Origin of the sequence: uncultured Mailhella sp. (genome assembly GCF_944324575.1) — a bacterium.
Classification (GTDB): Bacteria; Desulfobacterota; Desulfovibrionia; order Desulfovibrionales; family Desulfovibrionaceae; genus Mailhella.
This window is the reverse complement of sequence record NZ_CALUWV010000169.1, coordinates 1-57671: the sequence shown is the minus strand read 5'-3', so window position 1 is coordinate 57671 and position 57671 is coordinate 1. Positions and strand designations below refer to the sequence as shown.

The following is a 57671-nucleotide window of genomic DNA, read 5'->3' as shown; positions in this document are numbered from 1 at the left end:
ATATCGATATGACAGCCATACTGATGATAAAGTGAGAAATCAGAACTTTGTAGTTTGTTCTCGTGTTTGACCATTCGTTCAGGAAAATGAGAGCTGATGAGGCAGACGATGCCGGAGTGGTCGTAGAGAATCCGTAGGAGAAGCACAGAATGATGATGAGAAGCGCGGGGTCGCACCCGGCTACTATCGCCAGCTGTACGATGATGGGCGTAATGATGGCTGCAAGAACAAGATTGTGCATGACCTGCGTGAGCAGAGTTATGAGGATGAAGGTGATGATGAAGAACTGGAAGGACGTAAGGTGACTGAGCATAGGCATGCAGTATTCTACAATGATGTTTGTGATGCCTACATCGGGGTTGGCCATGGCGCTCGACACGGGCATGCAGCCGACATACATGATGATGACTTCCCACCCCAGCTTGCCGTTATTGACCACGTCGGAAAAATCGAGAATGGGCTTTCCTTCGATTCTGAGCATGGTGAGAAGGCCGAACACTATGATGAGGCTGCCTGCCATGCCGAACTTACGAAGTATGGTCGCCACCAGCCAGTCATGGGGCAGCATGCTCGGCAGGGCCATGATGGAAATGAATAATATGATGGTACAGAATGCGATTTTTTCTTGACGGGGCATTTTCTGGTCGCGATAGGCGGAGAATTTGTCCTCAGTAATATTGCGGAGAAGTTCTACGTCGACTTTGAAGACAAAGCGCATCATCAGAATATAGATGCCGAGAACGATAAGAGTAATCAGAATATTGATGCTGGCATACTCGAAAAAGTTTACGACGTATTGGCCATGCGTGACGGAGTCGAGAATGCCTATGGAAAGCAGGGAGTGGGACTTGATGGGCAGCGCGGTGAGGCCAAGCTGGGCGGCAAGGCCCACTCCGAGGACCATAAATGCCGGGAAAGTATCGCCTTTTTTATAGCCTATATCCTTACATACCGTGTACAAAATAGTCCACATGATAAGCATGGCAGGATAGCTGTAGGTAAGCATTGCCATGACGTAAGGCGCAAGGAGGAAGAGCGTGACCAGCGTCCACGGACGACCGATGACTATCTTTCGACTGAGAAACCAGTAGGCTATGCGTTCACAGAGTCCGGCTTTTTCGAAATAGATGACCAGAACAAACATCAGAAAGACGAACACGGTGACATTATTGCCGAAACCGCCGGCAATGATTTGATTCATACTTTGCAGGTCGGTCAGCTCAAGGGCAATAAGAGCAAGAAAGCTGGGCCAGACAAAGCCGATGGCTATCCAGGCATACAAAAGTCCTATGAAGATACCGAGTACCTCCATTCCTATGGGCTGAAGGGGAGGAATCGGTGTCAGTTTCCCAAATCCGAACATGAAGAAAAGGCAGATGAGGGAATGGACAAGGTATTTCCAGTCAATGTTTTTATTGGTCGTGGTCATGGCGGCCGTCCTGCGTTTTCAGGGGGAAGAGTGGCCTCCCCTTCTACAGGGAGGGGAGGCCGTGACTTGCTACATCATCTCGTGTTCCGTGCGGGCGATGATTTCACCCTGCATGCTGGGGCTCAGCTCCACAAAGTATGCGCTGTAGCCGGCTACGCGAACGATGAGGTTCTTGTAGTCTTCAGGATGTTCACGGGCCTTCAGAAGCACGTCCTTGTTGTAGATGCCGATTTGTACATGCCAGAGCTTGAGGTCCACAAAGTTGCGGATAAGGTTCATGAGGTCGGTCGTCCCCTTTTCACCACTGACGACCTGCGGGTTCAGCTTCAGGTTGAGCAGGCGGGCGCAGCTGTTGGGATACACGCGGCTTGTGCTGTTGGCGATGGACACCATGGTGCTGAGAGGCCCGTTGATGTCGGCGCCCTGCGTGGGCGAAATGCCTTCGGAAAGGAAGGTGTGCGCGTGACGACCGTTCGGGGTGGCCCAGGTCTTGTTGCCGAGGCCGACGTGGGAGGTGACGGGCACGTATTTGACGTACTTTTCGCCGAACACGGATTCGTAACCGTGGACGATGGTCATGATCATGGCGTCGAGGTTGCGGGCGATGTTGTCGGCATAGGGATCGTTGTTGCCGTACTTGGGCGCGTTGAGCACCAGCTGACGGAGCGGTTCCTGACCTTCAAAGTCGTTGTTCACGGCGCCAAGCAGTTCGTCGAGGGAGAGCACCTTGTCGTCGTACACCAGCTTTTTGATGGCGCAGAGCGATTCCGAGCAGGTGCCGAAGCCGTTGAAGTTGACGTTGCCGGTGTCATGATGGTTGCCGCCGGGGATGAGGCACTGATGAATGTCCATCAGATTCTTCATGCACACGTCACTCTGCGAGGACATGAAGGGGGCGGCCAGGCACTGTTTGTTGGTCAGCTCCAGAGCGGACATGCGCTTCATGAAGTGACGGACATAGAAATCTATGCATTCGCGCAGGTTGGAAACGATATCCTCATAGCTCCTGATGTCTTTTCTGGCGACGGAAGGAGTCATGAGTTTTTCGTACTTGGGGCCGAAGTGGGCCTTGCCGTCGTTGAGGGCCATTTCCAGCGCAGCCGCGAGATTGATGTTGCCGCCCAGGGGCAGATAGGTGTCGATGTTGGGCATGCGGATTTCCGTGCAACCGGCAGCGGAGTAGTCGCGGGCCTGATCAATGCTCGCGCCGTTGACGAGAAGCTGGGTGATGATGGCTTCGTCGTTGAAGAACTTGGGGAATCCGCAGCCTTCCTTGACGAGTTCGGCGGCGGCGTGCAGCAGTTCGTGCGGGGTGCCGGAGTGAACGCGCAGGGAAACTTCCGGATAGTGAAGGGGAAATTCCTTCTTGGAGCGGATGACGAGGTAGGTCATCTCATTGGTGGCGTCTCTGCCGTACTTGTCCACGCCGCCGATGGTGCAGTTTTCAAAGTGGGCGTAGCCTTCCCAGTAGTTGCCGGCGTTGGTGGCGCTGAAGGGAACCACCTGAGCTATCTTCAGCCACATGGCTTCCAGAAGTTCAAGGGCGAAGTCTTCGGTGAGATTGCCTTCCTTCAGGTCCTTCACGTAGATGGGGTTCATGTACTGATCGAAGCGGTGCAGGGCCACGCCGCCGCTGATCTGCTGCTCTACGCGATAGGCCACCTGGGCGAACCAGTGGGCCTGCATGGCTTCCCAGAAATTGCGGGCGGGGCAGGCGGGCACGTGTTCGCAGTTGGAGGCAATGGTTTCGAGCTCCTTTCTGCGCACGGGATCCTGTTCTTCGGCGGCAAGTTCACGGGCCTTTTCAGCATAGCGGCGGGCGTAGATGAGCATGCCTTCGTAGCATTCGATCACGGCCTGAAGGAAGGGAATCTTGTCGTAATGGTTGTGGATGAGATCGTTCTGAAGTTCGGCGAGACGCTGTTCGGCTTCGGCCTTGAGCGCCAGCACGCCCTTATAGATGATTTTGTCGAACACACCGCTCCAGTTCAGCGTGGAGTTGATGTTTGAGTTGTCCTGCATGAGGCCGGTGGCGCCGTAGTCGTCGTCACCGTAAATGATGTCGCGGGTTTCCTTGGGCAGCAGGGTGAGGTAGTGCTCATGGGCGGTTTTTCCCTTCCAGTAGGGAACAACCTTTTCCATAAAGACTTCCATATCCTCAGTACGCACGGCGTAAGCGTCTTTCTGCTGGGTGGCGGGCATACCCTTGGGGAACCAGCCGCAACGCAGTTCGGGGTACAGCGGGGAAATTCTTCCGGGACCGCCAACCGTGCCGACCAGAAGCTCGCCTTCCTGAATGACGACGCCGATGTGTTCCATGACGTAGCGGATGGCTTTGCCCCAGCGCAAAACCAGGGGGTACTGTTCGGTCTGCTTCATGGACTCCGTGAACAGAACGGCACGCTCAATATCCAGCTTGGGACGGCCGCTTCTAATGATTTCCAGAGCCTTATTGGTACGGGCGCGGGGGCTGGACTGGCCTCTGCCGTCAGCAAGTCGCTGTTCCTGACCGGTCATAGAACAAGTGGTGTCACAAATACTCATGGCAATCTCCTTAAAAAACAAAAAGCCCGGACGCACATACCGTTTGTATGTGTTCCAGGCTGCTTTGTTTTGCCTTGCGGAGTCTTTTTGGTGAAAGTCCGAGCAAAACACCCAGTGAAATATGTTGCCTGCATCGACTGGCAACCAGGATGCGGCAAGAAGTATCGTCTAAGGGATAATTATGGTAATAAGGTCACCCTTAAGACAAAAAAAAACCAGCGCACCACATTCTTCATGTGATGAACCGGCAATGTCGGCCTCAGGCCGGAACACTCTGTGAGGAGTGCCCACTGAAAGGCCACCAACTTCTGAAAAGAAGACTAGTTGTTTTTATCTAACTTGTCAATATTTTCTCAAAAAAATTAATAATGTTTTTCAGTGGTATCTTTTTCCGTTGAAAGGTGTTTGAGAATGGCGTTCAACTGTGATGAGGTATGAAAATAAAAATAAAATAATTCAATATATTAAAGTAAATATTTCATATTGTGATTTTTAACACCAGATGTCGAAAGAGCAGATGACCTTTCGTGCTGCCGGGAACGTCGCCCTGCGCTGGTAAAAGCTGCTCGGTCCGATACGTCGTGTGTCAAAGAAAGAACCGTCCGTAGAGCCGGACGGTTCTTTCTTCAGAAAAGGCATAAATCAGGCAAGGCTGATGTTCAGGAGCTTTTCGGCATTCTTGTAGAAGAACTTTTCCTTATGCTCCTGAGAGAAATGAAAACGTTCGATATCGTGGATAGCCTGTTTCAAGTTGTAGCAGGGCCAGGCGGAGCCATAGAGAATACGTTCGCCGTCGAGCCATTGCATGGCCTCGCCGAACATCTGATTGCCGGGAGCCGTGGGGTTCAGCATATAGATGTCGGGCAGCAGCCATACGTTTTTGTTGGTGATGGCTACCTGGAATATCATGGGAATCCAAGGATAACAGCCGTGGGCAACGACGATCTGAAGATTCGGGAAGTCGTTGGCTACATGCTGTACGGTGCAGGGGTCGGAATATTCCAGCGTGCCCTGAAAGAAGCTCAGGGTCAGCACCATGGGAATTCCGGCTTTTTCGCAGCGGGCGTACAGGGGATAGAGAACGTTGGCGTCGGCCTTTCTGGGCGGCATGGCGTAGGCTGGTTCCATGGCAATGCCCTTGATTCCTCCTTCTATGCACCGTTCCAATTCATCGAGCGTAGCAGATACTCCACGAGTAATGTCCAGACTGCCGAAGGGAATGATTTTATCGGGGAATTCGCGCGCCATGTCGAGCACGTCGTCATTGGGAACGGAGGCGGCGTCGTTGGGCACCTGCCGACCTATGACGACACCTTTTGAGATTCCTGCATCCTTCATTTCCTGCCAGAAAAGATCAAGGTCTTTTGCTCTGGCCGCTTCGCTCGGTATTCCGTGATGCTTCTGAGGAAGTTTTTCATTGCAGGGAGCGGGATTGAATATGCCGAGATTTTTGAATCCCTTATACGGCGGACGGAGACGGAAATCGAAAATCATGGTGATTCCTCCATAGAGCAAACAAAGGTTAAAGAACCATTGGCACTTAAGGAATCCCATATTGAAGAAACCGTTTGAATTTCAGCCGATGGGAATTCAGTCCTGGAGCAGTAGGAAAAGACCTGCCTCAGGGGACAAAAGTCCGGATATGAAATGAATTCAAAATATAGGTTAATTTTTTTTTGTCAACAGATACGTATTGTTGACTGATAATAGTGAAGAATATCAAGTCTGTATTTAGATGACGGCAATTATGCTTTTTCAGGACAGGAGGGCAGTTGGAATGCCCATCTGCCGTTCTGCCAGAAGACTGACGCTTTCAGAAGTGCCGGAATGCCTGAGGGGACGATTCACGCATTCTCAAAAAAGCAAAGAAATATGAGGGGCAAAAAATACGAAAGCTGAAGGAATGCATGCCGACAATCTGTTGTTCACCTTTTGAATGAAGGCAGAGGGAAAATGCTTTTGAGGTGCAGAGGAAATGGCGGGGGTGTTCGTTGTGTTCGTTGAAGCGTTGCCGATAGGCCTGAAAAGGCGGAGGAAGCTGAGCAGACTGCATGCGTTTTGCCGGGGAGGGCAGAGACTTCACGGAAGACCTCTTCGTACCTGAGACACAGTAGAAGTCAGGGTCGCTTCAGAGGGGAAAGAGGTCTCCCGAGTTTTTTCAGCACAGGAGCAGGGCGATTTTTTAGGGGCACAGAGGGGGAAAAGGGACGTCAGGAAGAGAAGACAGATTTAAATTTTATTAAAATTTTATCATATTTTTTATTTTGTAAAATCATTTGACAAAAATAAATTAATACGTCAAAAAGTATTCAAAGAGGTAGTTATGGCAAATTTGACGACAATTCAGAAGGCTCAGCTTGATTTCATCCAGCAGAACTTTCGAAGACTCCGTTCCATTTGCGAATGGTCGGCAAGTGATGTTGCGGAGGTGCTGGGCATTACTCGACAGACCGTCAACAACCTGGAGTTGGGCAAGACTCAGTTGAGTCCGCTGCAGTACATAGGTTTCGCATCTATGCTCGAGCATTGTCGAAAAAGCAGACGGGATGTTGCTGCCTATCTTAATATCTGCTTGGAGCACTTCCCCGGCAGTGATCAAGGGACGGCGGGCGATTTGCTTTCGTCATGGTTCTGTTTTTTTCCTAAGCAGTTTCCCAGAACGGAAGTCCCGGGAAATGCGCTCAGGAACATTCAGTCGGTCAAGTTGATCGAACATATCATCGCAAGCTGCAAGGTCATCGTCACTCCTGATATTTTCTTGGGAAACAGAAAATGTCTTGAAGAGCTGGGGGCTGCCGCTCTGCAGTACCATAATCCGCTTATTGTTCCGGCCAAGGCGTTTGGCTTGCTGGAAGCCTCTCTGAGTGAGGATGGCAGAGCCTTTGTGGATGCGTGCAGACGAGACGGCAGAATCAAGTTTTATGGAGATGAGCAGGATCCTCCACTGGCCGAAGTCGTTACCATGCAGATGCTTCGTCTCCGGAGCAAGTATCCCCTGTGTCTCATAACGAATGATCGCCTCCTGGCCGCTGACATTCAGACCCTGGGCTCTTTGCAGAGTGTTTCCGGCTATGACATCCTTACGGCCCGGATCGTCGGCGACGCCTATTTGCAATTGTGGGATGCCGAAGGAGAAAAATGGGATGGACTCATGTTGTCCGGGGAGAATTCCTATCAGGACAGCGACGGGGACGAGTGGCCTGAGAACAGCCACGCGGAAGAAGGTGCAGCGGCACAGGAAATGCCGGATGAAGCGGACTCGCTGGAGTATGGGAAAAACGATGGACCATTTGGCTTCAGAAGTCAGAGCCGCTCGTCGGGGGCCCGGGAGACAGATGATTCCTGGCGTCTGCTTTAGACTCACGGAAGCATGACGCCTTGCTGCTTCCATGGAATGCGGCACCGTTGAGTGCTTTGCCTGGGAAGAAGTCGTGCCTGAAGACGGTAAATGATGAATGGGAAGGGGCTGAAAGGAAGGAGGGCAGTTTTTATGGCTACGCCGCAATCACGCGACACTAAGCTCATTAACGAGCTTGTCACCAAGAGCAAGGTGTTCATGGATACGTGCAGTCTCATGCACGAACATTATATGGAGTTCGAAACGCTGTTGTTTTCTGCTCTGCGTTCGGCAGGAACATATGTCATCGTTCCGAAAAAAGTCATTGAAGAGCTTGAAAAGCATGCTCACTCCGGGAATGAGAAGACAGCCGGTGCCGCGCAATATGCCCTCAGAAGTATCTCTCTGAATAAAAAATGGATCAGCATAAAGGGAGAACCCAGCGACAATTTTGCGGACAATGTGTTTCAAACTCAGTTTTCCAAGTTCCGCCTGCAATATAATTTGACGCTGATAACGCAGGACATCAAGCTTGCCCACGATATTCTTGGGTTGAATGCCATAACTTCGCAGCGCAGTTCATATCGTATTAAGGTCTACCGCATTACGTCGCATGGGACGCTCGGCATCAATGACGGGAACATCGACCGATTTAACAATGCCAGGACGGGGGGGAAAAAACAGGACGTTGAACCCGTGAAAAGCCATGGTCGCCCTTTTTTTTCACTGGCCTCCAGAATGACTTCGGAGCCGGACAGCATTCTGCCTCCTACCGTAATTCCTCAGGTCGGGGACCTTGTAAGAGCGGGGGTGTCCCGCACGAACGTCAGACTCACAAAACAGCTTGGAGCAGGTGGCGAAGGCATGGTCTTTGAGACCAGCGTTTCCGGTCAGGTCTGTAAGATCTATAATGCCAGGAAGCGTTCATTTCATCGTCTGGAAAAGCTGAAAAGAATGGTGGGATGCGGCTTCAGCTGTTCCGGCATATGCTGGCCGACGGACGTCATTTTCAACAATGAAGGGCATATTGTGGGCTATCTTATGCCCAAGGCCAAGGGATTCGAGCTCCAGAGGAGCGTCTTTATCCCCAAGCTGCTGCAAACCAAGTTCCCTGACTGGGACAGAACTTCTCTGGTACGTCTTGCCGTTACCATTCTGGAGAAGATTTCCTACCTGCACAGCAACAACATCATCATGGGCGATATTAATCCTTTGAATATCCTGGTAGCTTCACCCACGGAAGTATATTTTGTCGATACGGACAGCTTTCAGATTGAGGAGTTTCCCTGTGCCGTGGGCACCATCAACTTCACGGCGCCGGAGATTCAGCAAAGGAATTTTCAGACATTCCTGCGAACACTCGGTAACGAGTATTTTGCCGTAGCTACGCTGCTGTTCATGACCATGTTGCCCGGCAAGCCGCCCTATTCCCAGCTCGGGGGAGAAGATCCGGTATCGAATATCAAAAGGATGGACTTCTCGTATCCTCTTGGAGACAAGACAAACTCCAGGACTCCTGACGGCGCGTGGAGGTTCTGCTGGAGTCATCTTCCTTATAAAATCAAGGATGCGTTTTATCAGACGTTTCGCTATGACGGCAGTCATGCTTCAGAAAAAGATCGCATTTCTACGGAGGAATGGCTGGCTCTTTTCAAGGAATATCTCTCTCTGCTGGAAAGCGGCAGATACCAGAGTCGAGATCCGGAATCCATAAAGATTTTTCCCCGGCGTTTTAAAATTCCAAGCGGCAATATTGCCCGGTGCCGGCTTTGCGGCCAGGAGTTTGACGCCGACACCCTTGAAAAAGGGTATTGCAAGTCATGTCTTTACAGCAAGGGCGAGGAAATGGTGTGTTCCCGCTGCCACAAGCCCATGCTGTATACCAATAAGCACAAGCTGGAAGGAAGGGCTCCCGATTCTGTGTGCAAGGAATGCTTTGAGGAGCTTGCCAAAGTCTGCATGACCTTCACCTGCCCGGATTGCGGAAAGTCGTTTTCCATAACGCAGAGAGAAAAGGAGTACTTTGAGAAGAAGGGGCTGCAGCTTCCAAAGCGTTGTCCTTCGTGTCGGAAAAAGAAGGCAGAAAGCCGAAGCCAGAGCGAAACACATTCTCTGAAAAGGAGCACAACCGCCAGAAAGCAAGATCTGGTAGGGGAAGATATCAGATCTCTTTTTGATACCATTCGCGGATTCTTAAACTTTAAATAACAGCAAGGAGTAGCGGTCATGCTTAACGATTTCGGCAATGATGATCTTATTGACAATCCTACGACTCGTGTACCTGTATGCCTTTGTCTTGATACGAGCGGTTCCATGCTGGGGCAGCCCATAGATGAGCTGAATCGGGGCCTTAAGCAGTTTTTTCAGGAAGTAGCTGCGGATGAAGTCGCCCAGTCCGCTGCGGATATCTGCATTGTTACTTTTGGCGATAAGGGAGCCCGCCTTTTTCAGGACTTCAGTTCACTTGAAGCGACTGCCTGTCCTCAGCTGACAGCAAGCGGCGGCACGCCCATGGGGGAGGCTCTCACCATTGCCCTCGATAAGCTTGAGCAGCGCAAGCAGAAGTACAAGGACTCTGGTGTTGACTACTGGCAGCCTTGGCTGGTTCTCATGACCGACGGACAGCCCAACGGCGATAAACTTGCGCTTGAAGCGGCCTGCCTGAAAGCCTCTTCTCTGCAGGCGGAAAAGAAGCTCAACATATTTCCCATAGGGATCGGCAAAGATGCCGACATGACGGTACTGAGCCGAGTTTCCCCCTATCGCACACCCTTGAAACTTGCAGGACTGAAGTTTGTGGAGTTCTTCCAGTGGTTGAGCAGAAGCGTATCCCGTACGTCACAGTCCATACCTGGAGAGAAGGTCGAACTTCCTCCGAACGGTGACTGGACTACGCTGTAAACTTATTCAGTACATCGCCCCTGTGCTTGGCACAGGGGCGCAATGAGGCTTTTTATGAAGATGTTTCAGCTTGCCATGCAGGGGCGAGGCCATGTGAAAGAGGGGATTCCCTGTCAGGACAAAACGGCAGTTCGTGAAGAGTTCGGGACCAGGTGCGTCGTGCTTGCGGACGGAGCGGGCAGTGCTCGACTCTCACATTTTGGTGCGTCCGCCGTGGTTGAGACGGTGGCGGCGCTTCTGTGCAGGGAGTTCGATCACTTCTATGAGGCTGCCGCGCCTGCCGATGTTACGACGGTCATTCTGGATGTGCTTCACAGGCGTCTTCAGGAGGTGGCAGAGGAGCAGAGCTGTGCATTGTCAGATCTTGCCTCCACATTGCTGTTTGTGGCTTGCAATGACGGTCGCTACATCATCGGACAGCTCGGCGACGGCTGCATAGCATTTTCCCGGGATGGAGAGTTGAAACTGGTGACCAGGCCAGAGAAGGGCGAGTTCGCCAACCAGACTTTTTTTGTTACCTCTGCACATGCCGGGCAGCATTTTCGTCTTTTCAAGGGAGATGTGGGGAGATTGGACGGCTTCTTTCTTATGTCTGACGGTGCGGCCGAGAGCTTGTACCAGAGAAATACGGATACCGTTGCCCCTTTGGTCAGAAAGCTTATTATTGCCACGTTCTGTAAAAATGCAGAATGGATGCGTAATGCAGTAGGTAATATTTTCAATAATGAGATACTTAGAAAAACTTTCGATGACTGCAGTATTGCTGTACTTCCTTTATATATAAATTACAAAGATCTTTTTGACAGGGTAGAACGCTCAGAAATTTTTAGATTTTTTTATAAGAAAAAATATATTCATAGACAATATACAAATGATTATATCAATATTTTATTGCATAGTGAACAGACGGAAGATATTGCTGTTCTTGCTGAACTCACTGGTATAAAACTGCATATATTAAAAAGACGTTTGCATAGACTGCGAGCATTGGGATTCAGAGGTATTTTTAAATTTTTTTAATTGTATATATGCAGTGTGTAAGAAGTATATTTATGATATATTTTTACTGTTGAATACAATGCATTATGTTTGATTCTGTTAGTATTATCTAAAAATGTACTATATTTATAACTATAATTTCATGAATTTCCTGAAGACATCAGAACGCAGAGTTAAAAACAGACGGGAGAGGATTTTCGTCCTCTCCCGCTGGTATTATCCATTCATGCGAGCGAACTAGGCCCGCCTTGAATTAGAACTTGTACTGGAAGGTAAGAGCGGTGCTCCAGGAATCCTTGTCGGTTTCGTTGGCAGCAGCCCAGGCGCGATGGTCGCCCTTGTCGTAGTCGGTGATGATGTAGGCAAGTTCGAGGCAGGCGCTCAGGTTCTTGTAGATCTGATAGGTGCTGGCCAGGTTGAATTCCACCGCGTTGTCGTTGGTGGTCATGTACTTGACGGGGTTGATGCTGGCGTCGCTCTTGAGCACGTTGCCGGAATCGTTGGTACCCTGGAACCAGGTGACGGTGAACTTGTGGGTCAGATCCTGCAGGAAGCTGACGTCTTCGATACCGGCCTGGAGGCCCCAGGTGCCGGCGATGGCATGACGGCCGTTGTTGCTGTACATGCCGAATTCACCGTCGGCATAGGCGAAGGTGGGATGGAAACGGCCAGCCCAGCCGGGGATCCAATTCTGACCGAGGTACTGCACGTCGTCATCGTCGCCAGAGCCGTACCAGGCACCCAGGATGGGAGTACCGTAGGCGGTCTTGTAGGAAGCCTTGGCCTGCACATACCAGCCGTTGCGGTCGTTCCAGTTTTCGCTGTCCTTGTCGTAGGTGATCATGCCGTAGGCGCCGGAGATCTTCAGCACGAAGGGATCGAAGTAGCTCAGCACGAAGTTGGTGCCGGCCCAGAAGGCGTTGCCGTCGGCCTTGACGGTGTTGAGGCCGAAGCCGTCGGTGGAGCTGTCGAAAACGTTCGTGGTGCCCTTGTCCAGAGAAGCATACATGACATAGGGCGCGAAGGAGAAGCCGTCGAACTTGAAGTTGGTGACGGCGCCGAAGAAGTCGGACTTCTTGGACTGGTCGGTATCGTTGTTGTTCACGTTGTCATATGCGCCGCGCAGCCAGAAGGCGGACACGTCGAGCCAGTCGGTGACGGGCGAGGCGACGGAAATGCCGTCGCGGCCGTTCCAGCCGGGATGCATGACGGCGTTCTTGCCGAAGGCGTCTTCAGGCAGACCGATGAGCTGACGACCCATGCGGACCTTGACGGTGGTCTGAGGAATCAGCCAGTCGACGTACATCTGGCGCATGCCGACGCGGGTATTGTTGCCGGCAACGTCGGAACCCCAGTCATAGTTGGTGCTCTTGTCGGTGCCGGAGCCGATCTGCAGCTGCAGGTAGCCGGAGAGGTTTTCATTGGCGGTGAAGGTCATGCCGAGACGCAGACGCTGACCGGCTCTGTCGAAGTTCTGACCCGTACCAGCGTATTCGCCGGTGATGAAGTTGAACAGATACTGTCCGTCCATCTTCACGTCGACGGCGGAAGCAGGGGCAGACGCGGCAAAGATCATGCCGGCAGCCAGAAGAAGCGTAGTAAGCTTTTTCATTGCAATCATTCCTTTGAAAAAAAGTGGTTGGTAACACCGGTATGGAAAATCCCTCTTTTTCCATGAGCGGAGCTTAGAATTAACTTGTTATTTAATCAATAAAAAAATATTAACAAAATGATAATTTTTAAATAAGAAATGAGAAAATTTGAACAATTTATTTGTTATTTCAAATAGTTGCATAAAAAGTTCCGTGGTCCGACACCAAAAGGGAGCCATTACGCAAAAAGTTTGCAAAAAGTATGATAATATATTGAAATAAATTATTATAGCAGAGATGTTCGGGAATGGTCGACTCCGGCATGATGAGAGTTTTGAGTGGCTTTTCTGAGGGCTCAAAAGCGTCTTGAGAGAGGAAAAAAGCCCCGTAACCCTCTGTTTCAGGGAGAAGTGTTGAAAATTTTGCATCAGGGAGGGAGCGGTCGGCGTACGAGCCGAGAAGAGGAGGGCAGGCCATTCAGCGTGCCGATCGCTCGCGTTTTTTCATGTCTGTCCGCTTTTATTTAAGGAAAGGTTCGGCCGTCTGCTGTGAACACACGGGGGGGGAGAAAGGAATATGGGAATTGGGCGATGCCGGTGCGACTTTTCCTTCCCTCGGTTTTGCGGTAGCACAGGCAAAAACGATGTGAGGTTTTTTCATGAGCAAAGAATATGATCCGCGGATGCATACGGCAGAGCACACGCTGAGCGGGGTTCTCATCCGCCGTTATGGTTGTCCCCGCTGTTTTTCCACCCATATCAACGCCAACAAGTCCAAGGTGGACTTTCATTTTCCCCATGATCTTTCGCCTGAAGAAGTGAAAAGCATCACTGAGGAAGTGAACGCCGTTCTTGCCCGTGATCTGCCCGTCGTTGCCCGTGACATGGACAGAAACAAGGCGGCGAAAAGGTTCAACCTTTCACGCCTGCCGGAGAGTGCCGGAGATACTCTGCGCATTGTATACATAGGAGATCCCGATTCTTCCGAAGGATCGCTGGATGCCTGTCCGTGCATCGGAGAGCATGTTGCCCATACGGCGGAGTGCGGTACTTTTATATGGGTTTCGCATGAGTGGAAAAGCGATGACGGGGGCGTACTGCGTATTCGCTTCAAGCTTGATCGCTAGCACGGAGCTTCGCAGACAGAAGCGGACGCGTTTTTTTCTGTCGTTTTTGTCTGGATGGCAGATAGCTTGTGCAACGCTTGATGCCGTCAACGCCGCGCGGCGGCACGACTCGGTGAAACGATGTTTCTCCAAGGCTTCGGCAGACGTTTGGGCGTCTGTCGGAGCTTTTTTATATTGATGATGGACAGGAATGACGCAGGTCCTGTCATAATGAGGGTGAAGGCTTGCCGGTTCCATTTTTCGTTTGAGGGAGGAACTGCGCAGCGTCTGAATGAACACTGTTCTGAAAAGTTCCTCATTTTGGTCGATATGATATTTTATAATAAAATCAATAAATTATACATAAAAAGGAATTATTTTTCAAAAAATTTCCTGAACGGATGAAAAAAATAATTGACATTGAAATTCATTTTCATTATTTCTGATTTCAACGAGGGATGACAAAAGAACGGAAGAAGATGTCGGATGTCCTTCGGGTCGGGACTGGCTGCTGCGCCATGACGACAAGCCTTTTGACAGGCACGGTTCCTTGAAAATTGCACAGAGTTCGTAACGACCGATAAGGGACAAGACTTTGACCTCCCCCCCCGGCCGTCTGACGATGGCTTGACCCGGCGAATGCCGGAGGCGTCAGACGGCAAAATTTCTGCAGAACATCTGTTCTGCGTCATGTTGGAACGTGACCGGGTCGCGTTCCGTGCTGAGGCTTGGACCTCAGTCTCCTGGTGCGGCGAGGGCCGTTCCCCACGGCGGGGAACGGCCCGAGAGAGCGCCGAAGCGTATTGCCATAACAGCGTGAAGAAGCTCCGGCTTTTTTGCGTCTCCATATGAGCGTCGCAGACTCCGAGGCGACGTTCCGCCGGGCACGTGTCTGGGTGTTCCGGCAAAATTTCTCTGCCATGCGGCAGGAGCATGGGTAGAACCCATCGACATATTCGCCATGCTTTCCGGAAAAGACAGGTGATTCCGGAAAGCTCTCCTCCGCATTGCCGGCATGCACGCCATGGCCTGCCGGCAAAATTTGCTCTGGAGTCGAAAGACTCCAGTCTCCTCCCCCCCCCCTAGCCGGGCTTCTGACTCACAGCAGGGTCCGGCCAGATTTTTTGTCCTGCAATCATCCCGTATTCGGGCGGGATGAGTACTCCTGGTCGTGCACGGCGGAGAAAGACGGCAAGTCTCCGCCGTGCAAAAAAAAACGGACTCGCATCTCCTTCGGAAGCGGAGGCCGTCCGCCGTCGGCACGGGGCCGGAGACGGGCAGCTGCCCTGCGCCTTCGCTTTCGGAGGACTTTACTGGAGAAGAAACATGAAGGTTCTCATTGTGTATGGCTCGACGACAGGCAATACCGCAGGCATCGCGGAAGCTCTCGGCGAAAGAATGAGCAACGCGGGACTTGAGGTGACGGTGCTGAACGCCGCTGACGCTACGGCCGAAGGGTTGTGCAACGGCTATGACGCCGCGCTGTTCGGATGCTCGGCCTGGGGCACCGACGAAGTGGAAATGCAGGATGATTTCAACACGCTTTTTGAACATTTCGACGCCATCGGCGTAAACGGAAAAAAGGCGGCCTGCTTTGCCAGCGGGGACAGCAACTTTGAGCACTTTTGCGGAGCCGTGGACGTGATTGAAAACAGACTTTCCGGTCTGGGAGCCGTCATTATGGAAGAAGGCCTCAAAGTAGAAGGGGACTATGACGGCAGCCGGGACGACGTGGATGGCTGGTGCGACCGCATCATTGCGGATGTACAGGCGTAACCAGAGCTGCGGTGCTCTTGCGCTTCGGAATCCGCGCAGGGGGCTCTTGCGGGATTGCCGGGGTAAGTGGGCCCGAGGCTCACAGAACGCCAAAGCGTCGCAATGTGGATAATGATAAAAAAAGGAACCTCCCGTTGGGGAGAGGTTCCTTTTTTTTTGTATGCCGGGAAGGGCTTGCCTGGGGGAATCTTCCGGCCGGTCGCAGGCAGGGAGAGCTGCCCGCCCTTGCTGCCATATCTGTCGGGCGCGCAAAAAAAAAGACGGAATCTTGAAGATTCCGTCTTTTTTTCAGTCTGTGTTCCTACAAAACGTCGAGCAGCATCTTTGTGGCGACGAGGTAGAGGAAGAAGGCAAAGAATTTTTTGAGCTTCGGTACCGGGAGCTTGTGCGCAATGCCTGCGCCCAGAGGAGCCGTGAGCATGCTGACGGCCACGATGCCCACCAGTGCGGGAAGATAGAGATAGCCGAACGCATATGCCGGAAGCTCGGGATTGTTCCATCCGTTGGTTACGAAGCCGATGCATCCGGCAAGGGCGATGGGAAAGCCCATGGCTGCGGAGGTGCCTACGGCGCGACGCATGTCCATGTTGTGCCAGACGAGGAAGGGCACGGAGAGCGTGCCGCCGCCTATGCCCACAAGACTGGACACGGCGCCGATGACCACGCCTGCGCCCGTCATGCCGGAAAAGCCGGGCAGCGTGCGGCTGGCGCTGGGCTTTTTGTTCAAAAGCATGTTGGTGGCCACATAGTAGAGGAACACCACAAAGAACATCTGGAGATAGCGTGCGGGAATGCGGGCCGCGATGAAGGAGCCTCCGTAGGTGCCCAGCAGAATGCCGAGAGCGATGCAGCGGAAGACGTGCCAGTCTACGCCGCCGTGCCGGTGATGGGCCATGGCGCTGGAAATGGACGTGAACATGATGCTGCCGAAGGACGTGCCTATGGCCATGTGCATGGCCACTTCCGGCGAAATGTTCAGCCACTGGAAGGAAAAGACGAGCATGGGCACGACTACGGCCCCGCCGCCTATGCCGAGAAGACCGGCAAGAAGGCCGGCTACGGCGCCGAGTACGCAGTAAAGAAGTATTGCGGTTATCATATCCTCTCTCTCCTTGGGATGTTGCGGTGTCATCATAACGGCTGGGGGGAACGCGTCAATGCCGCCCATTGCTCCATGTGACGGTCGTGACGAGCAGAAAAGCGGGGTTGGACGGTTCAGGATTCAAGAATCTCCCGTATGATGCCGAGTGCCCGGGCCAGTTCTTCACGGCTGGAAACACCGCCGAGCGCAAGACGCACGCCGTGTTCCGCGGTGCTGTGCCCCATCTGAAAATGTTCGCCTTCGGCCACGATCACGCCCCGCTTTCGTGCTTCTGATGCAATCTTTCGTCCTGTCCATGCCTCGGGAAGGTGGAGCCAGCAGAAAAAACCGCTGTTGCGGGACATGAGGGGAAAACCGTCCAGAATGTTGCGGGCCAGGGCATTGCGGGCTGCGGCCTCCTCGCGTTTGGCCATCAGGGTTCTTTCAGCCGTACCGTCGGTTATCCATTGAGCGGCAAGTTCCGCCATGAGCGGCGGCACCATGGAGATGGTGTAGGAGATGGTGCGTTCAAGTTCTTCAAGCGTGTGCTGAGGAGGGCACAGGTAGGCTACGCGCAGGCCGCCGCCGAGTATTTCGCTGGTGGCGGCGACAAAACAAGTTCTTTCGGGCGCAAGTTCGGCAAAGGGCGGCGCGGGCTGTGCGTTGATGGCAAGGGCATAGACGTCGTCTTCAATGATGAGCACGTCGTGTCTGCGGCAGACCTCCACCAGTTCCTTCCGGCGTGACTCCGGCATGCGCGTGAGCGTAGGATTGCGGCAGGAAGGCATGAGGTAGACGGCCTTCACGCCGCCGCTTCGACAGGCGTTTTCCAGAGCATCCGGCAGCATGCCGCAGGCGTCGGTGCGGATAGGAACCAGCGGCAGACGGAGACGCCAGGAGAGCTGACGAAGCAGCGGATAGCTCAGCGTTTCCACGGCAAGCCGGTCGCCGGGCGTGCAGAGCGTGGTGAGCAGCGTCATGAGCGCGTGCTGAGAGCCTGCGCACACGAGAAGATCACGACCGGACACGGGCACGCCGTAGCGCCTGGCCCAGAGGGCTCCGGCCTCGCGGTGTCTTTCCATGCCTGCCGGACGATGATAGCTTTGCAGTTCTGCCATGGCGCGGGCATCCATTCGCGTCATCATCCGGCACAGGGCGTCATGCAGCGACGGATTGAGATTTTCAAAAGGCGCGATGAAGCCGAGATTCCGGCAATGCCCGTCGCTGCTTTCTTCGTTGAAGGACACGGGCGCCCTGTCACGGCCGTCCGGCCATGCCGTGGCCGGGGGCAGCGGGGCCGGGGGAGGCATGACATCCACGTCCGACCCCGCGGCGGAAACAAAGCTTCCGCGACCCGTCACGCCGGTGACGAGTCCCCGTTTAGCGGCTTCGGCATAACCGTGCGTGGCCGTGCCTGTGGTGACGTTGAGCCTTGCGGCAAGAGCGCGCTGCGTGGGAAGCGCGTCACCGGGGCGGAACACTCCCTGTCGAATGCTCACCTCAAGGGCTTCCGCTACTCGCTGGTATCGGCAGGGCGCGCCGGATTCCTCATAGAGCTCGCGCAGTCTGCGCAGGCGTTCATCATCGTTTGCTTTCATCAGTGACTTCGGATGGCTGTTGTCGTGTTATGAGACAAAAACTCATGAAGACAGGCAATGTCTCTTTGTATGCATGACAATATTAATTGTCTTCATATTGCGCTGTTTTCTTGAAAAATGCAAGGATTCGACGTAGTTCCGAAGTCTGTTCCGGCCTGTTTGCGCTGTGTTCGCGTCTTTTGGGAAAAGGGCCGGCAAAAGGAGCTCATTATGGAAAAAGGAACGATTAGACTGAAGACGGGACTTGCGGAAATGTTGAAGGGCGGCGTCATCATGGACGTGACCACGCCTGAGCAGGCCGTCATTGCCGAGCGGGCCGGGGCCTGTGCCGTCATGGCGCTGGAGCGCGTTCCGGCGGACATACGCAGGGCCGGAGGCGTGGCGCGCATGGCAGACCCCGCCGTGATCAAGAGCATCATGAAGGCGGTGAGCATACCGGTCATGGCCAAGGTGCGCATAGGGCATATGGCCGAAGCAAGGATTCTGGAGGCTGTCGGCGTGGACTACATCGACGAGAGCGAAGTGCTCACGCCTGCGGACGACCGCAATCATTTGAACAAGCATGACTTCACCATTCCCTTTGTCTGTGGCGCGCGCAATCTCGGCGAGGCGCTGCGGCGCATTGCCGAAGGCGCAGCCATGATACGCACCAAGGGGGAGCCCGGCACGGGCAACGTCATAGAAGCCGTGAGGCACATCCGTGTGGTCATGGGAGAACTGCGTCATCTGCTTTCCCTGCCGGAAGAGGAAGTGCCGGGCTATGCCAAGGAACTGGGCGCGCCTCTTGAACTTATGCGCGTGGTACGGGAGAAGGGCGGCCTGCCCGTGGTGAACTTTGCGGCGGGCGGCATTTCCACGCCTGCCGACGCTGCGCTCATGATGCAGCTCGGCTGCGACGGCATTTTCGTGGGCTCGGGCATTTTCAAGTCGTCCGACCCGGAGCGCTTTGCAAGGGCCATTGTGAAGGCCACCACCAACTACAATGATGCGGCCGTACTGGCGGAAGTGTCGGAGGGGCTCGGCGAAGCCATGCCCGGCCTTGAGATTTCCGCCATCGCCCCGGAACAGAGAATGCAGGAGCGGGGATGGTAGAGCCTCTTCACATAGGTGTGCTCGCGCTTCAGGGCGCGTTTCGGGAGCACCGGATCATGCTGGAAAAATGCGGTGCGAAGGTCACGGAAATACGCCGTCTGCCCGGCGGTTCTCCGTGGGGCGGACTGGAGATGTTCGACGGCATTGTGCTGCCGGGCGGGGAGAGCACGACCATGGGGAGGCTGCTGGTGGACGAAGGGCTCCTTGAGCCTCTGCGCACCTGCGGGCAGGCGGGCATGCCCGTGTACGGAAGCTGCGCCGGACTCATACTGCTCTGCCGTGAGGTGGAAGGGCCGGACGGCGCGCTTATTGAGCAGCCGCGGCTCGGCCTGCTCGACGCCCGTGTTCGACGCAACGCCTTCGGCAGGCAGGCGGACAGCTTTGAAACGCGGCTGGACGTGAAGGGGGTGGCCTGCGACATGGAGGCCGTGTTCATACGCGCGCCCGTCATCGTGTCGTGCGGGCCTTCCGTGGAGGTGCTCTGCCGTGTGGAAGGGCCACTCGGTCCGAGTCCGGTGGCCGTGCGGCAGGGCCGCGTGTTTGCCACGTCGTTTCACCCCGAGCTCACTGCCGACAGCCGTTTTCATGCATGGTTTCTGAATATCTGCCTGGCGTGGCGCTCTGCCGGAGGTTTCCCTTCCTGACAGGCGGCCCGTCTTTCCCGGCCCCGGAACCCCGGGGCCTTTTCATTGCGAAAGCAGCGCAAACAGGATAAGGCAGGAGAGTCCGCAGGCTGACGTCGCGCGGCCGGAACGCCGTATTTTCGTGCGGTCGGCGCAGGCGGAATGCATGCAGTTTTTTTCGTGCGTTTTTTTGCCGAATCCGGTGACCACGCACGCCACGATAAAAAGACGCCAAGGAGACGCCATGTCCGTCATCACTCTTCCTTTCGGTCCGCTGGAGGCGAACTGCCACATCGTGCACAACGGCAGGGACGCCGTGGTGTTCGACCCTTCCGACGAAACGGATCTCGTGCTGAAGAAGATTGCCGAGAACCATCTCACGCTGCGCGCCGTGGCGCTTACGCATCTGCACTGCGATCACTGCACAGGCTGCGCCGACATGACGCGCGCCACGGGACTTCTGCCGCTGGTGGGGGCTGAGGACTGGGCGGAACGCGGGCTTCTGCTGTGCCGAGGCATGTGCTTCGGCATGAACCTGAAGCCCTTTGAGGCGGAGATTCTTGCTCCGGGCGAGGTTACCTGGGGCAGTCTTTCCTGCCGGGTCATTCACGCGCCGGGACATTCGGAAGGCAGCCTCTGCTATTATTTTGCCGATCTCGGCCTTATGATCACGGGCGACGTGCTCTTTTTCCGTTCCGTGGGGCGCACCGACCTGCCCGGCGGCGACGGCGAAAAGCTCATGAAGACGATCAGAGAAGGCCTGTACGCACTGCCCGACAACGTGGTGGTGTATCCCGGGCACGGGCAGGAGACGAGCATAGGCTACGAGAAGGCATACAACTGCTGTTTCCGGGCCTAGAGCCGACTTTTTTCATGCGTGCGGCGGGAACGCAGAAGAGAACCTGCCGCAGCGCATGGCTTGAAAGGCCGATGTCCCGTTGCTCCCTTTTCCGGCAAGAGAGAACGGGGCGACGGTGCAGGGAGGGAGTGTGACGGCACCTGTCTTTCTTGTTTCGTGCAGTCCGAGGCGCGGCGGCAACAGCGATTTTGCCGTGTCGCTCATGCGGCGGAGCATGAAGGTTCCGTGCGTGACGCGGCGCATTGCGGATGAAGGAGTCCGGCCCTGCGTTTCCTGCGGGCAGTGCTTTGTCAGACCGGGCACGTGTTCTCTTGATGCGCCGGGAGACGGGGCGAAGGCGCTTTTTGACGGCATGTCTTCCGCGCCCGTGAGCGTGCTTGTGAGTCCCGTGTATTTTTACCATGTTCCCGCTCAGGCCAAGGCATGGATAGATCGTGCGCAGCGGTTCTGGGCCTGCGGGGACAAGCCGGGGCAGGGCAGAACCGTAACGGCCGTTCTTTTCGGCGCGCGCCTTCGCGGCGAAAAGCTTTTTGAAGGTGCGGAACGAACACTCCGCTACATGGCCATGGCTCTCGGGATGACCTGGACGGAGCCGCTTCGTCTTTACGGTCTGGACGGTCCTCGCGATCTTGAGAACAGTGCGGAGGCCTGTGCCCGCATTGTTTCATTTGCTGAAAGTCTGGCAGAAAGGGCCGTGTCGTGAGGATGGAGGAGGGGACGGCCGCAACTGTCGGTCGCTTTGCTTCCAGAGTCGTCCGTCTGCTCGGCCTCAGGGAACGGCGCTGCGTGGCCTGCCGCGAGCCTTTTGAGCCGGAAGACGGCGCCGATCGTGCCGAATCGTCCGTGGACGGCGTTCTGCAGCGTTTTTTCTGTCCTGCCTGCCGGGCGAAGATGAAGCGCCGCATGACGGGGTTCTGTCCGTACTGCGGCGAGCCTTCGCTTCTGGAAGATGCTCCCTGCATGCCCTGCGAGCGGTGCCTCGTCCGCACGCCGCCGTGGAATGATGTCATGTTCTTCGGCGTGTACGGAGGACTTTTGCGGGAACTTCTTCTGCGCGTGAAGTTCGGTGGTTCTCTGGCATGCGCGGATGTTCTCGGAAGATTGCTGGCGACGCTTTGCGTTGAGCATTACGAAGTGACGGTGAAGCCCGACGTCATCGTGCCCATGCCTCTGGATAGGGGAAGGTTGCGCGAGCGCGGCTTCAATCAGTGCCGGGAGATCGTGCGGCACGTGTCGAAGGACATGGGCGTGCCTGTGCGGTCCGACCTTCTTGTCAAGGTTCGGCAGGTGACGCCGCAGGAACTTTTGAACAGGGAACAGCGGCAGAATCTGAAGCAGCCTTTTCACTCGACGGGCGTCGACGGACTTTTCGTGCTTCTGGTCGACGACGTATGCACCACGGGCGCGACGCTTGAGCGTGCGACCGAGAGTCTGCTGTCGGCGGGGGCGTCCCGCGTGGACGTCGCCGTTCTGGCCCGTTCGTCGCGGTTTGAAAAGGACGGAGCAGGGGCAGCTTCTTGCCATGAGGCGGCTTCGCCTGCTATGCATAACGCCGGAAAAGCCCGGCGTGCGGAATAGTGCCGTGTCGGCGGAGGTTTTTCCGCACTCTTTGCGTTGCAGGCATGATGAAGGGCCGGACGTTTCCGTTCTGCCGCGCCAGGATTTCTTCCGTAATCGTTCATGCCGGACGCCCCCAGGTTTTCCCGAACGGTGCGGCTGTTCCGAAGTTCCGACTTCGGCGCTTTACGCTTTTCATGCTTTTCAAGGATGACTCATGTCAGAACTTTCCATTCGTCCCGATGCTCCGTGGCTGGCTCCTCTTGCCGGCTGGTCCGATCTGCCCTTCCGTCTTCTCTGCCGCGAGATGGGCGCTGCCGTCTGCTGCACGGAAATGGTGAGCGCCAAGGGACTGGTTTACGGTGGGCGCAACACCGAAGAACTGCTTGCCACCACCAGCTCGGAGGGGGAAAGCATGGCGGACGGAAGCAAGGTCTGCGATCATCCGCTGGTGGTGCAGATTTTCGGCGCAGAGGTCGAGTTCATGGAAAAGGCCGTGCAGATCCTGCGCAGCCGGGGCTTTTCGTGGTTTGACGTGAACATGGGCTGTTCCGTGCCCAAGGTGACCAAGACCGGCGCGGGCGCGGCCATGCTGCGCGACGTGCCGAACGCGCTGCGCGTGGCCGAAGCCGTCATTCGCGCGGCCGGACCGGGAAGGGTCGGTTTCAAGATCCGCCTCGGCTGGGACGCGGAGCATGAAGTCTATCTCGACCTTGCCCGCCGTCTGGCGGAGAGCGGAGCGGGGTGGATCACCCTGCATCCCCGTTACGCAGTGCAGGGCTTTTCCGGCACGCCCAGACATTCGGCCGTGGCGGAACTTGCCCGTGAACTTTCCGTGCCCGTCATCGCAAGCGGCGACCTTTTTACCGCGGTCGACGGTGTGAGGGTGCTCAGAGAGACTGGGGCTGCCTGCGTCATGTACGCGCGCGGAGCGCTCAAGAATCCGGCCATATTTGCCGAGCACGGCAGACTCATTGCGGAAGGCGCACTGGAAGGCGAAATTCCCCAGGGCTCGGGCATTGCCTGCGAGGAAGGTCGAAAGCTCGACGCGCAGCACGCCTGCGACGTGCTGGATTCCCTTCCCGCCGATCGGACGGCCCTTGCCTTCGTCATACGCCGTCATGCAGCCCTGGCCCGCCGCTACGCGCCGGAGCACGCCATTTTGAAAATGCGTACCTTTGTGCCGCGCTACGTCAAGAATCTGGACGGTGCGCGGGCGCTGCGGCAGGAAATCGTGGCCTGCCGGGACTGGGATGCCCTCGATGAGGTGCTGAAGCGGCATCTGGGTGACATTGCCCTTCGTTAGCAGTAGGCTCCGGGAACAGACCGGATTTTTCGTGCCTCTCTTTCGTGAATGCCGTTTTCGTGCGGCGCCATACAAGATAAAGAAACTGACCGCGCTGCGGCCGAGGATTGTTCATGACTCCTTCAAGCAAAGTGAATCTCTGCGATCTGCCCTATCCCGCCCTTGAGCGCTTCGTCATGGAGGAGCTGGGCTTCAAGAAGTTCCGTGCCGTCCAGATATGGCAGTGGATATGGGTGAAGAACGTGGCCGGTTTTGAGGCCATGACCGACATTTCCCAGAATGACAGGGCGAAGCTTGCCGAGATTGCCGAGATACGCTGGCCCTCCATTGCCGACGTGCGCGTAAGCTCCGACGGTACTACCAAGTTTCTTCTCGAGCTTGCCGACGGCGAACTGGTGGAAACGGTGCTCATTCCGAGCGACGCTCCCAAGAGACCCAACGACCTTTCCGTGCGCATGACGCAGTGCGTGTCCACACAGGTGGGCTGCGCCATGGCCTGTTCCTTCTGCAGCACGGGAAAGCTGGGCTTTCGGCGCAACATGACCATGGGCGAGATTCTGGGGCAGGTGCAGGTGGCGCGCGCATATATGCACGATACGCAGCCCGAACGCCCCATCATCCGCAATCTCGTCTACATGGGCATGGGAGAGCCCCTGCTCAATCTCGATACGGTCATGGACTCCCTGCGCACGCTGGAGCATCCGAAGGGACTGGCCTTTTCGCCGCGCCGCATCACGGTATCCACCTGCGGCATCAAGTCCGGCATGAGGGAATTCGGCGACAGCGGTCTGGCCTTTCTTGCCGTCTCGCTGCACGCGCCCAATCAGGAGCTGCGCGAAAAGCTCATGCCGCGCGCGGCCCGCTGGCCGCTTGAGGAGCTCATAAGCGCGCTGGAAGAGTATCCGCTCAAGACGAGGGAGCGCATTACGCTTGAATATCTCGTCATTGCCGGCGTGAACGATCAGCCGGAACACGTCAGGCAGCTTGCCCGCATATGTGCGCGCCTCAAGGCCAAGCTGAACCTCATTCCCTACAATCCCACGCCGGGCACTCCGTACTGCGCACCTTCGCCCGAGGAGCTGCTGCGTTTTGAAAAGGCGCTGTGGGCCAAGGACATTACCGCCATCGTGCGCAAGAGCAAGGGACAGGACATTGAGGCGGCCTGCGGTCAGCTTCGCGCCGCCCATGACGCTGCCGTCTGCAGCAACTGATTTTTTGCTGTTCGTGTGGAATGGCTGCACGACAAAAAAGGGACTCCGGAAATTTCGGAGTCCCTTTTTTGTCGTCGCCTTTGAAGAAGACTGCGTTACTTGTGCATGACTGTGGAACTCCAGCATAAAAGCGAGCCCAGCACGATGACGGCCACGCCCTGCCAGAACGCTCCGTCGAGACTTGCGCCTATCCATACCGTGGCGAACAGGCAGGAGAGCACCGGCGTGAAATAGGAGGCGATGGCGAGAATGGTGATGTTTCCTTTGGTGACGCCGTAGCTCCATGCGGCGTAGGATCCGCCCATGGCCACGGCCCCGATGACCACGCTTATCCAGCCCGTGAGCGAGGCGTGGGAAATGTCGCCGTAGCCTGCAAGCCACAGATAGGAGAACATGACGCTGTCGATGGCGAACACGATGAGCGTGGGATTCTGCCCGTTGGACCAGGCCCGCGTGAAGTTCGAATAGGCGGCCCAGGCCACCGCGCCGAAAAAGGCCAGCACGTAGCTCCACGGATTGTTCTGCACGTGCATCCATATTTCCGCGGGCTGCACGCCCTTTTCTCCGCCGAGCACCATCATGACGCCGAGAAAGCTGATGACCACGCCGGGAGCTATCCACCATCGGGCTTTCTGCCCGTTGAAAAGCACGGCGAAGAGCACCACGAGACAGGGCCAGAGGTAGTTGACCATGCCCACTTCCACGGTCTGCTGTCCGCCGTCGGAGAGATACAGCGACAGGCAGAAGCAGACGGAACACACATTGGCCAGCGGAATGCCCAGAAAAAGATATTTTCTGGGATAGGCACTCAGCTTCGGAAGCCCGAGAAAGAAGACAAGGAAAAGGCAGGTGGAGATGTAGAGAATGGACAGCCCTGCGGCAAGGCCGAACTGTTCCGTGATGCTGCGCACCAGCCCGACGGACATACCCCAGCACACGGGAGCGGTAAGCCCCAGAAGCGTGGCCTTTCCGCTTGCAGAAGGAAGATAGGACATGGCGTTTCCTTATGAATGAGAGGGAATGGACAGCTCTGCCCTTCCGACAGTTTTTCCTTTTTGTCAACAGGATTTTACAGCGTGGAATTCATGGATTTTTCTGGCCCTCAGAACGAGGACTTTTCAGCCTCCTGGAACGCTGGCAATGCTGCCGCGGGGAATCGTGGCTGCGATGATTTTTGACTTGACAGAAAGGGAGGAGTAGTTCAAATTCAAATTTAGATTTGAGATGCTGGAAACAGCGCATTCCCGTTTTGACGGGACGAATTTCGCTCGTGGTGCGCGCAGGAATACAACCTCTCCATTCCTTGTCGCGCGGGCCGCTTTCTGGGGAAGGACGGCGAGACGTCGTGAAAGAGATACGCATGATGTCTGCCACCCCTCGGCGGCCATGAAGGTTCTGGGGCATGGCCGTCCACGATGCCCCAGCCTTTTTTTTGCCCTTTTTTCATCGCGGCGTTTCGGGAAAGCCGTTGCGGCCCGTCCCTTCCTGGCTTATGCTTGACGCAGCGTTCCCTGACGAGAGGTTTCCCCCGTATGCTGTTTTTTTCCCGCAAGAAGCACTCGCGCGAGGACGGCGAGGCTACGCGCCGTCAGATTCTCGGTACCGCCGTTCGCCTGTTTGCCGAGCACGGCTATGCCGATACGACGAGCAAGATGATCTGTCGTGAGGCGGGCGTGAACATTGCCGCCGTCAACTACTATTTCGGCAGCCGGGACGACTTGTACCGCGCCGTTCTCGACGACGTGCACGAACATATCGTGAACGAAAGGCAGATGGAGCTCATTACCTCCGCAGAGCTTCCCGTTGAGGAAAAGCTGGAAAGAGTGCTTGACGCCTACATCGCCGCGGCCTACGACGGACAGAGCTGGTATGCAAGGATATGGGCGCATGAGCTTATTGCCCCCTCGCCCATAGGGGGGGTGGACTTTCTCAGAGGCACTCTGTCCAAGGAAAGAAGCATAGGCTCGCTTCTTTCGGAATTGACGGGCATTCCCCGTGATGACCCGGCGCTTCAGTGCTGCATCATCACGGTCATGGCCCCGTATCTTCTCATGCTCTGTGTGCAGCGCGACATGGCCCGTTCCCTGACCACGGTGTTCGGATACCGCAAGGAAGATGTGAACCGTCATTTCAAGCTGCTTCTTTTTGAAGCCCTCCGCGCCTTTTCCGAACGCTACGCGAAGGGGGAACTTCCTTCCGTGTCTCCTCGGGAGGAAGGGGAGGAATAGGTTTTCCGTGCGACTGATTCTGACTGTCGTTCTGGTGCTGGCGTGTCTTCTGCCGGGACCGGGCTTTGCCGCGCCTTCCGTGGAAGAGATGGCCGGCGCCATGATCATGGTGGGCTTTCACGGGACCAGTGCTCCCGTGTCCGTAGTGAAGGCCGTTTCCGAAGGCCGTCTCGGTGGCGTCATTCTGTTCGACAAGGGGCGGAAAAAAGGCGATTTTTACAATATCGAGTCGCCGGTTCAGCTGAAGAATCTGACGGCATCCCTTCAGGCCGCGTCTGACCGTACGCTGCTTGTGGCCGTGGATCAGGAGGGCGGCAAGGTGTGTCGCCTCAAGCCTGAGCGCGGCTTTTTTGCGCTTCCTTCCGCCGAGATCATGGGCCGCATGAGCGAGGAGGAAGTGCGGGTGCTCGGCTTCAAGGCCGGAACGGAAATGGCTGAACTTGGCATCAACGTAGATCTTGCGCCTGTGGTGGATCTCCGGCGTTCCCGGCAGAGCCCCGGCCTCGGCAATGCGGGACGTCTTTTCGGCGCGGGCAGCGATCAGGTGACAAGGCAGGCCCTGGCCTTTGCCGACGGACTTCGCGAGGCGGGCGTTCTGCCCGCGCTCAAGCATTTTCCCGGTCTCGGCAGCGCCAGCAAGGATTCGCATCTGGACTTGCCGGACGTGACGAAAACCTGGACCGAAGAGGAGCTGCTGCCATATGTGGAGGCCTTCCAGCGCGGCTGGTCCGGCATGGTGCTTGTGGCGCACGTGTATCACCGCAGACTTGACGAGCATCTGCCGTCTTCTCTTTCCCAAAAAGTGGTGAACGGACTGCTGCGCCGAAGGCTCGGCTGGAACGGCGTGGTCGTGAGCGACGATCTTCAGATGGGAGCCGTGGCGAAAGGGCGCTCTCTGGAAGAGAGGGTGCGCCTTGCCGTACGCGCGGGCAACGACATACTTCTTTTCGGCAACAACCTTTCCTACGATCCCGATTTGCACGACAAGGTGTTTCAGGCGCTCATGCGTCTGGTGCATACAGGCGTCGTGAGCCGTGAGAGGCTGGAGGAATCCTGGCGGCGCATAGAAGCTCTGAAGCGGAATCTCAGGCCGGGAAATGCCCGGTAGGCATCCGTTCCAAAGCTCATGAGCGGCGCTTGTCCTTCTGACGGCGGCGGAAGAGAAACGACCGTTCTTTTCCGCCGCGTTGAAGGCGATTCATGGAAAGCATCCTTCTGCCGCAAGGTGCATGAAGGCAGCTACTTCCAGAAGCTCATGACCGGCTGAGCCTCCGAGAGGGCGCTCAAAGGCAGCGTCACGGTGACCACGCCCGCAGCCCACGGTCCGACCTGATACGGGTTGAAGTATACGGTAAGGCCGTTTTCCTCCAGCAGGAATGTGTTGAAGTTTTCTTCCTCGGGCGTGGTTCCTCCCTCCACCATGTCCCAGGGAAGTTCCTGTTCCAGAAGTTTTTTTCTCGTCAGCTCGCTCATGAGCGCAAGAGCCTTTTCCGGCTTCCTGAAAATGTCGTGCAGTCCGACGGGCTTTCCGTCCGACGAGACGTAGTTTCTGGAAAAGACGAGCAGATTTCCGTGGGCGCCGCCGGTATATTGATAGGCCTTCCACAGCATGCCCGTTACCTTGCCGTTACCGTGCATGGAACCTTCGAGATCCATTTCAAACACATAGTCGGGCATGTCCGGCGACTGCTCTTTCATGACCTGAAGTTCCTTCAGGTACTGCCCTGCCTCTTCCCGGAAATTGTCCACGCATCGCCTGACGAGGTCGTCGGATTCTCTGTCCGGCCGGGCAAGGCCGAATCGCGGCCAGGAGGCTTTGATACTGAGGTCGGAGGATTGTTCCGTGTACGTGGACAGCGCGGGTTCCTCCGCAGAGGCGGCGTGCGCGGCCAGGGAAAGGAAGAGGGACAGAGCGATAGGGATGAATTTGTTCATGGCGGCCTCGGGAAAAAGGTTCAGTCTTTGACGAGTTTCACGTCTGCGCCCTGCATGACGGCGCGAAAGCGAGGACAGTCCCGTTCGTGATCGTTGATGACGCCGCAGGCCTGCAGCAGGGAATAGACGGTGACGCTGCCGACATATCGGAAGCCCCGCGCTCTGAGGGCGGCGCTTATGCGGTCGGAAAGCTCGTTCTGAGCAGGCACGGCACGGTCGTGACTTTCATAGACCAGCATATGTCCGTCGGTAAAGCTCCAGAGCCAGGAATGAAAGGAACCGAATTCCTTCTGCACGGCAAGAAAGGCGCGCGCGTTGCCCACGAGAGCTTCCACCTTGCGGCGGGAACGTATCATGCCGGGAACAGCGAGGGCGGATTCCACGTCGCTTTCTGAAAAGGCGGCGAGACGTACGGGATCAAACCCGGCGAGCGCCCGGCGGAAGGCGTCCCGCTTTTTCAGCATGAGCAGCCAGTTCAGGCCGCACTGCATGACTTCCAGCGCAAGGTGTTCAAAAAGCATGCGGTCGTCGTGCACGGGCACGGCCCATTCCGTGTCGTGATAGAGACGCAGAAGCTCGTTGCTTCTGCTCCATGCGCAGCCGGTCTGTTCCATGGCACATCCTCCTCGGGCATAGTGCCCTGTTTCTGCGACGAAGTACAGAGACGCGCTTGACAGCGTGAAGGGGGCTGCCTAAACAGAAGAAATTCTTCGGCCGGAAGGGAGCTCTTCCGGCCTTGTCCTTTTTGAAAGGGCATGAAACGTCATGAAAGTCCGCCGGGTCAACGGCGGCGGGGTGAATCGTGAACTTTCCGGTGGTGAGCCCTCGCTGGGCCTGTTCTTTTTTCTTTGCCGTTACGGGCATTGCCTACGGCAGCGTAATGTCACGCATGCCCGCCATCAAGGCGCAGGCTGCCCTGAGCGATGCCGACGTGGGCGTCATGCTGCTGTGCATGGGCGTGGGCGGGCTTTTTTCCTTCCCGCTCGCAGGCTGGGCCATTTCCCGCACAAGCTGCCGTACCGTGCTTTCTCTGGCAAGCTGCGGGCTCATTCTGCTTTTTCCCTGTCTGGGCCTGGCGTCGGGATTTTTTTCGGCGTGTCTGCTCTTTGCTCTTCTGGGCTTTGCCATAGGCATGAACGACGTGGGCATCAATGCTGGCTCCATTCTGGTGGAAACCTCCATGCACCGGCCTGTCATCTCCTCCATGCACGCGCTCTACAGCACGGGCGGCCTTCTGGGAGCCCTTGCAGGTTCGTGCATGGCGGCCCTTGAGGTTTCTCCGCTGGGGCATTTTGCCGGAGTCGCTCTGATGCTTCTGGTGCTTCTTCCTTTTTTTGCCCGAAATCTTCTGCATGATGTGCCGCGCCGAAGAGATAAGAAGGGAACATTTGCCTTGCCCCCTCTCTGGGTACTGGTGTTCGGCATTCTCATGCTTTGTTCCTATTCTTCGGAAGGGTCGGTGGGCGAGTGGGGCGTGCTGCTCCTGCATGAGGTGAAGGGCGCTTCGGAACACACGGCCGCTCTGGCCTACGCCTCGTTTTCCGTGGCTATGGTGGTCATGCGCTTTTTCGGCGACCGGCTGCGCGAGCATTTCGGCGATGCCCGTCTCATGCGAGTGTGCTGCGGCTGTGCGCTTTGCGGCATACTGGTGGCTCTTCTTTCCCCGTGGCCTCTTGTCTGTCTTCTGGGGTACGCCTTCATGGGACTCGGCCTTTCGGTCAGCGTACCCATCATTTTCAGTGCGGCGGGACGTCGGCACGACATGCCTGCCGGCACGGTGACGGCCTTTCTTTCCATGCTGGCTGCAAGCGGTCAGCTCTTCATTCCTCCGCTCATCGGCATGCTGGGCTCTCTTGTCGGACTTCAGGAGGCCATGGGGGTGGTGGTCGTCCTGTGTGCCGTCATGTTTTTAGGTTCCGGCGCGGTGAGGGACAGAAAGGCCTGAGCTGGAAAACAGGCGTTTTTGCGTCGGAACGTTGCCATGACGAAAAAGGCCGGCTCCATATGGAGCCGGCCTTGTCGTATCCTGCCGTCAGAGGGGTCCGGCCTTGTCCCGGAATGACAGAGGAGAAGGGCGGTGGCGACGGGATGAAAAGATGCTTAGAACTTGTAGCGGAAGTTCAGCGCGGCGCGCCAGGCGTTGGAGAAGTCGCTGCTTTCACCGGCGGCATTCTTCCACACTCCGCCGTCGAAGTCCTGGAAGGCATAGCTGAGTTCCAGAACGGTGACGAAGTTCTTGTAGATCTGATAGGAGGTATCGAAGTCCACTTCCACCACGTGATCCTTCGTGGTGAGATAGTTGGCCGGAGACACGGAGCCGCCGTAGATGTTGTTGATGATGTTCGGCATGTTGCTGCTGTTGGTGCCGCGGAAGTAGCTCACGCGCAGGTCATGCGATAGGTTGTCGATGAAGCTCATTCTGTTGAGCTGGGCGCTTATGCCCCAGGTACCGCCGGCGCTGCCGTTGTCTATGGTGTTGGCGATGTTGAAGCGGCCCTTGAAGTAGGAGCTCGCGCCGGGCTTGAAGCCGCCGGAGAGGTACAGGGGCTGCTCGGAACCGTTGGTCACCTTGCTGTCGTCGCCGGACGCATACCAGGCTTTCAGGGTGGGCACGAACCAGGGCAGACGATATTCGGCAAGAGCGGCGAGGTACCAGCCTTCGCGTTCGGTGGAGGCGTTGCCGTTGTGCGTGCCGCTGTAATAGAAGTCCATGGCGAGACGCAGCGGGTCAAACAGCGTGAAGTCGCCGCCGAAGCCCGCAAACCATACGGTGGAACCGGTGCCGTCGGGCGTGGCCACGAGCGTGCCGTTGTTCCAGGAGAGGCGGTTCATGCCGTTGAAGGGCAGCAGGCCGGACGCGGTGGGACCGGCGTTGGACACGCGGTCGAAGTCATTGCCGCCGTGACCTACCATGGCCCAGGGCGTGAAGCGGAAATAGTCGTACTTGAGATCACCGATGAGACCGAACAGATCCACGTCGGCATCCTCATAGCGGTATTCTCCGTAGGCATTCTTCAGAGGATCGGACACGGCGCGCATCCAGAAGGCGTTGGCGCTGAACGTGTCGGTCACGGGAGCGGAAATGAACACGCCGGTGGCGGGATCGTCCAGCACGGGGCTGCCGGCCACATAGTTGGGCAGAAGCACTTCCTGCTGACCCATGCGCACATGCACGTTTGTCTGCGGGATCATCCAGTCGATGTATGCCTGACGGGTGGTGATGTTGGTGGAGCGGGTTCCCAGCGCGCCGCCGTCGTTCTCCATCTTGCCGGCGCCCTTGTAGGGACCGCCCCAGTTGAAGATGCCGATCTGCGCCTGATAGAACGCGGAGAGCTGTTCGCTCATGACAAAGTCCATGCCGAGACGCATACGCTGATACACGTCGAAGTGATGCTGGTTCAGATCGCGACCGGTGTTGTGGCGATAGTCCGAAGAGTCCATGAAGGAATTGTCGCCGTTGAGATTGCTGGAGCCGCTGAACGAGAAGTCGTAGGTTCCGCTGATCTTGACGTCGACGGCGGATGCGCCGCTTGTCGCGGCCAGCGTCATGCCTGCCGCCAGCATGAGGGTGAGAATCTTTTTCATGTCATACCTTCCCACTGTTTGCCTGATTCTTCCGGCATGGATGACATTCCATGCGTCACACAGAAGAAAGAATTCAGGATTTTGGCCTTTATGAAAGACATGTGAAAGGTATAGTTTCTTTTTTATGACAAAAACAATATGAGAGATGTTAGAATGTTCAGTTTTTTACACGTTATTATACAGTAATGTATTATTTGTTGATGATTTTAGTTATAGAGTATTATAATATTGTAGCAGTGTATTATAACAGTAATATTTCATAATGTAGAACTGATGCATGAGTTGCAGCAGGCACGGTTGTAAGAAGACAGATGGCGCGTCATGCTGGTGTGTCGCAATCTGCCGACATCCGGCGAGACGGGCGTGGAGCCGTTTTTTTTCTCCGGGCTGTATGGGCTGATACGGCAGATCTAACGGGAAGGATGCGAGATATGTTCCCTTCGAGGCCGCTGTTCTGACCTTCAAGCGCTGAAAAAAGGCCCCTTCCGTACTCGCGGAAGGAGCCCTGTCTGCTTGAAGGGGGTGATGCTCTTTACAGGCGGCTGCGGAAGTCTTCGTAGCCGAACGTGCGGGTAACGCGGCGCTGATCGGTTTCCGAGTCCCAGATGGCGATGGAAGGCAGACGCAGGCCGTTGAAGGTGGTGGTCTTCACCATGCTGTAGATGGCCATGTCGAGAAAGACCAGTTTGTCACCGCTCTTCAAAGGCTCATCAAAGGAGTATTCGCCGATGACGTCGCCCGCCAGACAGGACTTGCCCGCCAGTCGGCAGGTAAAGTTCTTTTCTCCGGGCTCTCCTGCGCCTATGACGTTCGGGCGGTAGGGCATTTCCAGCACGTCGGGCATATGGCAGGCAGCGGAGGTGTCCAGAATGGCGATGGGCATGTCGGCCTGAATGACGTCGAGTACTGTGGCGACGAGCACGCCGGCATTGAGGGCCACGGCTTCGCCGGGTTCAAGATAGACCTGAACCTGGTAGGTGTCGCGCACGTGTTCGATGCATCGGCACAGAAGATTGATGTCGTAGTCGGCGCGGGTGATGTGATGGCCGCCGCCGAAATTGATCCACTTCATCCTGGAAAAGTAGGCGCCGAAGTGCTTTTCCACGGCTTCCAGCGTACGGGCGAGGCTGTCGGCGTTCTGCTCACAGAGCGTGTGGAAATGCAGACCGCTTATGCCGTCGAGGGCGTGAGGGTCCTTTTCCATCTCGGCATGGAAGGCTGCGGGCCGTATGCCCAGCCGGGACCCGGGAGAGCAGGGATCATAAATGGGCACCGCGCCTTCGGAGTGCTCGGGGTTGAGGCGAAGGCCGCATTCTATGGAAACGCCGCGTTCCTTTTCGGCCTCCTGCACCAGAGGACGAAATGTTTTCCACTGGGCAAAGGAGTTGAATACGATGTGGTCGGCGTAGCGCAGGGTTTCGGCAAGTTCTTCGCGGCTCCAGGCCGCGGCAAAGGCGTGCACTTCGCCGCAGAATTCCTCCCTGGCAAGTCTTGCCTCGTCGGGCGAGCTTGCGCAGCAGCCGTACAGCGGACCGCGCATGGCGCGCGAGAGCACGGGAAAGGTCATCCACTGAGAAAAGCACTTGAGTGCGAGCATGATTTTCGCGCCCGTGCGCGTCTGCACGTCGTCGAGAACAGCGGCGTTCTTTTTCAGAAGGGCGAGGTCGGTGACAAAGCAGGGGGAAGGCCACGATTCGGGCCGGAGTTTGGCAAGGTAGTCGTTCATGACGCTCGGCGGGTTGAAGGGTGAGCTGGGACTGTCTGCAGAAGGCGTCAATGCCGGCGGAATTCGGCGGCTCAGCAGCGAATGCAGGGAAAAGGCCGCGAAATGCGGGGCAGACCGGGGCGCGTGTCAGGGACGGCCATGCCGTTGCATGGCTCCGGAGGGAGGAGCGGCATGCCGGACGCGTCGGGCCGTCAGTAGCGCTCGGGCATGTAGTGGGGCGGCAGGGTGTTCACCGGGCCGTCCTGCGAGGCGTCGAGCAGCGTGGTTATGTTTTCTTCCATGTCGGCAAGGCGCTTTTCCAGCGCGTCGAGCTGCTTCTGCTGACCTATGAGCGCCTCGTTGAGCTGCGTGAGCAGCTTTTCCTGAAAGTAGGCCAGCTCTTCCAGTCTGGCTATCTGTTCTTCGGCCGTCATGTCGCCTCCATGGAGACAGGAAGAGCGGACGGGCTCATCCCGCCCGCTCTTCCGGGATTCGGATATCTTTTTTTCTGCGGAAAGGCGTTCCGCGTTTTTTTACAGGTCGGGCTCGGTGACCTTCCAGGGCAGGCCGTATTTGCCGAGCACCTCAAGGAAGGGATCGGGATCCATCTGTTCCATGTTCCACACGCCGGGCTTGTTCCACTTGCCGGTCACCATCATCATGGCGCCCACCATGGCGGGCACGCCGGTGGTGTAGGAAATGGCCTGCGAGCCGAGTTCGCGGTAGCATTCCTGATGGTCGCAGATGTTGTAGATATAGGCGGTGCGCTTCTTTCCGTCCTTCACGCCGTGCATAAGGCAGCCGATGCAGGTCTTGCCCACGGTACGGGGACCGAGGGAGGCGGGGTCGGGCAGAAGCTTTGCCAGAAACTGCAGAGGCACGATGTCGTGGCCCTGGAAGTTCACGGGTTCGATGCCTATGAGACCCACGTTCTTGAACACCTGCAGGTGGTTCAGGTAGGCGTCGCCGAAGGTCATCCAGAAGCGGGCGCGGCGTATGCCCTTGAGGTTCTGCACCAGCGATTCCAGCTCTTCATGGTACATGAGGTAGCAGTTGCGCCTGCCGATGCCTTCGGGAAAATCAAAGTTCATCTTCCACGACAGCGGATCGGTTTCCACCCACTCGCCGCGTTCCCAGTAGCGGCCCTTGGCCGACACTTCGCGCAGATTGATTTCGGGGTTGAAGTTGGTGGCAAAAGGCAGGCCGTGGTCGCCGGCGTTGGCGTCGATGATGTCGAGCACGTGGATCTCATCGAAGAGGTGCTTCTGGGCGTAGGCGCAGAACACGTTGGTCACGCCGGGGTCGAAGCCGGAGCCGAGCAGGGCGCAGAGGCCGGCATCCTTGAACTTCTGCTGGTAGGCCCACTGCCACTTGTATTCAAAATGGGCGTCGTTCGGCGGTTCGTAGTTGGCGGTGTCGAGATAGTTCACGCCGGCCTCGAGGCAGGCGTCCATGATGTGCAGGTCCTGATAGGGCAGAGCGATGTTCATGACCAGATCGGGCTGCACGCGGCGGATGAGCGCCACAAGTTCCGGCACGTTGTCGGCGTCCACCTGAGCGGTTTCAATATCGCGGCCGTAGCGTTCCTTGACGCTTGCGGCAATGGCGTCGCACTTGGATTTCGTGCGGCTGGCCAGCACGATGTCGGTAAAAACGTCAGCGGCCTGCGCGCACTTGTGCGTGGCGACGGAGCTTACGCCGCCTGCGCCGATGATAAGTACCTTTGCCATGTTCTTGCTCCTTGCAGATGAAGGGTTCGGAGGCGGAAGGAAACCGCGCTCTGAATGCCTTATGGATAAAGGGGAGAACGAGGTTCTCGGCCGGGAAAAAGGGATTCGGAGGGAAAAGGTTTCCCTCCGTTTTTCCTATCGTTCAAAGTAGGTGTAGCCGCGCAGTCCGTCTTCAAAGGCCTGCATGAGCTGATAGCGCTGAGCGGGCGTGATGCGGTTCTCGCGTACGGCCCGTTCCGCAGACTTGCGGATGCCCACGAGCACGCGGTGAGGATCGTATTCCACGTAGGCGAGAATGTCGGACACGGAGTCGCCGTCGAGTTCGCGGACGAAGTCGTAGCTGCCGTCTTCCTGAATGCGCACGGATACCACGTTGGTGTCACCGAGCAGGTTGTGCAGATCGCCCAGCGTTTCCTGATAGGCGCCCACGAGGAAGGTGCCGAGATAGTATTCCTCGCCGTCTTTAAGCGGGTGGAGTTCCAGCGTGGTCTTGAGTCCCTGCGGATCGATGAAGTGAGAAATGCGGCCGTCGCTGTCGCAGGTGAGGTCGGAGAGTATGCCCTGCCTTTCGGGGAATTCGCCCAGGCGGTGTATGGGCATGACCGGGAAAAGCTGATCTATGGCCCAGCTGTCGGGCAGCGACTGGAACACGCTGAAGTTGCAGTAGTAGATGTCCGCCAGCATGGAGTCGATTTCGTTGAGCTCCTTGGGAATGTACTTCACGCGGTTCTTTTCTTCGGAAAGCACGCGCATGATGGCCCAGAAGAAGCGTTCGGCCAGCGTTCTCTGGCGCAGGGTGACGCGGCCCGTAATGAAGAGCTGGCGCATTTCGTCATAGTAATAAATGGCGTCGTTGTAGGTTTCCTGCAGGTTGCGGGGGTTGATGTTCTGCAGGGTCTCCTTCAGGTTGCGCACGGGCTCGGGCGCGTCTTCGGGCAGTTCTTCCGGCAGGCTGCCCACTTCGATGAGACTTACGTCGAGCACGTTGAAGAGCAGAATGGAGTAATAGGCCACCGTGGCACGGCCGGATTCCGTAATGATGTGCGGATGCGCGATGCCCTGCTCGTCGAGAATGGTCATGACGGCTTCAACCACGTCGGTGCAGTATTCCATCATGGTGTAGTTGCGCGAGCTCACGTAGTTGGTGTGCGAACCGTCGTAGTCCACGGCAAGACCGCCGCCGAGGTCGAGGTAGCCCATGGCCGCACCTTCCTGCACGAGGCTTGCGTAAATGCGTGTGGCTTCCATGACCGCGGCGCGGATGTCGCGGATGTTGGGCACCTGCGAGCCGAGGTGATAGTGCATGAGCTTGAAGGTGTCGAGCATGTCGTGTTCTTTGAGCGTGTCCACGACGTCCACGATCTGCGCGGAGGTGAGGCCGAAGGCGGAACGTTCGCCGCCCGATTCCGACCAGTGACCGCTGGCCTTGGTGCTGAGCTTCACGCGCACGCCGATCTGCGGACGGATGTTCAGGCGTTTGGCCTCTTCGAGAATGACATCGAGCTCGCCCGGCATTTCCAGCACGAAGATGACGTTGAAGCCCATGCTGAGCGCGTGCAGGCCGAGATCTATGAATTCCTCGTCCTTGTAGCCGTTGCAGATGAGGCAGGCTTCGCGGCTCTTGAGCTGGCTTATGGCAGCGATGAGCTCAGCCTTGGACCCCACTTCGAGCCCGTGATGGTAGGCAGCGCCGTACAGGGCGATCTTTTCCACCACCTGCTGCTGCTGGTTTACCTTGATGGGAAAAACGCCGCGATATTCGCCCTTGTAGCCGAGGTCGCTGATGGCGGCGCGGAAGGTCTGATGCAGAAGGGATATCTGGGAATCCAGAATGTTTTCGATGCGGAGCAGCACGGGCAGATCGTACCCGCGCGCCTTGAGTTCGCGGATGATTTCCAGAACACTGACTTCCGGACCTCCGTCGCGACCGAAGGGACGAATGACCACCTCGCCGCTCGGAGAGATGTCAAAATATCCTGAACTCCAGTTGCGGATGCCGTACAGGTCCACGGAATCTTCCACAGTCCACTTCTGCATAGATTTCTTTCTGGCCAACGATCCTGACTCCTTATGGGATGGAAAAAGAAGGGCCGGGGAGGCCCGAGGTTGCCCTTTTTTTCGCTCAAGGGCATGATGAGGACGGGTACTTCTTCCTTAGAGAGCCCCCCCCCCTTTGTCAAGGACAATCCTCGGAATGGGGCCCTCTGTAACGAGATTTTCATATTCGGCGGCTTTTCGGGAGACAGGCTTTGGCTTCATCGCGGCGCTGGATCATGCACATGGACATGGATGCCTTTTTTGCATCCATAGAACAGCTCGACAACCCGTCGCTGCGCGGTCGTCCCGTGGTGGTGGGCGGGGAACATCGCGGCGTGGTGAGCACCTGTTCCTACGAGGCGCGTCGTTTCGGCGTGCGTTCGGCCATGCCCATTGCCGAGGCGAGACGTCGCTGCCCGCAGGCCGTGTATGTGCGGCCGAGAATGCGCCGCTATGTGGAAATGTCCGCGCTGGTGCGCGAGACCATTGCGACTTTTTCGCCGAAGGTGGAAATGGCTTCCGTGGATGAGGCCTATCTCGACGCCACGGGACTTGAGCGGCTGTTCGGGCCGGTGGATGCCATGGGGCGCGCGCTCAAGGCTGCCGTACGGGAAGCCACGGGCGGACTGACCTGTTCCGTGGGCATAGCGCCGGTGAAGTTTCTGGCCAAGATAGCGTCGGAACAGCGCAAGCCCGACGGACTTTTCATGCTGGAGAGAGAAAGCGTGCCGGCATTTCTGGCAACGCTTCCCGTGACCGCCGTGCCCGGCGTGGGAAGACGCTTTTCCGAGGAACTTGCGAGGCTAGGCGTGAAAACCTGCGGCGACGTGTCGCGCTACACGGAACAGTTCTGGCGCACGCGCTACGGCAAGGCGGGAGGCGTGCTCTGGGAGAGGGCGAGAGGCGAAGATCCGCGGGAGGTGGTGCCGTGGTCGCCGCCCAAGTCGGAAAGCGCGGAAGTGACGCTCGATGAGGACACCAGAGACAGGGAATTTCTGAAGACCTGGATTCTGCGTCATGCCGAAAGAGTGGGAGCCTCCCTGCGCGGGCAGGGACTGGCCGGGCGCACGGTGACGCTCAAGATAAAGTACGCCGACTTTCATCAGATCACGCGTCAGGTCACGCTGGATCACAGAATATGCAGCACCGAGAGCATCTATGAGACGGCCTGCACCATTCTCGATGCTCTGGAGCTTTCGGACCGGGTGCGACTCATCGGCGTGGGGGTTTCCGGCTTTGAAGCGGGAGGCCCCGTTCAGCTTTCTCTGCTGCCAGAAAAAAAGCCGGAAAAGGACGAGAGCAGACGGGACAGGTTGAACAAAGCCGTGGATGCGCTTCGCCTGCGTTATGGCGGAAATGCCGTCATGCGCGGCCGCCTGTTCGAGCCGCGTGACGAGACGGACCGGAAAAGTGCGCAGGAGCAGGCCGAACGCGCCGAGGCACGCCGTATACGCGACAGGCATTGAGTTCTGGCCGGAATCCGGCCTGCCATGGAAATTCTTCCGCAGGATGAAAAGCGGACAAAAAAACGGTCCGTCATGGGAGGCCATGACGGACCGAAGGGCGGGGTGTTCATGTTCTTTTGCTGTGAACGGTGATGGGCATGACCGTCTGCACGCTCCGTGACGGAAGCGCCGAAGCAAAAGAGCGCGGGCAATGGAAGGCCTGTCCCGCCGTCAAGGGGAGTTCATGTCGGCTCAGGCAAAGGGGCAGTGCCTATTTGACGTCGGGGTTTTCGCGGTAGGCAATGGGCTGAGGCCAGGAATTATTCTTGGCGCGTTCGTAGCCGGACTTGAAGGGTTCCATTTCCCACAGGCGCACGATGGACGGATCAATGGGCACGCCGTGCGAGAGATCCTTGCCCTGGAAGGCAGGATAATCCTTGGCATAGCGATACACGCGGTGAATCATGTTCTTCATGTGGCCTTCCTTGATGATGTGGGACGTGGTGCTGTAGAGCACGTCGGTGTCGTCAAGGTAGTTGACGGTGCGGCCGTCCTGCAGCCAGGGGCACACGAATTCCCACACCACGCGGGGCTGAGGTCCGGGCGTGACTTCAAAGATCTGACCGGAACCCGTGGAGCAGATGAGCGTATTGCCGTTGGGCAGACGCTGAACGGAGCTCTGATAGGGAGAGGTGAAGTTCTGCGGATTGTGGGACTCGTAGGACCACACGATGTTACCGGTTTCAATGTCCACTTCCAGCGCGCGGGAACGGTTGCCCTTGGGGCGGAACCAGCCGTTGTCGTGAATGAGAATATGCTTGCCTTCGTTGATGAAGGTGCCGCAGTGCGGGCCGAAGAGCTGCTGATCGCCGTCGTCCAGCCAGCCGGGCTTGCGGCCGCGCAGATGGGTGGAGGGATTGCCCCAGCGGTAGATGAGCTTGCCGGTCTTGCGGTCCACGATGACGAACTCACCGAAGTTGCGGCAGGTCATGCATACGCGGTCATGAATGGGGTCGTAGTCCACGGCGTTGAAGTGCACCCAGTCCACGGTGGAGAAGTAATGGGCCGCCGGAGGCAGAATGTAGTTCAGGTTGAACTCGTCGGGAGCGTCGCCCACATGATCCCACAGGTGCCATTCCCAGACCACGTTGTTGTCCTTGTCGATTTCCATCAGATAATCGAGGAACAGCCCCTTGTGCTGCTTGCCTTCAAACCATTCGCCGTCTTCGGGGAGCGTGCCGGGAATGCGGCCGCGGGCGTAGGCTTCCTCATTGCTCTTCTTTTCCAGGCAGATGACGATGGTGTTGCCGTTGGGCATGGGGCAGAAGGCGTGCGAAAGCACCTGCTGGGTCTCGTGGTCGTTCTTGATGTAGCGCTGGAGCAGGTTGCCGTCCCAGTCGTACCGTTCAAAGCCGCCCGTGGTACCGGCAAAGAGCACGGCCTGATTGGGAACGCGGATGCCGCGGACGAGATCGCCGTTGGGCATGAGATGGGCGAACAGACCGGGGAAGTAGTCGGTCTTCCAGGTGTGGACTATTTCGCCTTCCATGTTGATGAGGTGGGTCTCGTTTCTGAAATAGGGGCTGAACAGATTGTAACCGTCGCAGCACAGTTCCTTGTCGTAACGATGAACGCCGGTGGGAATGCCGTGTATGGCCATGACTTGCTCCTTGAAAGGTTGAGGATCTTATTCGGAAGATCCGGGCGTGCTATGTCTGCCAATGAAGCAAAATGCATGCCAAAAATGAAAAAACTGTAAAAACAATATGTTATGTAAATATTACGTTTGAGCAGTAAAATTATTAATGGAGGAATATGACAATAAATGGTAAGTAATATACCATTTATTGTCATATTTTTTCTATTGTCATAACTTTGATAAAAATAGCATTTGTTTTTCGGTGTCATGGATACGTCGGTTATTAGAGATAACAAAAATGGGTAGTTAATATCTTTTTTTTGTAATGAAATATACTAAAACATGGTATGTCCGTACGGTAAGAATATTTAATAACTAATTGATATATAAAAATTAATCAGAATGGCATGAAAAATGCTTCTTTGCACATAGTGCTTCATCATGAAGAAATATTTTGTTGGCATGGCCTTTGCGGAATATGCGGGCTGTGTGAAACGGCAAAGGAGATAAGGAATGAGAGAACAGGGATTGCAGGGAAAAAAGGCGCTCGTGACAGGAGCGGGCCGGGGACTGGGACGCGCCATAGCTCTTGCGCTCGCCTCGCGCGGCGCCGACGTCGCCTGCTGGGACGTCAATGAAGAAGGACTGAAGGAAACGGCGCGTCTCATCGGAGAGCTGGGAAGAAAGGCCGTGTGCCGTGTCATGGACATCACGCGGACGGCAGAGCTTCCGGCGGCCATGGATGAAGATGCCGCGGCGCTCGGCGGGCTCGACATTCTGGTGAACAACGCGGGCGTCAATCGTCCCGTGCCGGCTCTTGAAGTGACGGAAGAGTGCTGGGACAGCATTCTCGCCGTCAACCTCAAGGCCCCGTTCTTCATCGCGCAGGCTGCCGTGAAGCATATGACGGGCGGCGGACGCATCATCAACATCACTTCCAGCCTTTCCACCAACGTCCTGGACAAGCGCGTGCCCTATCAGACGAGCAAGGGCGGCATCAACGTGCTTACCCGGGCGCTGGCTCTGGAATGGGCGCCTCTCGGCATCACGGTCAACGCCGTGGGACCGGCCATCGTGGCCACAGAAATGACGAAGGCCATGGGATCCTCGTCTTCCGTGCATCCCAAGATGCTGCTCGGCCGTCTCGTGCAGCCCGAAGAGATAGGCTCGGCCGTGGCCTTTCTTGCCTCCGACGAGGCGGCCATGATCACGGGACAGGCCCTGTTTGTGGACGAGGGCTGGAGCATTCACTGATCCGGCGCGCATCCTGCGCCGAGGGCCGCAAAGCCCTTTATGACGCAGCGCTCACGCCATGATGCCTTCCCGCCCCGCGGGATTCTGACGAGAAATTTCCCATCGGAGAAACCTACATGTCTGAGAAAGCCGAAATCATCAACGCCATTCCCTTTTCCCCAAGGCGCGCCATAAAGCTTCTTGCTGCTGTTGCGGCCTACCTCGCCATTGCCTACGGCTTCGGGCCCGTGGACGGACTTTCCCATCAGGGGCAGTGTTCCATCGCCCTCATGGTGGCGGCCGTCATCATATGGGTGACCGACGCCCTGCCTCTTGCCGTGGCCGCCATTCTCATGACAATGCTTCAGCCGCTCTCCGGCGCGGCCCCCTTCAACAAGGCTCTCGCCAACTTTGCCAACCCCATCGTCTTCTTCTGCTTCGGCATGTTCTGCGTCACCTTCGCCTTCACCCGTTCCGGATTCTCCGAACGCGTGGCGCTGTGGATTTCCCGTCTTGCGGGCGGAAGTCCGTCCCGGCTGCTTCTGTGCTTCATTGCTGGCGGTACCATTCTTTCCGCCTTCATGGCCGACGTTCCCGTGGTGGTCATGCTGGCGCCCATCGCCCTCAAGGTCGTGGAACAGAACAAGTGCCAGGCAAACGGCAGCAATTTTGCCCGCGCCATCATGATAGGTCTTCCCATAGGCGTGCTCATGGGCGGCATAGCCACCCCCACCGGTGCGTCCATGAACATCCTCACCATGCAGTTCCTGCGCGACATGGCAGGCGTGGACATGAGCTTCCTTGAGTGGGCCGCCATAGGCGTGCCGGTCGTCATCGTGCTCATTCCCGTGGTGTGGTTCGTGCTTCTCAAGATATTCCCTCTGGAACTCGACTATCTGGAAGGCACGGAATGCTTTGAGGACGCCTGGAAGGATCTCGGCCCCATGAGCCGGGACGAAAAGAAGTTCGTCATCTTCATGCTGGTGAACATAGTTCTGTGGTGCACCGACAGCATCCACCACATTCCCCTGCCCATTCTCGCCGTCATTGCCGGTGCGGTGCTGTTCGTGCCCGGCGTGGATCTCATCGACTGGAATTATGCCGGTCCCCGCATGGGATGGAGCATTCTCATGCTCATAGGCGGCGCCTGTTCGCTCAGCATGTCCCTGTGGGAAAGCGGCGCTGCCGCATGGATGGGCAACACGTTCCTCGGCGGTCTGCTTGATCTGCCCACCTGGCTCCTCATGCTCATCATCGGCTTCTTTGCCATGTGGATTCATCTGCTCGTCACCAACTCCACGGCCATCATTGCCGTGTTCATGCCCATGATCATCGCTCTTGCCCAGAGCAAGGGCCTCAATCCCGTGGTGCTCGCGCTGCCTCTTGGCTTCCTTGCCTCCGCCTCTCTGGTGCTGGTCATCGACGCCGTGCAGCTTGTCACCTATCAGTACGGCTACTACTCCATGAAGGACTGGCTCAAGGCCGGCGTGACCATCTCCTTCATATGGATACCTCTGTGCGTCGCCAGCGTGCTCTTCATCGGCGGCGGCGTGCTCGGTCTGTATTAGTCTGAATACGTCGGTCTGAAAGCCCGATACCATGAGGCCCGCGCTGTGAAGGCAGCGCGGGCCTTGTGCGTTGAAGGAGAAGAGGCGCGGTTTGCGGGGACAAAGCCGCTCTGGAAGAGAGGCTCATGGAGGGCATTTCTGTCTCATGCCCGGAGGTGCAGCCTGCGCCCGTCGTTTTTGCGGGCGGCACCCGATGACCGGGGGCCTTTCGGCATGGTGGACAGAAGCGCGGGCACGGCGATGATGGGACCTTAGAGAATCTCCGGTTTGAGTCCGTGTGATTTGCCGTGGAATTATTTAAAAAGAGCCGCCTTTTTCAGCAGATCGTATTTGAAGGCCTTGACCTTGTAGTGGTCCCGGGCCTTTTTTCCAAGGCAGCAGGAGAGTATTCTGCATTTGTCGTGTTTGAGGCGGGAATAGGGGAGTTCCCGTCTGAGATCGTCGATGATGCAGCCTGTGGGGTAGTCCGTTGCATGAATGATGTGGTTGAGCACAGGAATGACCGCAGGGGAGCTGCCCAGAATGAGCTTGCGCTTGACGAGAGGGTTTCTGTCCTCAATGAGCTGAATGTCCGCGCAGAGGTTGAAGGCGTCTCCCTCCGGGGCAAGACGACGGTATTTTTCAAAATCCATGTAGGTTGCGCCGATAAGACCGTTTTTTTCCAGCCAGCCGGAAAATTCCATCTCGTGAAGGCCGACTTCTTCCCAGTAGCTTTCGGCGCAGCGGAGCTCCTTCCACCAGCGCTGAAAGACCGGAGCCGTCAGAGCTGTTTTTCTGAACACATAAAAGTAGGACTGGATGTGCTCCCTGACGGGAAACCGATGCTGTGCCGGGCCAAGAAACCTGTGGGGAAGGGCAGGCTGACGGTTGATTCCCCAGAAGTCGCAGGAAGTTCGGCTCATGACGTCGAACATTTCCGAAAAAGGATACACCGGGCCGTAGCAGGAGCAGTTGCAAAGGACAAGCTCGTCAAGTGCCTGCACCTTGTCCCACCCCGTCCGTTCGAGGCCTGCCTTCCACGCGCCGAAGTCAAGGCCTCTGTTTTCACGTTGCATCCAGCGCACGCCCAGAGCGTCGAGCGCGTCTTTGCTCTCGTCGGTCAGGCCTCCGTTGGCAATGAGAAGAACGTCCGGGGTAATTTGAAGCAGCCCTTCAAGATATTGCCGGACGTATGCTCTCAGTATGCCGTGAGGCTCATAGAAAACGTACAGGGCAAGTCTGTTCATGCGTTTGCCGTCCGCTCTTCCGCCTTTATGCGCCGGGGTGGCGTTTCTTTTTCATTTCACTGAAGAGTTTGTATTTTTCCTTATAGTGTTTGCGCCTTGTGCCGAAGGTTATCTTTGAGAGTATTTTATACTTGTAGTATTTGAATTTTTTAAATTTTATGGAGCCTCTTTTTTCTTTGATCGTTCTGTCGAGGGTGAAGAGCATATTTTTCCAGTTCTGGAGGGAATATATTTTATAGAGTCTCTTGTTGTACTCCCGCATCATGTAGGAAAGATTGTTCATGTATAGTGAGGCATAAGCGTCCGGGGAGCACCAGGCTGTATAGTAGCCTTCATCCTGAACGGCTATGGGGTATATTCTTTCTATGCCGTGGGAAATCGTCGAGTCGACGGGAAGAGGTTCATCGGGGAAGTCTTCATATTTCCATTCATGTCGGAACATGGCTTTGAGTGCGGAACATCTGGCCCAGAAATAAGCGCCGAAAGGTGCTACGGGCGTGTCGTCCATGGGGCATGAGAGGGAAAGCTGGTCGTAGGCCTCCTTCATGGATGCTTCATTGTTGTGGGATTCCGCCCCGAGAGTGCAAAAATCTCCATAATATACAGTTGGCGGCACAAGCATGCCACAAAAAGGCTCTCTATTAAAAACATCAATAATGTTTTCTACATACTGTTTATTGTGCAGGCAACATTCAAGTCCGTGATAAGCAAAGTCTTCTGCCATGATCTGGTACGGAAGCTGCTTGGACTTCTTGTCGTGTATGCAGCATACAAGTTCATGGTTCTGCAGAATGTCCCGACCGGTGACAAGATAGGCGGAAACGTCGCGTCCGCGGTTTGGTTTGAGCCGATATTCTACATTCTTGAAGGGCAGGCTTTGCATGGCCTTGCGATACATGTCCAGCGTGTCTTCACGCGAGGAAATGATGCAGATATGGGAGTGTTCCGGCATGGATGCAATGTAATGACACATGGTGGAACACAAGTCAGGATAGTAAGCGAAGCATAAAAGCGCCGTATCAGGGTTGGAATCCTGCTTCTGTGCTATATGCGACGGCAATATGTAATTCAGATGAAGGGCATCTTTTACGCTTGAAAATTTTTGAGTGGCAAGAAGATCTTGCCAAATAATATATTCGTTATATGTAGTATTGTTTTTTATTAATTTAAAAACATCGCCAGGCGTATGTCCAAGACATTTGTTATTCCAGTAATATTCACTGTCAATAAAAAGTTTTCTTTTTATAAGTGGAATGCGATCTTCTATAAGTAGCTTATTTGCATATATAAATGAACTGTTATCATTGGGGAGTAATGCAAAATATTTTTCAACATTCATCAGGCAAGACGAAATATATCCCGCGTCCTCAAAATATTTGGAAAATTTTGTTTCATGATAGCCTACTTCTTCCTTGTAGCCTTTTGCAGGTACAAGATTTTCCCACCATTGCCGGAAGTGCTTGCTGGTGAGTAGCTTTTTGCGAAAAACGATGAAGTATGACTGAATATGCTCTTCAATGCGGGTATTCGGATCACCAGGAACAAAAAGCGCATCTACCCGTGGATGTTTGGTCAGTCCCCAGAAGTCGCATTCCCGTGCAGACATTGTCTGAAAGGTTTCTGCAAAGGGATATATGGGACCATAGCAGGAGCAGTTGCAGAGAATGAGCTCGTCATATTTGGATATTTCGTCCCACCCTTTGGAAAGAAGAGCCTCCTTCCATGCGGCAAAGTCCAGCCCCTCATTTTTTCTGACCAGAATGTCGACTCCCAGCTCTTCCAGTTTTTTTCGACTTTCTATGGATAGTTTTCCGTTTACGATGACAGTAATATCCTGGGCGACATCCTGAAGTCCCTTCAGGTAGTACATGACATAATCGCGGACGATGCCGTCTTTTTCCCAGAAGACATACAGGGCGAGACGTCTGGTCCTCGCCTGTTCCAGACTGGTTTCCAGCCAACGGATCTGTTCGCTTCTGTTGACGTTCCAGCGGTGTTCGAGCGCCTGATAGAAACGAATGTGCGGTTCTGCGCAGTGTCTGAACCATGTATAGGTGCTGGCTGCGCCATTCCACAGACTGCTCTCATGGCGGCGATAGGCTGACATGACCTCCGGAAGAAAGCCGATGTCGCCTTTTTCCGCATGAAGCAGATGCAGAAAATGGTCGTTGGGGAGCATGGCTTCCGGCAGATTTTCGAGCAGAGAGCCGTCGTTGAAGGCCCAGCGGTACATGACGCTGTTGGTCTGCATGAAGTTGACGTCAAGCAGCTCCGGCAGGGTATGCTTTTTCTGCCATGCCGGTTCAGGGAAAACGGAATTCGCTCTGGATGAGTCATCCCATGTTACGGTCACCGGATGAAAGCAGATGGAGCAATCGGGGTGAGCGTCCAGAAAGTTCGTCTGAAGCTGGAGCTTTTCGGGGCAGGTGAAATAGTCGTCACCGTCATTGATGACGACATATTCGCTGCGTACCTGGGCCAGAGTCTGTCGGTAGTTTTCTATGGCGCCGAGGTTTTTTTCGCGCAGCAGCAGTTTCACAGTCTGAGGAAAGCGCTCGGCATAGGTCTTGAGAATGTCCTGACTGCCGTCGGTGGAAGCGTCGTCTGAAACGAGCACCGTAAAAGGAAAGGTTGTTTTTTGCTGCAGAATGCTGTCAAGCGCCTGCGCAATGAACTTTCCATGATTATAGCAGAAAACAACGACAGTAAGCTTGTTCATGACGGTCTTTACTTCCTGTTGTCGATAAGAACTTCTATGGCGTCGACCGAGAATACCGGGATCCCGCAGTTGTTGAACACGTCTTTGCGTTCCGCAAAGGAATCGTCAATAAAAATGGAATGTCTGGTTTTTATGAATGAAGATTTTTTCGTACTTTTATCATCTATGATGATTATGTCGTCAAACAGGTTCATATCTATGCAATAATTTCTCATGGATTCTTGTATATTGCTGGTATGTCTTGATATGATTATGATGTGTTTGTTCTGGTTTCTGGCTTGATACAGAAGTCTCATGACGTCTGGATTTACTTTTCCGTGAGACGTAATGGTGTCGTCGAAGTCGATATATATGGTATCGTAGTCAATGTCTGTTTTGTAGCAGGCATAGAGGGCTCTGTCGTTTTCGATACGGCATTCATTCATGAACACGTCGACGTCATAGTTCATGGCGTCAAAAAGACTGAGCTGGGCAAAGTTGACGCCTGCGCCGCGAAAAAGTCCCATGGTTCCGGCGATGCGCGGCGCTATTTCCATGAGCACAAGTTCCCCATTCGCCCGCTCCTTCACCTGGAAGAACCACATACCCCGGAACGTCATGCTGTTATTGATGCTTTCGGCTATGGTCCGGAATCCCGGATGATCCACGGGAACGGCGTGTACGCTGATGCCGTTGCTGATCCGGGCCCGGCGTCGTCCTTTGCAGAACAGCAGATGTCCGTGTCTGTCGGTGAAACAGTCCACGGTGAATTCTGCTCCCGGCAGAAATTCGCTGAGGACCAGGCCGTCGGTATCGGCAACGAAGTAGTCATATTCCTTCTGCGTGGTTATTTTGTGTGCGCCGCGGGAGCCCTGTCCGACGTCCGGCTTGGCGAACAGCGGAAAGGTAAGGTCAGCGCCTTTTTCATAGACCGCAGGCACGGGCACCACGCCGGAAAGTCTGGCGTAGGTCTTGAGCTTTGAGCGGCAGATTTCGCAGGTTTCTAGAGGAGAAGTGACTACGACGGCATGCAGCTTTTCGGCATTGCGTGCAAAGGAGAGCACGGCGCTGTCGTGCGCCGGAAAAAGAAAGTCTATGCCGTACCTGTCGATGACGTCGTTGATGCGGTCGATGCAGTCGTCGTCGCTGATGTTGGGCAGGCCGCCCACATAGTTCCGGTACACATAGAGTCCGTGATCGTCGACGCTGGACGCTCCGTACAGTTCAAAATGCGTGCTGTCGGCCAGAGAGCGGTTTATTTCCAGACCGATTTCACTTCCACAGGGAAATACAAGGACTTTTTTCATGGCAGTTCCGTTCAGGCGATGGCGTTGCGCAGTTCGGCTATGGAGTCTTTGCGTATGCCTTCTTTTCCGAAGATGCTTGAGGTGCCGGCAACGAAGATGCTGGCTCCGAGGGAACGCAGTTCCCGGGCATGGGCACAGGTGATGTTGCCGTCGACCTCGATTTGCAGATGAGAGACATCCTTCTGTTCCAGATAGTCGCGCAGTTTTCTGGCCTTGGTGAAGCCGAAGGGAACCATGCGCTGCCCGGCGAATCCCGGATTGACCATCAGAAGGTTCACGCCGTCGACGAAATAAATGATTTCTTCCAGCGCGTGGACGGGCGTTCCCGGATTGATGGCTATGAACACGGACGCGCCGAGCTTCTTTGCATTTTCAATGGTGCGCATGATCTGCATGGAACTTTCATAGTGAATGGAGATGATGTCGCCGGGGCGCACGTCAAGAATGCGCAGCAGTTCATCGGGATTGATCACCATGCAATGATAGTCAAAGGATATGCTGGTCCTGTCGCGCAGGGCATTGATGTAGTCGAGACCTATGCCGAGATTGGGGACAAATCGTCCGTCCATCACGTCAAGATGAAGATATTCGACATTCCCCTCTACCAGTGCATCAAAGGTTTCCCGCATGAAAAAAGGGTTGGTGCACATCATGGAGGCTGAGATTTTTGAAGATTCGCTATTCATTGACGTACATTCCCTTGATGAAGAATTCCGCGTTGTGTGTGAGCTCCTCAAAAGCCTTTTGTCCTGTGCTCAGCGGAAACTTGTGAGTGATGAGCTTTGCAAGATCGTCCTTCATGGGAGAGAGTTCCCTGATAACCGCCTGCCAGTCGTCGGGATAGGAAGAATTCCATATGCCGGTCACGGTGATTTCAGAACGAAGCAGCTTCCAGTACACTTTCTGCGGCAGGCATATGTCGCCGGCTGGGTTCCCTATGAGCACGATTCTTCCTCTGCTTTTGACAAGCTCGATGGAATTCTTGACGGATTCGATGGTGCCCACACTCTCCAGCATGACATCCATGCCTCCGGGCAGGGATGATGCATCGTTCTCCGTCACGCCTTCCTTCAGGCGTACGACATGAAATCCCTGAAAGCTTTTCAGAAATTTTTCCTTTGCTTCCGTTCTTGCAAAAAAGACGACTTCGGCTCCATGACGCCTTGCCCAGAGACCTGCAAGCATGGCTATTGTTCCCGTTCCGGAAATGCCGACTTTTTCTCCCTTCTGTATGTCGGCCACGGCCACGGCGTGCCAGGCCACGGCGGCAGGTTCTGCCAGTGCGGCAACCTCATAGGGAACGTCGTCGCTTACAGGCTGGATATTCCATACGGGAACGGCGATGAATTCGGCAAAGCCGCCGTCGCATCGTGACCCGAAGTAATTGTAATGAGCGCACTGCGCATAGTGCTTTTCCCTGCACTGAGGGCACGAATTGCAGGGAAGAAGAGGAAAGACCGCCACTTTTTTTCCTATAAGATGGGGTGATACCCCTTCTCCCACCTGTTCGACGATGCCGGAAAATTCGTGCCCGGGAATGGTGGGGAAGTGATACGTGCCGCTTTTCAGAACACGGGCAAAATCACTGCTGCAGATGCCGCACGCCTTGATGTGCACAAGAACTTCTCCCTTTTTGGGGGAAGGCGTGTCCACGTCTTTATAGATAAGCTTGTTTACGGCTTCCAGAACACAGGCTTTCATGCTTCCTCCATACGGCAGAGCAGCTCTCCGAGCTGAATGTCGAAGGGCGTGGTTATTTTGATGTTGCGGGGATCACCGGGTACGGTATGGATGGGAATGCCTTTCATCATGCAGATCTGAGCGGTTCCCGTAATGCGTGTTCTTTCGTCGTCGGTCAGCTCGTTCAGGGCCTTGATAAGCACCGTCAGCTTGAAGCTGTCGGGAGCCTGCCCGTGAAAAAGATGGCTGCGCGCAGGCATGTCCGTCACGGTGTCCCCTTCCTCTATCCAGAGCATGGTATCGACGACGGGGAGCGCCGCCACTACGGCCTGGTGCTGCTGAAGAGCCTCAAGGCTGCTTTTCATCATGGAAAAGGGAACGAACGGGCGGACGGCGTCAAAAATGACGATGTCGTCCTCCTTCTGCACGGAGAAGGCGGTTTCGATATACGTGAGCGTGTTCTGAATGCTGTCGAGGCGTTCTTTGCCCCCGCAGGTAATGTGTATGGACGCGCTGTCCATTCCCGACTTCGTTATCAGGTCTTCGAGGTATGAGCGCCAGTCCTGATGGATGGCTATGACCAGCACATCGAAAAGCCTGCTTGCCAGAATCCTTCGGATGGTTCTGACAATGATGGCCTCGCCGTTGAGAGTGATGAACTGTTTCGGTACCGGGCCGGCCATGCGCTTTCCCACGCCGCCGGCAAGAATGGCCGCATATTTCATGTTGCTCACCTGATCTTCAAACGCTGTTTCAGCGTTTCCACGATGCGCTTTGAATTGTCGGCGTCGTTGACGCTCATGTCGTAAAATTCCGCTCTCACCCGTTGCCTCCATTCTCCATCCTTGTCCGGGTGGTTTACGTAGGCGTCAAGCTCCGCAAGAACGTCCTGCCAGGTGTCTACCTTGGGGCCCGGAGTAAATTCGTCGAAGGGATAGTTGAACGACACGTCATGTTCCATGAACGTGGCGCGATCCGGCACGAGAAAGATGATGGGCCTGTCAAGAAGAACGAAGTCGAAGGCAATGGAGGAATAGTCGGAAATCATGATGGAGTAGCTTCCAAGCGACGTGTAGACGTCCTTGTCCCTGTCCATGGAAATTCTTTTGTGTCCCTCAAGGGCAGAAAGAATTTTTTTCTGATAGTTCCTCCACGTATGAGGATGAAGTCTTAAAACAAGTTCACCATCCACGCGTTCAAGAAATTCGTCGATATCGGGAATGGCCTCGATGAATCTGTCGATCATTATGACTTCATCATTTTGATTCCATCTGTATGTTGGTGCATAAATAATTTTTATTTTTTCAGGCGTTGGAGAAGAATGAAGGAAAATATTCCTTGGATGACCAGAAAGAATGCATGCTTTTTCCGAAATGCGCCAAGGTCTCACAAGAAATTTAATATGTTCAGGTCCGGGACAGAGAAAAGCATAATAGCGCTCCATGAGTTCTCTAAAAGGAGATTTTAAAATAAATCTAAATGTTTTTATAAATTTTTCTTTTATAGTATCATTTTTTGACAACATGATATCAGAAGAAAAGCGAACACCTGGAACTTTTGTATTCGGCAGCATATCGTTTACAGGTGTCATAGCTTTTAATCCTACTCCGTGCCATAATTGAACGACCTTTGTTCTTGCATTGAAGCCATAAATATTATCATAATCAGAGCTTTTAAAATGATCGGTAAATGCCAGCTCTGCTCGAAGCATGAGCCAGCGCGAATGCAGGGTCTTCATATAGCCGACCGGAAGTCCACGTTCCCTGAGTTCATGAAGGACGTTGTGATCGCAGGTCATCCAGACGGCGTGTATTTCCGGATGATGCTGAACTATATACTCAAAAAGATACTTGGTATTATCCACGTATCCTCTCTTATAGAAGGAGGAGAATACCCAGAGATTCTTTTTTTTGGGTACAAGAGCGCCAGTCCAGTACCATAGAAATGAGAGCATCAGCCGAAGAGGAGAGAAGGCGCGATCATAGGCACGTCTGCCTTCTTTCCAGCCAAACGTAAAGAAATGCTCGCGGGGATCTACTCCTGCGGCAGCAACATCGGGATTCTTTGCCAGGTAGAAATCTTTATTGAAGAAAAGATATCCGACAAGTTTATGGAGTTTCTTTTTTTGAAAAGCAAGAAAGTTATGAAGTTTTAAAACTTTTTTCACATTATTAATAATTTTTTTATCGCTGAATATACAGTTGTATTCTTTTACTCCATATATAGATATTTGATTATGGTATTTTCTATATATATTAATAAGATTAGAAAAACATAGGGGCATGGACTGTGGATACTTTTCAAGTACAGATATAAAAGCATCATAACTATTTATTTTATTGCAAGCCTCAATAAGATTGATGAATTCTCTTTCAAGACGATTTTTTATTTGTGGGCAGGCATAGGAGTTGTAATTTTTTTTAAAAAAGTCATATAATCCATAAAGAAATCTTACATATTCACATCTTGTCTTTATAAAATGATCTGTTTTATCTTTTGTCATGAAGACGCCGACGTCACTTCTTCTGTAGACTGAGGTGACTTCAGGAATAAATCCGGCAACTTTCATGCCGAGTTGCATCATGAGAATGGGAAAATCTCCGACGACTCCGCCGTAAAACCAGTCAGGTACCTCGAGTTCATAGTTCCAGCGAAAGAAGTAGCTGGAAGTCTGTGCCGGCATGATGTTCAGCAGTTCGTGAGCAAAATAGGAACTTTTGAACTGATAGCCGGGAAGGGAATCAGGAATGAGAATTTCTCCATTGACGGGATGATACCAGTCAAGGATTCCCCAGTCCTCTGGATAAACAATTTTGGTCTTGGTAAAGCAGAATCCTGCTTCAGGATGCGTTTCCATATAGTCAAACTGCTTTTGCAGCTTGTACTCGTCCACCCAGTAATCATCGCCTTCACAAAACGCAATATAGGGAGCCGTACAGCGCCTGCACAGATCCATGAGGTTTCGGGTAGGCCCCATGTTCTGATCCCTGTCCACAGGTTTTATGATGTCGGGATACCGACGCGCATATTCCTCGACTATGGCTTTTGTTCCGTCGGGAGAGCAGTCGTCGCCGACCAGCACTTCAAAGGGAAACGTTGTTTTTTGTGAAACGAACGATTCCAGAGCTTCGGCAATATACTTCTCATGGTTGTATGTAATGCATACAACTTGAACTTTTTTGTCGTTTTTTTCTTCCATCATGTTCTCTCCGTTATAAGTACAGAATAATTAATTTATTTCATAAATTATATCTTTATTTTGTATATGTCCATTACTACCATTTAAATCCCATGTAACGCCTGTTTTTATAAATCTAGCAGGATTAGCCGAAAGTATACTATGAGGAGTAATATTTTTTACAGATCCTGAACTTACAACGCTTCCTTTCTTTTTTGCGACGAAGGAATGAACCAGCACAGAAAGTTTGTCAGCGCCTTATTCATCAGAGAAGCTCGCAGATCTTTTTTATGATTTCTTCGGTAAGGCCCACAAAGAGAGGCAGGCAGGCGATGCGGACGGAAATGTCTTCAGAAATGGGACACGATTCCGTCTGTTCCAGATAGGGCAGGGTGTTCAGGCTGGGATAGAAGTAACGACGCGGATACACGTCTATGCCGTGCAGTCGTTCGAAGGCGGCGAGCAGATCCTTTTCGCTTTCAAACACGACGGGATAGTAGGCGTAGTTGTATTCCAGTCCCTGCTGATTTGCGGGACGACGCAGCTTGCCGGCAAGAAGGCTGTCGTAGAGCTCCGAGAGCTTTTTCCGTTCCGCCAGAATGTAGTCGAGATGAGGGAGCAGAGCATTGCCCATGGCGGCGTTGAATTCATCCTGCTTGGCGTTGATGCCGAGCGTGAAGTGCTCGTCACCGTTATGGCCGAAGCGTTTGATGAGATCGAGCTTTTTGTTCACCTCTGTATTATTTACGATGCATGCGCCGCCTTCAATGGTGTGAAACAGCTTGGTGGCGTGGAAGGACAGCGTGGAAATGTCGCCGTAAGAACAAAGGGCTCTGCCTTTGTACCTTGCGGCAAAGGTATGCGCTGCGTCATAAATGACTTTGAGGTGGTACTTGTCGGCCACGGCCTGAATGGCTTCCACATTACAGGCGTACCCGAAGACATGGACGGGCATGATGGCTTTGGTGCGGGGTGTGATGGCCGCTTCAATTTTTGCGGGGTCGAGGGTAAAATTGTCGGGCTCTATGTCCACGAATACGGGCGTGCACCGTTCCCACAGGATGGAAGACGTGGTGGCCACATAGCTGAACGGCGTGGTGATGATTTCGCCTTCCGTAATGTCGAGGGCTCGCAGCGCCAGCTGGAGTGCCACGGTACCGTTGGTGACGTATTGAAAGTGTTCAACCCCGAACAGCTCCCGCATGCGCGCTTCCAGCTCCTGAACTTCCGGCCCCTGGTTGGTCAGAATGTCGCGCTCAAAAATAGCAGATACTCTTTTCAGATATTCTTCCTTCGGGGGAAGATACGGTCTGGTAATATAGATGCTCATGATTTTTTCTCCACCTGCTTGAGATACCAGTCCACGGTCTTCACGATGCCGGACTCAAAGTTTTCGTCGGGCTTCCAGCCGAGTTCCGTCACTATTTTGGTGGGGTCGATGGCATAGCGCTTGTCGTGTCCCGGACGGTCGGAGACGAAGGTCATGAGCTCTTCGTATTTTGCGCCGTTTTTGCGCGGACGGCGTTCGTCCAGAATGGAGCACACCGTGTGCAGGATCTGGAGATTGTCCCGTTCGTTGTGGCCGCCGATGTTGTAGGTTTCGCCGCTGCGTCCCTTGTGAAAAATGAGGTCGATGGCCTTGCAGTGGTCGAGCACGTAGAGCCAGTCGCGGATGTTGGAGCCGTTGCCGTACACGGGAATGGGCTGTTCCGCGAGACATTTCGAAATGATGACGGGAATGAACTTTTCGTGATGCTGCTTGGGACCGTAGTTGTTCGAGCAGTTGGAGGTGGTCACGTTCATGCCGTAGGTGTGATGGTAGGCGCGCACGATGAAGTCCGAGCCCGCCTTGCTGGCGGAGTAGGGACTGTTGGGGGCGTAGGGCGTGGTTTCGGCAAAGTATCCGGTGGCGCCCAGCGTGCCGTACACCTCGTCGGTGGAGATGTGATGGAATCTGGCATATTCATATCCCGGCTTCACCTTGCCGGGACCGTCCATCCAGTGACGGCGTGCGGTTTCTATGAGGGTGAAGGTGCCCATGTAGTTGGTTTCCATGAAGGCGCGGGGGCCCTTGATGGAGTTGTCGACATGGCTCTCCGCCGCAAAATGAATGACGCCGCGGATGTCATGCTCCGTAAACAGCCGCTCCACGAAGGTCTCGTCGCAGATGTCCCCCTGCACAAAGGTATAGTTGGGCATGGCCTCGCATTCCTTTACATTGTCGAGGTTGCCCGCATAGGTGAGCTTGTCGAGGTTGATGACATGGTATTCCGGATATTTCGTGCAGAAGTACGGAACGAAGTTGGAGCCGATGAATCCGGCACCGCCGGTGACGAGAATGGATTTCATGGTGTTGCGATTCCTGAAGTTTGCGGGTCCTGAACGGAAGAAGCATGGAGTGTCGTGACGGGAGCCTGCCGGATGCTATGTCGTCATGGCCGTCAGGCATCTTTTCAGTCCGTCTCTCCAGTGAGGGATGGACAGTCCGAAGTCCTTCTTGATTTTTGCCTTGTTGAGTACGCTGAAGGCCGGTCGTGCGGCCCGGGTGGGATAGTCGGCGCTTTCGATGGGGCGCACGGCGCAGGAAAGGCCGGATTCTTCCATGATGGCCACGGCAAAGTCGTACCAGCTTGTCACGCCTTCATTGCTGTAGTGAAAGACGTCCTTCATGCCCGGCGCTGTCTGCGGCAGCATGGCCGTGATGGCAGAGGCCAGGTCTGCCGCGTACGTCGGAGTTCCGACCTGATCGAACACCACGCCGAGACTGTCGCGTTCCGAACCGAGGCGGCGCATGGTCTTGACGAAGTTCTTTCCGAAGGAGGAATAGACCCACGCCGTACGGATGATCACCGCCGTTTCGGCTTCGTTGAGCACGGCTTCTTCGCCTGCAAGCTTGGTCTTGCCGTAGACGGAAACGGGATTTGTCGCATCGTTTTCCCGGTAGGGGCGGCAGGACGTTCCATCAAAGACATAGTCCGTGGAAACATGAACGATGCGGCGGCCGTAACGGGCAAGAAGCGCGGGGCCGAGACGGTTTGCCCGGTCCGCTGCCTCAGCCTCGTCTTCCGCCCTGTCTACCGCCGTGTAGGCGGCGCAGTTGATGACGAAGTCAAAGGACTGCGCTTCAAAAAAGGCCTTCACGGCGGATTCGTCGGCAATGTCGAGCTCGGCGCGCCCTGCGTACACGGCGCGGTTGCCGAGAAGAAAACGCAGTTCCTGACCGAGCTGACCATTGGCACCCGTGACTAGAAGCATGACTCAAACTCCGCGAAGAAAGGATGCTGCCTGTCTTTTTCCGAGGTGAGCGCTTTTGCCATGTCGATGCGCCAGTCTATGGCAAGCGTGGGGTCGTCGAAGCGGATGCCGCCTTCGGATTCCCTGCAGTAAAGATTGTCGCACTTGTAGGCAAAGACCGCCGTTTCGCTGAGCACGGAAAAGCCGTGGGCAAAGCCGCGCGGGATGAAGAG

The 57671-nt window shown here is 55.2% G+C and carries 46 protein-coding genes (1 of these 46 running past the window's edge); 19 read left to right on the top strand and 27 right to left on the bottom strand.

Annotated features, from left to right (window positions below; translation table 11 throughout):
* The 4 genes from Q0J81_RS11340 to Q0J81_RS11325 all read right to left on the bottom strand — a co-directional run.
* On the bottom strand, nt 1-1429 hold the 5' portion of the coding sequence (locus Q0J81_RS11340; protein WP_294447973.1) for an SLC13 family permease. Its footprint begins 44 nt before the window's first position; the window shows 1429 of its 1473 coding nt (coding positions 1-1429); its start codon is at nt 1427-1429; its stop codon lies beyond the left edge, outside the window.
* Between the two features lie 69 nt (nt 1430-1498).
* A complete protein-coding gene (locus tag Q0J81_RS11335; protein ID WP_294447971.1) occupies nt 1499-3973 on the bottom strand; it encodes a pyruvate formate lyase family protein in 2475 nt (824 codons plus the stop codon).
* A 642-nt stretch (nt 3974-4615) separates the two neighbouring features.
* Nucleotides 4616-5467 (bottom strand): amidohydrolase family protein, encoded by an 852-nt coding sequence (locus tag Q0J81_RS11330; protein WP_294447969.1) that lies wholly within the window; start codon nt 5465-5467, stop codon nt 4616-4618.
* Between the two features lie 319 nt (nt 5468-5786).
* A complete protein-coding gene (locus Q0J81_RS11325) occupies nt 5787-6056 on the bottom strand; it encodes a hypothetical protein (RefSeq protein WP_294447967.1) in 270 nt (89 codons plus the stop codon).
* A 240-nt stretch (nt 6057-6296) separates the two neighbouring features.
* Here Q0J81_RS11325 and Q0J81_RS11320 point away from each other — a divergent pair, with 240 nt between their 5' ends.
* From Q0J81_RS11320 to Q0J81_RS11305, 4 genes are all read left to right on the top strand, one after another.
* Entirely contained in the window at nt 6297-7331 is a 1035-nt protein-coding gene (locus tag Q0J81_RS11320; protein ID WP_294447966.1) for a helix-turn-helix domain-containing protein, read from the top strand.
* A 132-nt stretch (nt 7332-7463) separates the two neighbouring features.
* Nucleotides 7464-9518, top strand: coding sequence for a zinc-ribbon domain containing protein (locus Q0J81_RS11315; protein ID WP_294447965.1), 2055 nt, complete (start codon nt 7464-7466; stop codon nt 9516-9518).
* An 18-nt stretch (nt 9519-9536) separates the two neighbouring features.
* On the top strand, nt 9537-10211 hold the full coding sequence (locus Q0J81_RS11310; RefSeq protein WP_294447964.1) for a VWA domain-containing protein: 675 nt from the start codon (nt 9537-9539) through the stop codon (nt 10209-10211).
* A 54-nt stretch (nt 10212-10265) separates the two neighbouring features.
* Nucleotides 10266-11231 carry a PP2C family serine/threonine-protein phosphatase gene (locus Q0J81_RS11305; RefSeq protein ID WP_294447963.1) on the top strand — a complete coding sequence of 322 codons (966 nt, stop codon included), beginning with the start codon at nt 10266-10268 and terminating at the stop codon, nt 11229-11231.
* 232 nt (nt 11232-11463) lie between these two features.
* On the opposite strand, the gene Q0J81_RS11300 is transcribed toward Q0J81_RS11305, so the two are convergent.
* Entirely contained in the window at nt 11464-12822 is a 1359-nt protein-coding gene (locus tag Q0J81_RS11300; RefSeq protein ID WP_294447962.1) for an outer membrane homotrimeric porin, read from the bottom strand.
* Nucleotides 12823-13460: 638 nt separating this feature from the next.
* Here Q0J81_RS11300 and Q0J81_RS11295 point away from each other — a divergent pair.
* Nucleotides 13461-13928, top strand: a complete 468-nt coding sequence (locus Q0J81_RS11295) for a hypothetical protein (protein ID WP_294447961.1) — start codon at nt 13461-13463, stop codon at nt 13926-13928.
* A 1305-nt stretch (nt 13929-15233) separates the two neighbouring features.
* Nucleotides 15234-15683, top strand: coding sequence for a flavodoxin (locus tag Q0J81_RS11290; protein ID WP_294447960.1), 450 nt, complete (start codon nt 15234-15236; stop codon nt 15681-15683).
* A gap of 301 nt (nt 15684-15984) precedes the next feature.
* On the opposite strand, the gene Q0J81_RS11285 is transcribed toward Q0J81_RS11290, so the two are convergent.
* The gene (locus Q0J81_RS11285; protein ID WP_294447959.1) at nt 15985-16782 is read right to left on the bottom strand and encodes a sulfite exporter TauE/SafE family protein; all 798 of its coding nucleotides are present in this window, start codon (nt 16780-16782) and stop codon (nt 15985-15987) included.
* A 116-nt stretch (nt 16783-16898) separates the two neighbouring features.
* Nucleotides 16899-18362 carry a PLP-dependent aminotransferase family protein gene (locus Q0J81_RS11280; protein ID WP_294447958.1) on the bottom strand — a complete coding sequence of 488 codons (1464 nt, stop codon included), beginning with the start codon at nt 18360-18362 and terminating at the stop codon, nt 16899-16901.
* A gap of 210 nt (nt 18363-18572) precedes the next feature.
* Between Q0J81_RS11280 and pdxS the strand changes: the two genes are divergently transcribed.
* The 7 genes from pdxS to rlmN all read left to right on the top strand — a co-directional run bounded on the left by pdxS (nt 18573) and on the right by rlmN (nt 25010).
* Nucleotides 18573-19454: a pyridoxal 5'-phosphate synthase lyase subunit PdxS gene (gene pdxS, locus Q0J81_RS11275; protein WP_294447957.1), complete on the top strand. Its 882-nt coding sequence runs from the start codon at nt 18573-18575 to the stop codon at nt 19452-19454.
* The gene (gene pdxT, locus Q0J81_RS11270) at nt 19448-20098 is read left to right on the top strand and encodes a pyridoxal 5'-phosphate synthase glutaminase subunit PdxT (RefSeq protein ID WP_294447956.1); all 651 of its coding nucleotides are present in this window, start codon (nt 19448-19450) and stop codon (nt 20096-20098) included. The genes pdxS and pdxT overlap by 7 nt, the downstream gene beginning before the upstream one ends.
* Nucleotides 20099-20321: 223 nt before the next feature.
* Nucleotides 20322-20936, top strand: coding sequence for an MBL fold metallo-hydrolase (locus Q0J81_RS11265; protein ID WP_294447955.1), 615 nt, complete (start codon nt 20322-20324; stop codon nt 20934-20936).
* Nucleotides 20937-21066: 130 nt separating this feature from the next.
* Nucleotides 21067-21639, top strand: coding sequence for an NAD(P)H-dependent oxidoreductase (locus Q0J81_RS11260; protein WP_294447951.1), 573 nt, complete (start codon nt 21067-21069; stop codon nt 21637-21639).
* 2 nt (nt 21640-21641) lie between these two features.
* Nucleotides 21642-22514 carry a ComF family protein gene (locus tag Q0J81_RS11255; RefSeq protein ID WP_294447994.1) on the top strand — a complete coding sequence of 291 codons (873 nt, stop codon included), beginning with the start codon at nt 21642-21644 and terminating at the stop codon, nt 22512-22514.
* Nucleotides 22515-22710: 196 nt separating this feature from the next.
* Nucleotides 22711-23799, top strand: a complete 1089-nt coding sequence (locus Q0J81_RS11250; RefSeq protein WP_294447950.1) for a tRNA-dihydrouridine synthase family protein — start codon at nt 22711-22713, stop codon at nt 23797-23799.
* 113 nt (nt 23800-23912) lie between these two features.
* On the top strand, nt 23913-25010 hold the full coding sequence (gene rlmN, locus Q0J81_RS11245) for a 23S rRNA (adenine(2503)-C(2))-methyltransferase RlmN (protein WP_294447948.1): 1098 nt from the start codon (nt 23913-23915) through the stop codon (nt 25008-25010).
* A gap of 95 nt (nt 25011-25105) precedes the next feature.
* Here rlmN and yddG read toward each other — a convergent pair whose 3' ends face one another.
* Nucleotides 25106-26005 carry an aromatic amino acid DMT transporter YddG gene (gene yddG / locus Q0J81_RS11240; protein ID WP_294447947.1) on the bottom strand — a complete coding sequence of 300 codons (900 nt, stop codon included), beginning with the start codon at nt 26003-26005 and terminating at the stop codon, nt 25106-25108.
* Between the two features lie 537 nt (nt 26006-26542).
* Between yddG and Q0J81_RS11235 the strand changes: the two genes are divergently transcribed.
* Nucleotides 26543-27238, top strand: coding sequence for a TetR/AcrR family transcriptional regulator (locus Q0J81_RS11235; protein WP_294447946.1), 696 nt, complete (start codon nt 26543-26545; stop codon nt 27236-27238).
* A gap of 7 nt (nt 27239-27245) precedes the next feature.
* Entirely contained in the window at nt 27246-28346 is a 1101-nt protein-coding gene (locus Q0J81_RS11230; RefSeq protein WP_294447945.1) for a glycoside hydrolase family 3 N-terminal domain-containing protein, read from the top strand.
* A 131-nt stretch (nt 28347-28477) separates the two neighbouring features.
* Here the strand turns inward: Q0J81_RS11230 and Q0J81_RS11225 are convergent, their stop codons facing one another.
* Both Q0J81_RS11225 and Q0J81_RS11220 read right to left on the bottom strand, forming a co-directional pair.
* Complete coding sequence (locus Q0J81_RS11225) at nt 28478-29173, bottom strand: DUF3298 and DUF4163 domain-containing protein (RefSeq protein ID WP_294447944.1); 696 nt, start codon at nt 29171-29173, stop codon at nt 28478-28480.
* 20 nt (nt 29174-29193) lie between these two features.
* On the bottom strand, nt 29194-29787 hold the full coding sequence (locus Q0J81_RS11220) for a DNA-3-methyladenine glycosylase I (RefSeq protein WP_294447943.1): 594 nt from the start codon (nt 29785-29787) through the stop codon (nt 29194-29196).
* 188 nt (nt 29788-29975) lie between these two features.
* On the opposite strand from Q0J81_RS11220, the gene Q0J81_RS11215 reads away from it, so the two are divergent.
* Complete coding sequence (locus tag Q0J81_RS11215) at nt 29976-31118, top strand: MFS transporter (RefSeq protein ID WP_294447942.1); 1143 nt, start codon at nt 29976-29978, stop codon at nt 31116-31118.
* 155 nt (nt 31119-31273) lie between these two features.
* Here Q0J81_RS11215 and Q0J81_RS11210 read toward each other — a convergent pair whose 3' ends face one another.
* The 5 genes from Q0J81_RS11210 to speA form a co-directional block, all read right to left on the bottom strand.
* The gene (locus Q0J81_RS11210; RefSeq protein WP_294447941.1) at nt 31274-32758 is read right to left on the bottom strand and encodes an outer membrane homotrimeric porin; all 1485 of its coding nucleotides are present in this window, start codon (nt 32756-32758) and stop codon (nt 31274-31276) included.
* 532 nt (nt 32759-33290) lie between these two features.
* On the bottom strand, nt 33291-34484 hold the full coding sequence (gene nspC / locus Q0J81_RS11205) for a carboxynorspermidine decarboxylase (protein ID WP_294447940.1): 1194 nt from the start codon (nt 34482-34484) through the stop codon (nt 33291-33293).
* 191 nt (nt 34485-34675) lie between these two features.
* The gene (locus Q0J81_RS11200; protein WP_294447939.1) at nt 34676-34897 is read right to left on the bottom strand and encodes a SlyX family protein; all 222 of its coding nucleotides are present in this window, start codon (nt 34895-34897) and stop codon (nt 34676-34678) included.
* Nucleotides 34898-34996: 99 nt separating this feature from the next.
* Nucleotides 34997-36193 (bottom strand): saccharopine dehydrogenase family protein, encoded by a 1197-nt coding sequence (locus Q0J81_RS11195; protein ID WP_294447938.1) that lies wholly within the window; start codon nt 36191-36193, stop codon nt 34997-34999.
* Nucleotides 36194-36328: 135 nt separating this feature from the next.
* On the bottom strand, nt 36329-38248 hold the full coding sequence (gene speA, locus Q0J81_RS11190) for a biosynthetic arginine decarboxylase (RefSeq protein ID WP_294447937.1): 1920 nt from the start codon (nt 38246-38248) through the stop codon (nt 36329-36331).
* Between the two features lie 194 nt (nt 38249-38442).
* Between speA and dinB the strand changes: the two genes are divergently transcribed.
* Nucleotides 38443-39696: a DNA polymerase IV gene (gene dinB / locus Q0J81_RS11185; RefSeq protein WP_294447936.1), complete on the top strand. Its 1254-nt coding sequence runs from the start codon at nt 38443-38445 to the stop codon at nt 39694-39696.
* A 250-nt stretch (nt 39697-39946) separates the two neighbouring features.
* On the opposite strand, the gene Q0J81_RS11180 is transcribed toward dinB, so the two are convergent.
* Nucleotides 39947-41335, bottom strand: coding sequence for an aryl-sulfate sulfotransferase (locus tag Q0J81_RS11180; RefSeq protein WP_294447935.1), 1389 nt, complete (start codon nt 41333-41335; stop codon nt 39947-39949).
* Nucleotides 41336-41827: 492 nt separating this feature from the next.
* Between Q0J81_RS11180 and Q0J81_RS11175 the strand changes: the two genes are divergently transcribed.
* Both Q0J81_RS11175 and Q0J81_RS11170 read left to right on the top strand, forming a co-directional pair.
* Nucleotides 41828-42568, top strand: a complete 741-nt coding sequence (locus Q0J81_RS11175) for an SDR family NAD(P)-dependent oxidoreductase (RefSeq protein WP_294447933.1) — start codon at nt 41828-41830, stop codon at nt 42566-42568.
* Nucleotides 42569-42684: 116 nt separating this feature from the next.
* The gene (locus Q0J81_RS11170; RefSeq protein ID WP_294447932.1) at nt 42685-44115 is read left to right on the top strand and encodes a DASS family sodium-coupled anion symporter; all 1431 of its coding nucleotides are present in this window, start codon (nt 42685-42687) and stop codon (nt 44113-44115) included.
* A gap of 293 nt (nt 44116-44408) precedes the next feature.
* Here Q0J81_RS11170 and Q0J81_RS11165 read toward each other — a convergent pair whose 3' ends face one another.
* The 11 genes from Q0J81_RS11165 to Q0J81_RS11115 form a co-directional block, all read right to left on the bottom strand.
* Nucleotides 44409-45341: a rhamnan synthesis F family protein gene (locus Q0J81_RS11165; RefSeq protein WP_294447931.1), complete on the bottom strand. Its 933-nt coding sequence runs from the start codon at nt 45339-45341 to the stop codon at nt 44409-44411.
* Nucleotides 45342-45366: 25 nt separating this feature from the next.
* Nucleotides 45367-48060 (bottom strand): rhamnan synthesis F family protein, encoded by a 2694-nt coding sequence (locus tag Q0J81_RS11160; protein ID WP_294447930.1) that lies wholly within the window; start codon nt 48058-48060, stop codon nt 45367-45369.
* Nucleotides 48061-48068: 8 nt separating this feature from the next.
* Nucleotides 48069-49346 carry an ATP-grasp domain-containing protein gene (locus Q0J81_RS11155; protein WP_294447929.1) on the bottom strand — a complete coding sequence of 426 codons (1278 nt, stop codon included), beginning with the start codon at nt 49344-49346 and terminating at the stop codon, nt 48069-48071.
* A gap of 11 nt (nt 49347-49357) precedes the next feature.
* The gene (locus Q0J81_RS11150) at nt 49358-50032 is read right to left on the bottom strand and encodes a ribulose-phosphate 3-epimerase (protein ID WP_294447928.1); all 675 of its coding nucleotides are present in this window, start codon (nt 50030-50032) and stop codon (nt 49358-49360) included.
* Nucleotides 50025-51047: a galactitol-1-phosphate 5-dehydrogenase gene (locus tag Q0J81_RS11145; protein WP_294447926.1), complete on the bottom strand. Its 1023-nt coding sequence runs from the start codon at nt 51045-51047 to the stop codon at nt 50025-50027. Before Q0J81_RS11145 ends, Q0J81_RS11150 begins: the two co-directional genes overlap by 8 nt.
* Complete coding sequence (locus tag Q0J81_RS11140) at nt 51044-51751, bottom strand: IspD/TarI family cytidylyltransferase (RefSeq protein ID WP_294447925.1); 708 nt, start codon at nt 51749-51751, stop codon at nt 51044-51046. The genes Q0J81_RS11145 and Q0J81_RS11140 overlap by 4 nt, the downstream gene beginning before the upstream one ends.
* Before the next feature lie 5 nt (nt 51752-51756).
* Nucleotides 51757-54228 carry a CDP-glycerol glycerophosphotransferase family protein gene (locus Q0J81_RS11135; protein WP_294447924.1) on the bottom strand — a complete coding sequence of 824 codons (2472 nt, stop codon included), beginning with the start codon at nt 54226-54228 and terminating at the stop codon, nt 51757-51759.
* Between the two features lie 241 nt (nt 54229-54469).
* Entirely contained in the window at nt 54470-55534 is a 1065-nt protein-coding gene (locus Q0J81_RS11130; protein WP_294447923.1) for a DegT/DnrJ/EryC1/StrS aminotransferase family protein, read from the bottom strand.
* Nucleotides 55531-56553: a dTDP-glucose 4,6-dehydratase gene (gene rfbB, locus Q0J81_RS11125; RefSeq protein ID WP_294447922.1), complete on the bottom strand. Its 1023-nt coding sequence runs from the start codon at nt 56551-56553 to the stop codon at nt 55531-55533. Before rfbB ends, Q0J81_RS11130 begins: the two co-directional genes overlap by 4 nt.
* A 75-nt stretch (nt 56554-56628) precedes the next feature.
* A complete protein-coding gene (rfbD, locus tag Q0J81_RS11120; protein WP_294447921.1) occupies nt 56629-57459 on the bottom strand; it encodes a dTDP-4-dehydrorhamnose reductase in 831 nt (276 codons plus the stop codon).
* Nucleotides 57450-57671: dTDP-4-dehydrorhamnose 3,5-epimerase family protein (locus tag Q0J81_RS11115; RefSeq protein ID WP_294447919.1), on the bottom strand; the 222-nt coding region annotated here is incomplete at its 5' end. The genes Q0J81_RS11115 and rfbD, both read right to left, overlap by 10 nt.

Excerpts from the sequence above, each read along its gene's own strand:
- Q0J81_RS11335 (WP_294447971.1), bottom strand. The coding sequence starts at position 3,973 with ATGAGTATTTGTGACACCACTTGTTCTATGACCGGTCAGGAACAGCGA.
- Q0J81_RS11330 (WP_294447969.1), bottom strand. The coding sequence starts at position 5,467 with ATGATTTTCGATTTCCGTCTCCGTCCGCCGTATAAGGGATTCAAAAAT.
- Q0J81_RS11320 (WP_294447966.1), top strand. The coding sequence starts at position 6,297 with ATGGCAAATTTGACGACAATTCAGAAGGCTCAGCTTGATTTCATCCAG.
- Q0J81_RS11315 (WP_294447965.1), top strand. The coding sequence starts at position 7,464 with ATGGCTACGCCGCAATCACGCGACACTAAGCTCATTAACGAGCTTGTC.
- Q0J81_RS11310 (WP_294447964.1), top strand. The coding sequence starts at position 9,537 with ATGCTTAACGATTTCGGCAATGATGATCTTATTGACAATCCTACGACT.
- Q0J81_RS11305 (WP_294447963.1), top strand. The coding sequence starts at position 10,266 with ATGAAGATGTTTCAGCTTGCCATGCAGGGGCGAGGCCATGTGAAAGAG.
- Q0J81_RS11300 (WP_294447962.1), bottom strand. The coding sequence starts at position 12,822 with ATGAAAAAGCTTACTACGCTTCTTCTGGCTGCCGGCATGATCTTTGCC.
- Q0J81_RS11295 (WP_294447961.1), top strand. The coding sequence starts at position 13,461 with ATGAGCAAAGAATATGATCCGCGGATGCATACGGCAGAGCACACGCTG.
- Q0J81_RS11290 (WP_294447960.1), top strand. The coding sequence starts at position 15,234 with ATGAAGGTTCTCATTGTGTATGGCTCGACGACAGGCAATACCGCAGGC.
- Q0J81_RS11285 (WP_294447959.1), bottom strand. The coding sequence starts at position 16,782 with ATGATAACCGCAATACTTCTTTACTGCGTACTCGGCGCCGTAGCCGGC.
- Q0J81_RS11280 (WP_294447958.1), bottom strand. The coding sequence starts at position 18,362 with ATGAAAGCAAACGATGATGAACGCCTGCGCAGACTGCGCGAGCTCTAT.
- pdxS (WP_294447957.1), top strand. The coding sequence starts at position 18,573 with ATGGAAAAAGGAACGATTAGACTGAAGACGGGACTTGCGGAAATGTTG.
- pdxT (WP_294447956.1), top strand. The coding sequence starts at position 19,448 with ATGGTAGAGCCTCTTCACATAGGTGTGCTCGCGCTTCAGGGCGCGTTT.
- Q0J81_RS11265 (WP_294447955.1), top strand. The coding sequence starts at position 20,322 with ATGTCCGTCATCACTCTTCCTTTCGGTCCGCTGGAGGCGAACTGCCAC.
- Q0J81_RS11255 (WP_294447994.1), top strand. The coding sequence starts at position 21,642 with ATGGAGGAGGGGACGGCCGCAACTGTCGGTCGCTTTGCTTCCAGAGTC.
- Q0J81_RS11250 (WP_294447950.1), top strand. The coding sequence starts at position 22,711 with ATGTCAGAACTTTCCATTCGTCCCGATGCTCCGTGGCTGGCTCCTCTT.
- rlmN (WP_294447948.1), top strand. The coding sequence starts at position 23,913 with ATGACTCCTTCAAGCAAAGTGAATCTCTGCGATCTGCCCTATCCCGCC.
- yddG (WP_294447947.1), bottom strand. The coding sequence starts at position 26,005 with ATGTCCTATCTTCCTTCTGCAAGCGGAAAGGCCACGCTTCTGGGGCTT.
- Q0J81_RS11235 (WP_294447946.1), top strand. The coding sequence starts at position 26,543 with ATGCTGTTTTTTTCCCGCAAGAAGCACTCGCGCGAGGACGGCGAGGCT.
- Q0J81_RS11225 (WP_294447944.1), bottom strand. The coding sequence starts at position 29,173 with ATGAACAAATTCATCCCTATCGCTCTGTCCCTCTTCCTTTCCCTGGCC.
- Q0J81_RS11220 (WP_294447943.1), bottom strand. The coding sequence starts at position 29,787 with ATGGAACAGACCGGCTGCGCATGGAGCAGAAGCAACGAGCTTCTGCGT.
- Q0J81_RS11210 (WP_294447941.1), bottom strand. The coding sequence starts at position 32,758 with ATGAAAAAGATTCTCACCCTCATGCTGGCGGCAGGCATGACGCTGGCC.
- nspC (WP_294447940.1), bottom strand. The coding sequence starts at position 34,484 with ATGAACGACTACCTTGCCAAACTCCGGCCCGAATCGTGGCCTTCCCCC.
- Q0J81_RS11200 (WP_294447939.1), bottom strand. The coding sequence starts at position 34,897 with ATGACGGCCGAAGAACAGATAGCCAGACTGGAAGAGCTGGCCTACTTT.
- Q0J81_RS11195 (WP_294447938.1), bottom strand. The coding sequence starts at position 36,193 with ATGGCAAAGGTACTTATCATCGGCGCAGGCGGCGTAAGCTCCGTCGCC.
- Q0J81_RS11180 (WP_294447935.1), bottom strand. The coding sequence starts at position 41,335 with ATGGCCATACACGGCATTCCCACCGGCGTTCATCGTTACGACAAGGAA.
- Q0J81_RS11175 (WP_294447933.1), top strand. The coding sequence starts at position 41,828 with ATGAGAGAACAGGGATTGCAGGGAAAAAAGGCGCTCGTGACAGGAGCG.
- Q0J81_RS11170 (WP_294447932.1), top strand. The coding sequence starts at position 42,685 with ATGTCTGAGAAAGCCGAAATCATCAACGCCATTCCCTTTTCCCCAAGG.
- Q0J81_RS11165 (WP_294447931.1), bottom strand. The coding sequence starts at position 45,341 with ATGAACAGACTTGCCCTGTACGTTTTCTATGAGCCTCACGGCATACTG.
- Q0J81_RS11160 (WP_294447930.1), bottom strand. The coding sequence starts at position 48,060 with ATGAACAAGCTTACTGTCGTTGTTTTCTGCTATAATCATGGAAAGTTC.
- Q0J81_RS11155 (WP_294447929.1), bottom strand. The coding sequence starts at position 49,346 with ATGAAAAAAGTCCTTGTATTTCCCTGTGGAAGTGAAATCGGTCTGGAA.
- Q0J81_RS11150 (WP_294447928.1), bottom strand. The coding sequence starts at position 50,032 with ATGAATAGCGAATCTTCAAAAATCTCAGCCTCCATGATGTGCACCAAC.
- Q0J81_RS11145 (WP_294447926.1), bottom strand. The coding sequence starts at position 51,047 with ATGAAAGCCTGTGTTCTGGAAGCCGTAAACAAGCTTATCTATAAAGAC.
- Q0J81_RS11140 (WP_294447925.1), bottom strand. The coding sequence starts at position 51,751 with ATGAAATATGCGGCCATTCTTGCCGGCGGCGTGGGAAAGCGCATGGCC.
- Q0J81_RS11135 (WP_294447924.1), bottom strand. The coding sequence starts at position 54,228 with ATGATGGAAGAAAAAAACGACAAAAAAGTTCAAGTTGTATGCATTACA.
- Q0J81_RS11130 (WP_294447923.1), bottom strand. The coding sequence starts at position 55,534 with ATGAGCATCTATATTACCAGACCGTATCTTCCCCCGAAGGAAGAATAT.
- rfbB (WP_294447922.1), bottom strand. The coding sequence starts at position 56,553 with ATGAAATCCATTCTCGTCACCGGCGGTGCCGGATTCATCGGCTCCAAC.
- rfbD (WP_294447921.1), bottom strand. The coding sequence starts at position 57,459 with ATGCTTCTAGTCACGGGTGCCAATGGTCAGCTCGGTCAGGAACTGCGT.